This window comes from Amycolatopsis sp. w19, from assembly GCF_051373225.1.
GTDB lineage: Bacteria > Actinomycetota > Actinomycetes > Mycobacteriales > Pseudonocardiaceae > Amycolatopsis > Amycolatopsis japonica.
Window position 1 is genome coordinate 115,344 of sequence record NZ_JBPQFM010000001.1, and the last position, 55,626, is coordinate 170,969.

Sequence of the window (55,626 nt, forward strand, 5' to 3'; positions counted from 1 at the left end):
CAGTTCGCCGCATACCGCCGACGTCGTGCCGGGGTTGATGGGCAAACGCGCCGCGGTGCTGATCTCCTGCGAGGAGAGCTATCGCGGCGCGACGCTCGGCCTCGAGGCCCAGTTCCAGGAACTCACCCGGTACCTGCGGCAGGACCTCGCCGGGATCGTGGTCGGCGTCGGCAACAGCCGGGGCGAGGTGGAGCGCGATCCCGCCCGGCCGTTGGCGGCGGCGGAGGACCTCGGCCGTAGGCTGGGCGACGCCCACGTCACCGACTATCGGCTGGACACCGACCGGCCGAACCGCGTCTGGGGACCGCCCGTGGAGGCCTGAGTGTCGCCGACCATCCGTGACGTCGCCGCCGCCGCGGGGGTCTCGATCACCACCGTGTCCCACGTGCTCAGCGGGCAGGGACGGATCTCCGAGCAGACCCGGCAGCGCGTCGCGCGGGCGGCGGCCGACCTCGGCTATCAGGCGAGTGTGCACGCGCAGCAGCTGGTCACCCGGCGCAGCCGCACCCTGGCGATCCAGCTCGCGAACTCGGTCGACGCGAGTAGTGCCTGCGCGCTCGTGCCCAATTCGGATTACTTCCTCGAAGTGCTCAACGGGGCGGCCGAAGCCGCGTCGAAACGGTCGTACGGCTTGCTTTTGGCTCCGACGGACGCCGACCTCGACCGGCTGAACGCCTTCGCCGTCGACGGCGCGATCCTGGTGGATCCCCGCGGGGACGAGCCCTTCTTCGCGTCCGGCTGGTGTCGTGACCGCCCACTGGTGACCGTCGGACGGCCGATGGCGGCGCCGTGCCCGGTGCCGGTCGTCGTCGACAACGACCTGGTCGCGGCCGCCCGGCTGATGCTGGATCACTTGGCGGACAACGGTTACGAGCGGCCGGCGATGATCACCACCGACACCCGCCGGTCGTACGCGGCGGACCTGGTCGCGGGCTACATCGGCTGGATGCGGGACCGGGGGCGGGATCCGGTGGTTGCCGAGATCGACGAGCCGCCGACCACCGAAGGAACGGCGGAGGCGCTGGGCAGGCTGCTCGACCGGCGGATCTGCCCGGACGCCGTCTTCACGACGTCGGAGAACCTCGCCCTCGGGGTGTTGCACGAGGCCCGCCGCCGGCGGCTCGCGGTACCGGGCGAGCTCGGGATCTGCAGCGCGGTCGACAGCGGCTCGCTCCGGCTCGTTTCGCCGCGGGTGACCGGGATGTTCGTGCATCCGCGCGAGGTGGGCGGCCGTGCGGCGGCGGCGTTGATGGACCTCGTCGAGGGAACGGCGTCCAGAGGCGAACCGCGCCGGATCGAGGTTCCGGTGCGGCTCAACGCGCGGGAATCGACCGCTCGCTAGCCGGTCGTGAGTGGCGTTTCGGGTTAGGACGAAGGGTGCCTTCACGGTCTTTGGCTGATCGCGGGTCAGTACATGAAGGCCCCCTTCCTTGCGTCTAGCGCAAGGAAGGGGGCCTTCATGTACTTCAGTGCCCAACCTGGGTTCTGACCACCCGCGTCCTATGTACCTACTGATCCGAAAGCGTCCTTCAGCACCAGGTCAGGAACTCCGGCACACCGCGACCGGCGCGTCCCCGCCGTCGTCCTCGGTGGTCGCGATGAAGCCGAACGTGGTCGTCCCACCGGCGGGCAGTACCGCGTTCCAGTCCACTTCGGACACTCGCACCCGGTCGCCGTCCTGCGCGAGGGAACCGTTCCAGAGATTGGCGATGCGAGTGCCGGGCGGCAGAGTCCAGCTGACCTCCCAGCCGGTGAGCCGGGTGTCCTGGGCGTTGCGCACCGACACGCGGATCTCCGAACCGCCGGGCCAGCGATTGGCGATCTCGTAACGCGCTTCGCACACCGGTTTCGCGACCGACGGGGACGGCGCCGCCACCGGGGCGACGGCGTCGGGTGCGTCGCCGTCGAACAGCAGGACCCCCGCCAGGACACCACCCGCCACCACGACACCGCCCGCGACGGCGAGCGGCAAAAGCGACCGGCGGGTGGGCGCGGGAAGCCGTTTGGTGCCTGCCAGGATCGCCGGACGGCCGTCGGCGACGGCAGTGAGCATCCGTTCGGCCTCGGCCATGTCGGGCCGCTCCGCGGGATCGCGCCGGAGCATGTGCAGCAGGACGTCCGTGAGCGGGCCGGTGGTGCGTGGAGCGACGATCTCACCGCGGGCGACCCGTTTGAGAAGCGCGATCTGGTTGGCGTCGGTGCCGAACGGCGGCGCGCCCTCCAGCACGGTGTAGAGCGTCGAGCCGAGTGAGAACACGTCCGACGGATAGCCGGGCTCTTCACCGTCGGCGACTTCGGGCGAGAGGTACGCGGGAGTGCCGACGACGAGCCCGCCGCCGGTCATGGTCCCTTCGCCGGTGGCGTGGGACAGGCCGAAATCGGCGATCTTCGCGTTCCCGTCGCCGGTGATCAGAATGTTGTTGGGCGTGACGTCGCGGTGCAGGATCCCGTCCTCGTGCGCGGCGGCCAGCGCCGAGGCGATCCGCGCGCCGAGTTCCGCCACCCGGCCGGCGGGGAGCGGGCCGTCGTCCGCGAGGAGGTCCGTCAGCGGCCGCGACGGCAGGTACTCCATGACCAGGAACGGGGTTCCGTCCTGCTCCACGACGTCGTACACGGTGACGGCGTGCGGATGCTTGAGCCGCGCGGCGACCCTGGCCTCCCGCATCGCGCGCACGATCGACCGGAACGGCGCACCGTCCGGCGAGGAGTCCGGCAGCATCTGCTTGAGCGCCACCGTGCGGTCGAGCCGCTCGTCCCGCGCCCGCCACACCACGCCCATCGAGCCCCGGCCGACCTCGCGTTCCAGCCGGTAACGTCCGGCAATGACGGCATCCCGGTTCACGGACGCAACTGTATCCGCTAGGAGAGCGGAGCCTCCTGGACCGGCGACCCGGCGGCCGCGAGCCAGGCTTCGGCGAGCAGGCGATGTCCCAGCGGGCTGGGGTGGACGCCGTCCGGGGCCAGCGTCGCCGCCCCGTGCTCGGCGGCCGCCCGCGGCATGAACAGATCCGCGCGGATCAGGCGCGCGCCGAACTCGGTCGCCACGCCGATCGCGGTTTCGATGCGGGGGGCCAGATCGGCGACCCACTCCTGCTGCTCCGGCTCCACCGGCAGCAGGAACGGCGTGATCACGTACAACTCGGCCGGGAGGTGCTGCCGCGCGCCGGCCAGCAGCCGGGAGTAGGCGGCGCGGAACTTCTCGATCGGGCTCGGCAGGCCGCGGTCGAACGTCCGCCAGGTGTCGTTGATGCCGATCTTCACCGTCAGCACCGTGGGACGCGCGGCGAGGACGTCGGTGGTCCACCGGGCTTCGAGATCGTAGATCCGGTTGCCGTTGATCCCGCGGTTGAGCACTTCCGGCCCGTCGCCGAGGAGGTCCGCGATCTGCCGCACGTAGCCCTTGCCGAGCGACGCCGGATCGGTGCGGTCGCGGCTGGAATCGGTGATGGAGTCGCCGGCGAACAGCAGGCGGTCGGCCTCGGTGAACCTCACGCGCCCGCCTCGATCAGCTTCCGCAGCGAGTCGGCCTCGCCGGGGATCAGGTCCGGGTCGTTGTCCGGGACGAATTCCAGCAGCGCGTCGAGCGGGCGCCCCGCCTTGGCGAGCAGGCCGAACGCCCGCGTCCAGAGCTCCGTCCGGAAGGTCAGCGGATGCCGCTCGTTGCTGGGCCACCACGAGAACACGTGCACCGCGCGGACCTGGTCGAGTACCAGTTCCAGCCCCGCCAGCGCCTGCTCGTCCGGCAGATCCTGCGGCGGCTGCCAGTAGGTGCCGAGGTTGTCGCGGCCCACTTCTTCGAGCAACCGCACGGTCGATTCGGCGGTGTCGGTCAGTGTCCCGCCGTGGAACTCCAGCGCGACTTCGAGACCGTGCGCGTACGCGACGTCGGCGGCCTCGCGGAGCCCGGCGACGATCTGCTCGCGCTCGTAGGAGTCGACGTCTTCGGAGCCCGCTTTCCCCGCCCACACCCGGATCCGCGAGGCACCGAGCCGGACCGCGGTGGCGGCGATCTCGCCGAACTTCCCGGCCTCCATCGGGGTCGCGCGGAAGTAGGAACCGTAGGAGTCGCAGGTCAGCCCGTGCCGTGCCATGGCCTCGAACGCGCGCTCGGCCGCCCAGTCGTCACCGGGTCGCACATGGACGTCGGCACCCCATTCGATCACCTGCAGTCCCGCCTTCTCGGCGCGACAGGCGACCTCGTCGGCGTCCAGCCGTCGCAGCGTCACCGAACACAGTCCCGGGCGGATCATTTTCCCTCCAACGGTTGAGTGCTTTCCCGCAGCACGACCTCGCCGGTGATCGGCTTGACGCGGGGACCGTCCGCGCGGTGGTCGAGGATGAAGTCGAGGGCCTGCTCGCCCATGCGCTCGATCGGCACGCGCACAGTGGACAGCGACGGCCTTATGTCCCGCAACGTAATAATGTCGTCGAACCCGGCGATCGCGATCTGCGCGGGCACCTGCAGCCCGCGGTCGCGGCAGGCGGCCATCGCGCCGACGGCCATCACGTCGTTGACCGCGAACACACAGCCGCGGAAGCCGTTCTCGATCGCCCGCACCATCGCCGCGTAGCCACCGTCGCGGGTGAATTCCGCGCGCAGCACGTGGTTCTCGGGCAAGGGGACACCTTGCCGGGCGAGGCCGTCACGGAAACCCAGCACCCGGTCCCGCGAGGTCAGCAGGCCGGACGGCCCGGCGAGGACGAGGAAGTCGCGGTGCCCGAGCAGGGTGAGTCGTTCGGCCAGATCCGCCGCTCCCGCGCGGTTCTCCAGCATGACCGTGTCGAAGGGGAGCTTCCGCTGCCCGATCACCACGACCTGGCCGTCGGCGGCCTCGAACGCCTTGAGCTCCTTGGTCAGATTCCGTTGCAGGGCACTGTCTTCGTTACGCGACCCGGCGAGGATGACCGCCCGCGCCCGCTGCCCGCGCAGCGTCGTGACGTATTCGAGTTCCTTCTCCGGATGGTTCTCCGTGCTCGCGATGGTGACCGTCAGCCCGTGCCGCGCCGCCACGCGCATGACGCCCGACGCGATCGAGGAGAAGTACGGGTCGACGATGTCGTGCACCAGCAGCCCGACGACGTTGCCGCGGCCGCGGGCCATCGCCTGCGCGGGCACGTTCGCGGTGTACTGCAAACGTTCCGCGGCCCGCAGTACCGATTCGCGCAGGGTGCCGCTGACCTGTCTGGTCCCGCCGTTGAGCGCCCTCGACGCCGTCGCGAGCGACACTCCGGCCTCGCGGGCGACGTCGGCCAGGGTGGCCGAACCCGCGGCACGCTGCGCCATGGTTCCTCCTCGGTGGTGCGGTGGGGCTCACGCCGGCGTGGGCTGACGCCGGCGTGAGCCCGGCTCTGATGTCGACCGCCTCGCTACGGAGCGGCGGGGCCGACGTCCGCGGTGGTGAGCGGCCGGTTGGCGATGGCGGCCGTCGAGTACTCGTCGGCGCCGACGTCACGCAGGCTGCCGCGGGCCTGACCGTCGATGTCCAGCGTGACCGGCGCGGTCGAGAGGGTCGCCGCGTCGATCGCCGGGCTGCCCGCGGCGAGCCGCGAGACGCCGTCGGTGCCCTGCACGAGCTTCGGGTCGACCCGGCGGAAGGTGCCCGCCGGGATGTTGCCGTCCCCGCCCGAACCCCACAGGATGTTGCCGGACCAGGTGAAGTTGCCCGTGGTGCTCATCGCGACCAGGTCGCCGCTGCCGCTGACGAAGAGGTTGTCCGAGATCGTGCAGTCGCGCGGTTCGATCGTCCGTTTGGTCTCGCCGGCGAGCGTGCCGCCGTTGTTCAGCAGCGTGTTGTGCGCGATGAGCACGCGGTCCGCCGCGTCGTTGCCGCGCCGTGATTCCTTCGATTCACCCGGGAAGTGGTCACGGACGGAGCCACTGCCGACGACCAGCGCGGTGCTGGACACCCCGGCGACGTAGTTGTTGAGGATCTTGTGGTCGTTGCCGTAGATCCGGATGCCTTCCTTGCCGCCGAGGATGAAGTTGGATTCGACGACGGTCTTGTTACCGTGGCGCAGCACGATGCCGCCGAGGCTGTTCCGGATGGTGTTGTTGCGGATGAAGTTGCCCGACGACTTGACCGAGATCGCCTCCGGGTCGCCGTTCGCGCGTTCGAACAGGTTGTACTCCACCGTGGCGCCGGCGGTGCTCAGCGCGCGCGGGCTGACGCCGAGCCGGATCGGCTCGCCGCCGTTGTCGCCGGGGAACGTGTGGTCGGAGAAGTAGTTCCGTACGACGTGGACGCCGGTCGCCATCTTGTCTTCGTCCGCGCCCTCGATGCAGAGCATGACACCGAGCGTCGTCTTGTGGTGGAAGTGGTTGCGGTCGACCTTGCTGTAGTCGGCGCGGATCATCACCCAGTGCAGGCCTTCGATGTCGGCCAGCTGGAAGTCGTTGCGGGTCAGGCGGATCCGCGAACAGTTCGCCGGGATCTCCAGCGTGGTGCTCTGCCGGAAGTTGAATCCGCTGAGCGTGACGCCGGTGGAGTCGTCGAAGACGAAGCTCTGCTCGCCGTTGAACGTCACCCCGCCGCGGGACTGCGCGACGATCGTGATCGGCTGGTCCTTCGTACCGCGCCTGCCCTTGACGCTGACCGGCTTGCCCGTCGGCACGGTGTACGCGCCGTCGTTCACCGTGATGACGGTGCCGGGGACGGCCTGGTTGATCGCGTTCTGCAGTTCGGTCAGCGAACCGACGTTCAGTGCGCAGAGCCGCTTCGGCTTGGCCGACGCCGTGCCCGCGGTGACCCAGGGGACGGTGATCAGCGCGGCGCCGAGGGTGGCGCCGCTGAGGAACCTTCTGCGATCCATGATGCCTCCGTGCTCAATCGGTGGGGCGGGTTTCGGCGGCGGGGCTTTCGGTGCTCAGGAACAGTTCGATCACCGGGACCGGGGTGTCCGGTTTCCGGATGGGGAGTTTCAGGGTGAGCGTGCCTTCCGGCTGCCCGCCCATCTGGGTGTTCTGCGCGGTCTGCCCGGGATCCGTGTGCACCTGCCGGATTTCCGAGGCGTCGTCGAGCAACTGGGCGTAACGCACCCGCCCGGCGAGCCCTGGCAGGTGGACGTGGTTCATCGGCCAGCTGAACAGGTGCAGGTACAGCCGGTCCCCGCGCTGGGTGTAGCGGCCGTCGGCGGGCGCGGTGAACTCCGAGGGACCGCAGCCGCGGATGGAGCGTTCGTGCCGGTCCATCCAGCGGCCGATCTCTGCGAGCACCTCGTGCGCGCGGGGGTCGATCTCGCCCCTGCCGTTCGGTCCGACGTTGAGCAGCAGGTTGCCGTCCTTGGACACGCCGTCGACCAGCATCCGGATGAGCAGTTCGGGGCTCTTGTAGTCGAGGTTGTCGCGGTCGTAACCCCAGCTGCCGTTCAGCGTCTGGCACGCCTCCCACACCACGGGGACACCGTCGCGGGTCATCGGGCCGGAGGGCTGGTACTGCTCCGGGGTGATGAAGTCGCCGGGGATCCCGGTGCGGTCGTTGACCAGGATGCCGGGCTGCAGTTCGCGGACCAGCGCGAGCAGGCCGGGGGAGTCCCAGTCCTCCGGTCCCTTACCGCCCCACCATTCCTTGCGGCCCTTGTAGGAGAAGTCGAAGAACAGGTAGTCGATCGTGCCGAAGCGGGTGAGCAGTTCGCGCACCTGACCGTGGAGATAGAGCTGGTACTCGGCGATGTCGGCGTACTGGTGCGCCGCGATGTACTCCGCGTCGTCACGGCGGGGATGGGTGCCGTCGACGGGGAAAGCCGGGTGGTGCCAGTCGATCAGCGAGTGGTAGAAGCCGACCTTCAGGCCTTCCTCGCGGCACGCGTCGACGAACGGGCCGAGCAGATCCTTGCCGTACGGCGTGTTCGTCACCTTGAAGTCGGTGAGGTCGCTGTCCCACAGGCAGAAACCGTCGTGGTGCTTGGTGGTCAGCACGACGTAGGTCATGCCCGCGGCCTTCGCGGCCCGAGCCCAGGACCGCGGGTCGTACTTGTCCGGCTCGAAGTGGTCGAAGTAGACCCGGTACTGCTCGTCGGTCAGCTTCTCGTGGTTCTGCACCCATTCGTGCCGGGCGGCCAGCGAATACAGTCCCCAGTGGACGAACATCCCGAACCGGTCGTGGGTGAACCAGGAGGTGGAACTCACTGCAGGATCGCTCCTTGTCTGTCTTTGCTGGGTCAGCCCTTGAGCGCGCCCGAGGCCAGGCCGCGGACGAACGAACGCTGGAAGAACAGGAACGCGGCGACCGAGGGGAGCAGCGCGAGCAGCGACGCGGCCATGATCACGCCGGGCGTGACGTCCGTGTCGATCCGCAGTGTCCGCAGGGCCAGCGGCAAGGTGTAGGTCGAAGCGTCGGTCGACACCAGCAACGGCAGCAGATACTGGTCCCAGATCATCGTGAAGCCGAAGACGCCGATCACGCCGAGCGCGGGCTTGCACATCGGGAGGATGATCTGCGCGAAGATCCGCAGGTCGCCGGCCCCGTCGATCCGCGCGGCCTCTTCGAGCTCGCGCGGGACGTCCTTCATGAACTCGGTCATCACCAGGATCGAGAAGGCCCACGCGCCCAGCGGCACGATCATCCCGGCGAGGCTGCCGATCAGATTGAGGTGCACCACCGGCAGATCCGACAGGATCAGCGACAGCGGGATCGCGAGGATCTCCTCCGGCAGCATCAGCGTCGCCAGGATCGCGACCAGCACGAAGGTCATGAACCGGAACTTCTTGCGCGCCAGCGCGTAGCCCGCCAGCACCGAGATGACGACCTGCAGCAGCAGGCCGAAACCGACGACCAGGAAGGAGTTGAGGAGATACATCCCCACGCCCAGGTCGAAGGCGATCCCGAAGTTGCCCAGGGTCGGGCTGGACGGGACGACGCTCAGTGCCGTCGGGTCGGAGACGTCGTTGAACGCGCTGACCAGCAGCGCCAGCAGCGGCCCGGCGAACACCAGGAGCAGCAGGGCGTACAGGACGAACCTCAGGATCCGTCCGCCCGGCGATTTGACGGCGTCGAGGCCGAGCGCCGAATCGTTGGCCGCGGTCATGCGTCTCGCCTCCGTCGGAGCACCTGGACGAACAGGGTCAGCACGAGCGTCGCGAGGAACAGCAGGACCGCGCCCGCCGCACCGACGCCCAGCCGGTTCTGTTCCAGGCCGAGTTTGTAGATCAGGGTCATCGCCACCTCGGTCGAGCCGTTCGGCCCGCCGTTGGTCAGCAGGAACACTTCGGTGAACACCCGCAGGCCGCGGATCGCCGCGAGGACGAACAGGATCGAGAACACCGACCGCAGGCCCGGCAGCGTCACGTGGAGGATCTTGCGCCAGCGGGAGGCACCGTCCACAGTGGCCGCTTCGTAAAGTCCGCGGTCGATGCCCGCCAAACCGGCGAGGAAGATCATCATGTCGTACGGGGCGCCGCGCCAGATCCCGGTGATGATCACCGAGATCATCGACGAGTCGGGGTCGTTGATGAATCCCGACGGGCCAAGGCCGACCAGGCCGAGGATGGAGTTCAGCATCCCGTCCTCGGTCGGGTGGTACATGATCCGCCAGAGCTCGGCGACCACCGCGATCGGCACGACCACCGGGAGGAAGGCCGCCGAGCGCAGGAACTTCAGCCGCTTGCTCTGGCCCTCCATCAGCAGGGCGAGCGCGAGGCCGATGATCATCGACCCCGCGGTCTGCCCGATCGCGATCACGACGGTGTGCCAGATCGCGGAGTGGAACGCCTCGTCACCGAGGACGGTGCCGTAGTTCTGCCCGCCGACCCACTGGCTGCCCAGGTACGGCTGGACGTCCTGGAAGGACATCGTCACCGCGGTGATCATCGGGATGAACTTGAAGTACACGAACAGGATGAGGGCGGGGGCCAGGAACAGCCACGGCGTCCACCACTTCCCGTCGCGGTCGCTGCGCCTGCGGGCCTTCGGCGCGGGCGTCCGCTTCACGGCGGGACGGTCCGCGCCGACGGCCGCCGGCTTGGCGTGATCTACGGTCATGACGCGCTGATCCCCTGTTGCTGCAAGGTCGCGGTGAGCTTGGTGTCGAGTTTGGACAGTTCCGCCTTGAGATCGAGCTTGCAGTCGGCGACGAGCGCGCTGATCGTGTCGGCGCTGTCCTGGCGGACCGGCGTCCAGTTCGGGATGGACGGCGAGTAGTGACCGGAGTTGGCATAGATCTCGGCGTAGGTCTTCCAACGCGGGTCGGAGCGGACCTGGGTGATGTCGACGTTCTTGTTCACCGGGAGCTGCACGATGAAGGCGGTTTCGCCCTCCATACCGATCTTCTGGCCTTCGGCCGAGATCGCGAAGTCGCCGAAGGCGTCCTGGCCGGCCTGGTTCGGCGAACCGGCCATCATGTAGATCGACGCACCCTCGGCGAGGACGTCGGCGTTCTTGGCGCCCTTCGGCATCGGGACGACCTCGTACTTGTCCTTGCCGAGCGCCTTGTCGAACCGCGGCAACAGGTACGGACCGACGACGTACATGCCGGCCTTGCCCGCTTCGAAGGTCTCGTTGGTCGCCGGGGTCGGCATGGTGACCGCGCCTGGCTGGATCACGTTGTCCTTGCAGCCGAGGTCGCGGAACCACTGCACGGCGGCCACGGATTCGGGCGTGCTCATCGCGGGCTTGTACTTGCCGCCCCCGGTTTCGGTGATGAAGTCGCCGCCCGCGGCCCACAGGAAGTTCGAGAAGTACCAGGAGGCGTAACCCCGCTTGGTCGACAGCGTCGCGTTCAGGCCCGCGGTGTCGGCCTTGCCGTTGCCATCGGGGTCGCCGGTGGTGAAGGCCTTGGCGAGGTCCGCCAGTTCGGCCCAGCTCTGCGGGACGCTCTTCCCGAGCTTCTCCCGCCAGTCCTTGCGGATCAGCAGCGCCGAGGCCTGGGCGCTGAAGGGCAGGCTGTACAGCTTGCCGTCCGCGGTCTGGCTCGACTTCAGCGCCCGCTCGGTGAGCTCCGAGGCGTGCTTGATCTTGCCCTGCTCGACCTCGCGGAGAAGACCCTGGGTCTTCATCGTGCCCAGCTGCGTGAGGTCGTTCATCACGATGTCCGGCAGGTCGCGCTGGGCGGCGCGCTGGGCCAGCTTCGTCTCGAAGTCGTCGAAGATCGCGGTGACCTGCACCTTGAATCCCGTGGCCTTCTCGAAGGCTTCCGCGAGCCGCTTGGTGGCCTGTTCGCCGGCGCCACCGGGGGTCGTCCGGGTCCACAGTTCCAACGGCGCCTTGGTGTCCTGCGCGACGTTCGTTCCGGCGGGGCCTGCCGAGCAGCCCGAAAGGACCAGCGCTGAGACAGTGAGTCCCACGCCGATCCACCGCGATTTCCGCATCGCTTCTCCTGTTCACTGTGGACCACGCTGTCTACCTCGGAGGGGACGGTAAGCGCTTTCCCGGTCTCCGGTCAATGGTCCGATCATTACGAATTTCAATCGCCCGTGTTTGCCTCTGCGCGGGACTCGCCGTGCGTGGACCGGCTCAAGCATCCGATGTATGGTCGCCGCCGGAGGTAGGGATGACCGAGCAGCAACACCGGCCGACGGCACTTCTCGTGATGGAGGAACGCCGCCGCGGCGACGTATACCCCGAGGCCGTGCTGAAGGAGATCGAAACGCTGGTGGACCTGCGTGAGCCGCTCACCCGAGAGCGGCTGGCGGAGGACCCGTCGGCACTGGAAGGCGTCGAGATCCTGCTGTCCGGCTGGGGTGCCCCGGTGCTGGACTCCGTCCTTTTGGGACACGCGCGGGACCTGCGGGCCGTGCTCGTCGCGGCCGGCTCGGTCCGGCCGCTGACCACGCCCGAGTTCTGGGCGCGCGAGCTGCCGATCGTGTCCGCCGCGGCCGCGAACGCCGTCCCGGTCGCCGAGTTCACCCTGGCCCAGGTCCTCTTAGGACTCAAGCAGGTGCACCGCATCTCCCGCGAGATCCGGGAGCGGCGCGCCTATCCGCCGGATCCGCGGGTCGCGGGCGCCTACCGGTCCCGCGTCGGCCTGCTCGGCCTCGGCGAGATCGGTGCTCTCGTCGCGTCGCATTTGCGCGGTTTCGACGTGGAGGTGCTCGCGAGCGACCCCGTCGTCGACCCGGCTACCGCCGAAGGCCTCGGCGTGCGGCTGGTGGGCTTGGAGGAGCTGTTCGCCACGTGTCCCGTGGTGAGCCTGCACGCGCCGCTGCTCCCGGAGACCGAAGGCCTGGTCGACGGTGAGCTGGTCGCCAGGATGGGCATCGGCGCGACCCTGATCAACACCGCCCGCGGCGCCGTCGTCGACGAGCCGTCGGTCGTCCCGGTGCTGGCCGAGCGTCCCGATCTCACCGCGATCCTCGACGTCACCTGGCCCGAACCGCCGGAGCCGGACTCGCCGCTGTACACGTTGCCGAACGTGGTGCTCACCCCGCATCTGGCAGGCGCGCTGGGCGCCGAGCGTGCCCGGATGAGCGAACTCGTGGCCGGTGAGCTGCGGCGGTTCGTGCTCGGGGAGCCGCTGCGGCATGCCGTCGCGCCGGACCGGGCGCATCTGCGGGCCTGATGCTCGCGTTGCGGGAGACCGGTCCGTCCGGTGGGGTGCCCGTCGTCCTGCTGCACGCCCTGGGCAGCAAAGCGGGCACTTGGGACGATTTCGCCGGTCGCCTGGCTCGTCGTGTCGTGGCCGTCGACTTGCCGGGGCACGGCGACAGCGCCCACGTCGAGAACTACTCGCTCGACGCGATGGCCGACGGCGTCGGCGAGCTCCTCGGGGATGAAGCGGACCTGGTCGGCCACTCGATGGGCGGCCGGGTCGCCGTGCTGCTCGCCCAGAGGCTGCCCGGGCACGTGCGGCGGCTGGTCGTCGAGGACACCCCGCCGCCTCCGCTGGAGGCTCTGGAGCCGTTCGAGCCGTTGCCGTTCGACTGGCGGCTGATCGATCCGATCATGGCCGAACTACGCACGCCCGACCCCGCGTGGTGGGAGCGGCTCGGCGCGATCACGGCGCCGACCCTGCTGATCAGCGGCGGGCCGTCCAGCCATGTCGGCCGTGAGCCGCTGGAACGGATGTGCGGGCTGATCTTGGACTGCCGCCTGGTGATCTGTTTTGTATAACGACCTATACCGCTTGCCGTACGGCCGTGAGGCCCTCCTGCAGATCCTTGACGAAATACCCGGGAACCTCCAGCGACGGGAAATGCCCGCCTGCGTCGGGCGACCTCCAGCGGACGATCCGCCGGTACCGCTCCTGCGCCCAGGGGCGCGGATACTTCTCGATGTCGCGGGGATAGACGGTGATCGCCGCCGGGACGTCGACGCGGAGTTCGGGATCGAGGGAGTTGTGGCTTTCGTAGTAGATGCGGGCCGATGACGCGCCGGTCCGGGTCAGCCAGTACAGGGTGACGTCGTCGAGGATGCGGTCCCGGGAGATCGTCTCGAACGGGCTGTCCGCGGTGTCCGACCATTCCGCGAACTTGTCGAGGATCCAGGCGAGCAGGCCCACCGGTGAGTCGACGAGCGAGTAGCCGATGGTCTGCGGGCGGGTCGCCTGCTGCTTGGCATAGGCGGCGCGGTGATGCCAGAAGTCGTGGGTTTCCTCGGTCCACTCGCGCTCGGCCGGGGTCAGCCCCTCCGTCGTCAGCCCGGGCGGTCCCTCCGCGAACGTCGTGTGGATGCCGAGAACGTGTTCCGGGAATCTGCCGCCGAGGACCGTGGTGATGTTGCCGCCCCAGTCGCCGCCGTGGGCCGCGAACCTGTCGTAGCCGAGCCTGCCCATGAGTTCGACCCAAGCGGCCGCGATCTTTTCGGTTCCCCAGCCGGTGGTGGCCGGTTTGTCGCTGTAGCCGAAGCCCGGCAGCGACGGGACGACGACGTGGAACGCCGGTGTGTCCGGGTCCGCCGGTTCGGCCAGTTCGTCCACCACATCGACGAACTCGGCGATGCTGCCCGGCCAGCCGTGCGTCAGGACCAGGGGAGTGGCGTCCGCGCGGGTGGACCGACGGTGCAGGAAGTGGATCCCGAGGCCGTCGATGGTCGTGCGGAACTGCCCGATCCGGTCGAGACGCTTTTCGAACCACCGCCAGTCGTACTCGGTGCGCCAGTAGTCCACGACCTCGATCAGATCGGCGAGTGGAACACCCTGCCCCCAGCGGGGGACCGTCTCGGCTTCCGGTAGCCGCGCCGCGGCCAATCGCGCACGCAGATCGGCGAGGTCGGCGTCGGTCGCGTGGGCTTCGAAGGCTTGCACTTCGCTGGTCATGGGGCCTCCTCCTCGGAACCGGCTAAGACGGTTCTAACAGCTCGCCCCGTCCGGACGCAACCGGCTAAGGTGGTTCCATGCGTTCCGGCTTTCCCGACTTCCGCCTCGGCAGCGTGCTGGCGACCAGCTTCACGGCGACTCTGACGGAGCGTCGTGGTGAGGCCGTGGAGCGCATTCCCACACCGCGGCGGCTCGTGGACTGGCTGGCCGTGAGCGGCCTGGCCGTGGAGTCCTGCACCGCGGCCCAGCTCGACCTCGCCCGGGAACTGAGGGAAGCGATCCACACCGCCGCGACCGCGACCGCGACTCGGGAAGCCCTGCCTGCCGGCGCCGTCCAGGTCATCAACGACCGCAGTGTCCAGGGGCGGGCCGCGGCCGTCCTGATGCCCGACGGGGAACGGCGATGGCGGGTCGCCGACGTGGAAGACGCCCTGAGTGTGATCGCCGCCGACGCGATCAGCATCATCTCGGGCGAACGGGACGGGAAGATGGCCTTGTGCGCGTCGCCTACGTGTATGGCTGCCTTCTTCGACACCAGTCAGAGCCGCACGCGTAGGTGGTGTGACATGAACACGTGCGGGAATCGGCAGAAGAAGGCGCGGTTCCAGGCGAATCGGCGGAAGAACTCTGGGGATTCTTGAGCGGGCTTGGGGGCTCGTTGCCGGTAAACGGCGACGGGCTCGCATACCCGGGACTTCGCGACGTGCTGCTTTGGACGGTTGCCGGCAACCGGCAACCGTTCGGCGGCGGCGGTCGTGCATGGCTTGCCCGCCAAGCCCGTCGCCAGAAAACGGCAACCGGCTCATCGCACGAGGCCGCGCCCATTGCCAAAAAACGGCAACACGCCAAGACACCTCACCAGTTCCGCACCCCAGGCGCGTACCCCGCAGGCTTGTCCCCGACCTTCACCCCAGGCGACACCACCCAATTCTGATACTCGGCCGTGAACATCCGATACACCGACTCCGGCGGAACAGCACTCGCCGCGTCGAGGAGCGCCCGCAAATCCGGCGGTAGTTCGAAGTCCAGCGCCGCCATGCTCTTGCCCAGCTGCTCCGCGCTGCTCGCCCCGACGATCGCGGCCGCGACACCCGGCTGCGTCGCGACCCAGTTGATCGCGACTTGCGCCATCGTGACACCGAGTTCGTCAGCGACCTTCTCCAGCGGCTTCAGCAACGCCCAGTCCCGGTCCGTCCACGACTTCCCGGGGTTCCCCGGATCGCTCAGCCTGCCTTCGCCGGACGGCGTCTCGCCGGTCGGCCGGTACTTGCCGGTGAGGAATCCGCCCGCCAGCGGGCTCCACGCGGTGACGCCGAGCCCGAGATGGTGCCCCATCGGCACGTGTTCCGTCTCGATGGTCCGCTCGACGAGAGAGTAGGGCAGCTGAAGGTTGACGACCGGGGTCAGCGCGTTCGCCTCGGCGAAGCTCTGCGCTCGGGCGGCGTACCAAGCGGGCACGTCGGAAAGCCCGGCATAGCGGATCTTTCCCGCGCGCACCAGGTCGTCGAACGTGCGCATCACCTCTTCGACCGGAGTGACGCGGTCCCAGGTGTGCAGCAGGAACAGGTCGACGTGGTCGGTGCCCAGCCGTCGCAACGACGCTTCGAGTGCCCTGATCAGATGTTTGCGGCCGTTGCCGCCGGCGTTCGGGTCGCCGGGGTCGACACTGTTGGTGCACTTGGTGGTGAGCACGACCCGGTCGCGCACCTTCGCCTCGGCGATGAGGCGGCCGAGGATGGTCTCGCTTTCGCCCGCGGTGTAGAAGTCCGCGGTGTCGACGAAGTTCCCGCCCGCGTCGAGATACTCGCGGAAGATCGGGCGGGCCTCGTCCTCGGTCTTTCCGTATGCGGCATGGAAACCGCCGGTGCCGAAGTTCATCGTGCCGAGCGCGATCCGGCTGACGCGCAGTCCGGAGCGGCCGAGCAGGTAGTACTGATCGAGTGTCATAGGGAACTCCAGGATTTCAGAGACGGCTGAAGGCAGACTTTTCAGTGGTGTCCACTGTGGACGGGAACGACGAAGTTCACCGTCTTCTCGTCGAGGATCTTGTGCGTCGGATCGGCGAGACCGATCCACACTTTGTGCGGCCCCGCCGGCAGGGATTGGATGATCAGCGGTTCTCCGCTGCCGTCCGCCCAGTGCCACGCGGCGTCGTCGACGGTCACGTGGATGTGGCCGATCCGCGGTGAAACGTCCAGCGCGGCCGGGCCGTAGACCGGGACGATCCGGAGGTTTTCCGCCCGGTACCGCAGCACGACCAGCCCCATCGCCAGCAGTTCGGGCAAGGGCGCGTCCACGACCAGCGAAGGCGGCGGTTGCGAAGGCAACGGCACGACGGGAGCGGGCGACCAGCCGGCGGCCGCGCCAGGAGGTGCGGGCGCAGCCGGGGGAGCGCCGCACGCGGCGGTGAGCAGAACGGCGGTGGCGAGGGCGAACTTCCCCAAGACGGGCATGAATTCAAGTTAGGACCGGCCTGCGGACCGCGGCGCCCGTCGGACGACGTCATCGGTGTACGTCACCCGTGACACTTTCCGGTGATCGGCAGGTGAACCGGCCGGATCCGGGGAATACGCGGGACATCGACCCGCCAGGGGAAGAAAAGGAGAGAACGATGAAGTCTCGAATCGCCGCTGCGGCGGCCGCTGTCACGTTCTTGGTCTTCGCGGGCGCCGTCACCGCCTCGCCCGCCGCCGCGGACCCGGTGCCCGGCAGCCCGAACCAGTTCTACGCGTCGTGCGCGGTCGACCTGCTGGGCGTCCCGGTGGGTTGCCTGGAAACCGACGAAGTGCACGCGACGCATATCTGCCAGTACGTGCTCACGACGTTCGGGCTCGGCCTCGACTGCATCCAGCGCTAGGTCCCGAGCCAGCCGGGATTGGCCGCCGCCCACTCGGGAAGGCGGTGCCGGATCGCGGCCAGTTCGGTGATCGCGTGCACCAGTCCACTTCGGACAGTCTGGACGTCGACCGGCGACCCGTCGCGCCACAGCAGGAGATGCCGCGTCCTCAGCGGCACGCCCCGCAGTGCCACCACCGGGCCGGGCATCGCGGTACCGGAATCGAGGGACTGGGCGGGCGCCACCGCGCGGGGATCGCGCCGGACGGCCTGCCTCAGCACCGTCGGTTCCAGCTTCCGCACGGTGATCGTGCCGAGCCCGGCCCGGGCGCACTGATCGGTCAGGTGATCGTGGAACTCGTCGTCCCCGCCCGCGACCGCGAGCCAGGTCGAGCCGTCGAGTTCCGCCAACGACACCTCACCGCGTCCGGCGACGGGATGGTCCGGGGACACGATCACGAACACCGGCTCCGTCCCGACGGGAAGCATGTGGACACCGTCGGGCGGGACGATCTCCTGCCCGGGGTGATCCACGTACAGCGCCAGTTCCACCGTGCCGTCGAGAAGGGCGGAGAACAACGCGGTCCGGCCGGTCATCGCGAGCAACTCGACCGGACGGCCGGGCGCGGCCGCGGCGACCACACCGCTCAACGTCTCGGCGAAGACCGTCGGGAGCGCACCGATCCGGAGCAGCCCTTCCGACGGCGCGGTGTGGAACCGGCGGATCGCCAGTTCGAGGTCGTCCGCGGCGGCGAGCACGCGTCGCGCGTGGTTCAGCAGCACCTCGCCCAGGGCGGTGGGCCGCACGCCGTGCCGGTCGCGTTCGAACACCGTCCGTTCCAGCGCCCGTTCGACCCGGTGGAGCTGCGCACTCAGCGCGGGCTGGGAGAGTCCGAGCGCGGTCGCGGCCTTCGCGATGCTGCCCGCCGACGCGATCGCGTCGAGCAGACGCAGATGCCGGACATCGACTTCCACCGGCCAGGTATGGCCGTCCCCGGGACCGATGAGGGGGCTGATCACAGGTCTTCCTCGCTGATGATCGTGCGGAGTTTGTGCAGGGCGCGATGCTGGTTGACCCGGACCAGGCCGGGGCTCACCCGCAGGACCGCCCCTGTTTCGGGCGACGTCATCCCGACCGTGATCCGCAACAGGAGGATCTCCTGCTGGATACCGGGCAGGGTGCTCATCAGCCGCCTCAACCGGTCGTGGCCGTCGGCGGCGATGGCCAGCCGCTCGGGTTCGTCGGTCTCGGGTGTCGCGCGTTCGGGCGGATCGGATGTGGGTTCCGACCGATCCCGGGCTCGCCGCCGGAAGGCAGCGGCGACCTTCCGGGCGGCGATCCCGAGGACGGCGGCGAGGAAGGAACCGCCGGTCGTCTTCGTGGTGGGCAGCGCGGTGAGCACGGCGAGGCAGGTCTCCTGCGCGACGTCCTCCGCGGCGATCTCGCGCGCGTCCGTTCCGTCCATCCTGTTCCGGCAGTAGTCCGCGACCACCGGCTGGACGATGCTCATGAGCTCGTTCGTCGCCGCGGGATCACCGCGGCGGGCGCGGGGGACGAGGGATTCGAGATCCGCCGCCCACGCGTCGTCGTCAAGGGGAGGAGCCGCCCCCGGCGAGGTCGGGTCGCCGGGGGCGGTCCAGGTCAGGCGAGTTCCCAAAGCGCCGGCACGTTCGGCGGTTCCCAGCCGGGCATGGAGGTGTGCGGCTGGATGACCCGGTAGTTGCTGCCGCCGTAGCTGGCGGTCGCGCCGGAGCCGTAGTACGTGTACGGCGCCCAGGTGCCGCCCGGCGGGTTCGACGTCGTCGGGCTGGTCGGGGTGGTGGGCGTGGTGGTGGTGCTGGACGGCGGGTTGCCGGTGACCATCAGCCGCAGGTTGTAGACGCTCAGGATCTCCGAGATCGGCTGGAAGTAGATGGTGCCGCCGGAGGTGCAGTTGCCGGAGCCACCGGAGGTGACGCCCTGCGCCTGGTCGCCGGTGATCCACGAACCGCCGGAGTCGCCGGGCTCGGCGCAGACGTTGGTCCGGGTCAGGCCGGTGATGGTGCCCTCGGGGTAGGTGACCGACGTGTTCTTCTGCAGGATGGTGCCGCAGTGCCAGCCCGTGGTGGAGCCGGAACGGCAGACCGAGGAGTTGACCGCGGCCTCGGTCGAACCCGCCACCGGCACGGTGCCCGGGTAGCGGTTCACCAGCGCGCGCGGGGTGTTGCCGGCGTCGGCGCGGACCCAGGCGTAGTCGTTGCCGGGGAAACTGGAGCCGGCGACGGTCCCGCTCGGGTTCGAGGTGCGGGTGCCGGTGGTGCCGCAGTGCCCGGCGGTGACGAAGCCGCCCTCGACCGGGAAGCCGATGGAGCAGCGGCCCGAGCCGAAGGTGTAGGCGTTGCCGCCGATGATGTCGATCAGTGCGCGCGGCTTCTCGGCGCTGGCCTCGATCCGGACCACATCGGACGGCACACCGGACTCGGCGGCCCACGACTTCGCGGCGGCCTCGCCACCGGCGTTGGCGAGCACGACGATCGAGTTGGTGGTGACGTCGGTGTACCAGCCGGGCACGGTCTTCGGTGCCTTGGTGGACTTCGCGTCCAGCCGCAGTTTCGCGGCGTCGAGGTCGGAGGCGCTGCGAGCGACCGTCTTCGGCGTCGCGCCCGCGGCGCGCACCAGGTCGGCCTGGGCGGCGTCGGTGACGGCCACGGTGAGCGTGGTCCCGGTGGAGTCCAGCCACGATCCGGCGTAGGACGTGCCGAGCTGCTTCTTCAGCGTGTTGTCGGCGACCGCGGCACGCTGCTCGCTCGCGAGCCGGAGCTTGGCCTGCTCGGGGCTGATCTTCAGGTCGCGGGACATCGCGGCCAGCATTTCGGACTGGGCCTGGTCGCCGGCGGTGGCTTGTTGACCGGCGCTCGCGCTGGGGGTCAGGGCGATGGCGGTGACCAAGCCTGCCCCGGTTATGGCCGCTGCGGTCGCGGCTAAGATCTTTCTGTTCATTTCAACGCTTTCCTCGAAACGGGCGGGGGAGGGGGATTCGTTCCCGACCGTACGAGGCGTATCACTCGACTGGTACATACCATTTGGGTCATATCGCCCGGCTGTGACGTGGGGCGATATGGCGAGATTCCGTGCCGATCCGGCTGACGATTTCGTTGCGGTGCAACGGTTTTGCCGTCTTCGGGAGAAGTGGTGCGCCACCGCGCGAGATGCGCTGTCGCGGTGTCCACTGTCGTCAATACCGTACTTTTGAGGGGTAAGGCAAAGAGTTCTCACAGAGTGAGGAAGTGCCCGTCGTGCCGGAGGGGGCGCCGGCACGACGGGCACGGGTCTGGCGAACCTCAGCGGACGGTGCAGCGGTAGCTCGACGCCGCCGCGGGATCACCGTGGCCGCGGTACCGCGAAAGCTGCGGATACGGGCAGAGATCGCGGGTCTTGCCGCCGTTCGCCGCGGGCAGGGTCGCCGGTGCCTTGCCGTGTTCGACCCAGTCGACGAGCGCGCCCAGCGCGTTCGTCGGCGTGGCGCCCGCGCCGCCGCCGCAATGCGCGACACCCGGCGCGAGGAACAGCCGGTAGAAGTCGTTCACCCGCTTCGAACCGCCCAGTTCGCGCTCCACCTCGTGGCGGTACCGCAGGGTGCCGCCCGGCGGGATGAGCTGGTCGTCGGTGCCGACGAAGGTGATCAGCTTGCCGCCCGCCCGGCGGAAGTCCGACAGGTCCGGATCGGAGGTCCCGATGACGTCGTCGTATTCCCGCACCGACTGGCGGAACAGGTCGGCGAACTGGCGATAGGTGAGCTTCTCGGTGTCGAACCCGGGCTGCTTCTTCAGGAACGTCTGCACCCAGCCCACCGCGACCGGGAAGCCCGGAGCCGTCGTCACCGGGCCGAAATCCGCTCCCTTGGGCAGCCCTGCCCAGAGCCGTCGTCCGTGCTCGTCGGTCGGCCCGGCCCAGATCTTGCGCACGACTTCGGCGTCCGCCGCGGTGACGGTGACCTCCCTGTCGCCGCAGAGCACCTTCGTGCCGATGAGCGACCGAGGGTCGTAACCGCACTCGTCGGGCCGGTCGACGATGCCGTTCGTGACGCCGTCCCGGCCGTCGCAGGCCTTGATCGCGGCCTGCTGGAAGGCGGTGAAGACGCAGGTCGCCGGGTAGGTCTTCTCCTGGTTCATCACGACTCGCGGCCAGAGCGTCGCGACCGCGAACTCGGCCCAGTGCACGGCGGGCGCGTTCGCCAGGACACCGTCGAAGTCGCCCGGATACCGCTGCGCTTCGGAGTAGCCCTGACGGCCGCCGGTCGAGCAGCCGTTCCAGTACGAGTAGGCGACTTCCCGCTGGTAGAACCTCTGCGTCACGTCCTTCCCGACGAGGGCGGCCTCGTGCACGGACCGGGTCGCGAAGTTCGTCACGAGAGGCCTATTGATCTCGCCGTGGGAGGTGAGCGCCCAGGACGTGTCGAGGAAGGTCAGGGGGACGCCGGCGTCCGTCGTCACGCCGCTGAAGCCGTCCTTGACCGCCTGGACGAGCGGGGCGCCGAAGTCACCGGCGGTGTACGCGCTGCCGCCGACCGCCTGAAGCCTGCCGGTCCACCCGGTCTGCGGCAGGGTGACGGCGACCTTGACGTGGTCACCCGCCGTGCCGTGGGTCAGGGTGACGGTGATTTCGCAGTACGCGGGTACGTCGGTGATCGTGGCGGGGGCCGTGAACGGGGTGGGCGGGAACGTGACGGTCCCGCCGGGCTTCTGCGTCGCCTGGACGGATTCGATCCGCGCCCCGTCCGGCGCCGCGACGGGGACCGCCGCGCACGCCGCCGCCGCTTGGGCGGGCGCCGTCTGGGTGACCGAGGTCAGCACCAGCGGCAGCAGGGCGGCCAGCGGTGCCGCCGCCAGGAACAACTTCTTGCGTCTCATCACTTTCCCGAAGCTAGGCCGATCGTGTTGACACGCCGTCTACATCCTGTGGACGCCGCCGGTCCTAACCGGACCGTTTGGGTATCGTCGGACGGGCGGCCGCCCACGGCCGACGGGAGGAATGCCGCACCATGCCGCTTTTCGGACGGGAAGCCGAGCTGAAGGACCTGACCGAACTCGTCGACGGTCCCGCCGCGGGCTGCGGCGGCGTCCTCGTCGAGGGCGAGCCGGGCGTCGGGAAGTCCGCTCTCGTCGCGGAGGCCGTGGCCACGGCGACGCTCGGTGGCCTGCGGGTTCTGCGCGCGACCGGCGTCGAGGCCGAACGCAATTTCGCGTACGCCGCGCTGCACCAGCTGCTCCATCCGGTCCGGGCGGGCGCCGACCTGCTGCCCGCGCCGCAGCGTTCCGCGCTGTGGGTGGCACTCGGGCTGGCCGAAGGGGCGGAGCCGAGCGCCTACCTGGTCGGGCTCGCCGCGCTGACGCTGCTTTCGGAGGAGGCGGCGGCCAAACCATTGCTGATCGTCGCCGAAGACGTCCAGTGGATGGACCGCGAGAGCGCCGACGTGCTCGCGTTCGTGGCCAGGCGGATCGAGACGGAACCGATCGTCCTGATCGCGACCCTGCGGGACGGGGAGCCGTCGTCGCTGCGCGACGCGGGACTGTCCTCAATGGACCTGGAACGGCTTCCCGAAGAGGTGGCGGCCGAGCTGCTCGACTCCGTCGCCCCCGGGATCACCTCGCCGGTCCGCTCCCGGATCCTCGCCGAAGCCGATGGCAATCCGCTGGCCCTGACCGAACTGCCGTCGGCCGTGACCGACACCCCGGATCCCGTGCTGCCCCTGACCGAGCGGCTCGAGCGCACGTTCGGGGCCCGGTTCACCGCCGTGCCCGAACCGGCCCGCACGACCTTGCTGGTCGCCGCGCTCAACGAAACCGGCTCGCTCACCGACACCCTCGCGGCGGCGTCGACGCTGCTGGGTGAGGACGTCGAGCCGTCGGGGCTGGAAGCGGCCGCCGAAGCCCGGCTGATCGACCTCGAAGCCAGGACGGTGTCGTTCCGGCATCCGTTGATGCGTTCGGCCATTCCCGCTTCGGTGCCGACCGAGGAACGGCGACGCGCGCACTTGAGCCTCGCCGAGATCCTCCGCGGACAGCCGGATCGCGCCGCCTGGCACTGGGCGGCGGCCGCGACGGGCGCCGATGAGAACGTGGCACGGGAACTGGAGAACGCCGCCGACCGCGCGCGGCATCGCGGTGGTGTGACGGCCGCCGTCGCCGCGTTGGAGCAGGCGGCGTCGCTGAGCCTCGATCCGGAGCGCCGGGCGGACCGGTTGCTGCGCGCGGCCGAACTGGCCGTCGAATCGGGCGGTCGTGAGACGGCGGAACGGCTCGTCCGCGACGCACGCGCGGGAGAGCTCACGTCACGGCAACGGGCGACGGCGAGCTGGCTGCTCAGCGGGTTCGAGGACGGCGCTCGCGAGGACCTTTCACGGATCGCGGAACTGGCGCGGCTGGCCGAGTCGATCGCCGAGGACGGGTACCCGGATCCGGCGATGCGCGTTCTGTGGGGTGCCGCCATGCGGTGTTTCTGGGCCGAACCCGGTGCGGACACGCGGCGGACGCTGCTGGCCGTCGCGGACCGTCTCCCGGTGGAGAACTCGGATCCGCGGCTGGTCGCTGTCGCCGCGTACGTGGCGCCGTTCGACCGGGCCGAAGCCGTGCTCGGCGAGCTGCGCGGACTCGCCGCCGCCACCGGTGCCGATCCCGAGGTCGACCGCTTTCTCGGCAGCGCGTCACTGCAGGTCGGCGCGGTCGATCTGGCCGCGCGGTTCTCCGCGGCCGCGGCTCCGGGGCTGCGGGCACAAGGCAGGCTCGGGCTGTTGCCGCGTGCCTTGGCGGTCCAGGCGTGGAGCCGGGTCCGGCTCGGTGACCTCGCCGGGGCGGTGCCTGCCGCGGCGGAGGCGGCCAAATTCGCCAAGGAGACCGGGCAGCCGTTCATGTACGGGCTCGCCACCGCGGTCCAGGCCGAGATCGCCGCGCTGCGGGGTGAGCACAAACAGGCCAAGACGCTGGCCGACGAGGCCGAACGGACCGCGCTCGCCGCCGGTGCCCGGCCGGTACTGGCGACCGTGCGACTCGCCAGGGGGATCGCCGCGTCGAGCGAAGGCCGCTTCGACGACGCGTTCGCCGATCTGCGGCGTCTCTTCGACCCCGCCGATCCCGCCTTCCAGCCGGCGCTGCGCGTCTACTTCGTCGCGGAACTCACCGAGGTCGCGGTCCGGGCGGGACAGGTCGAGGCGCTGCGCGAGATCGTCGCGGAGATGGAGCGGCTCGCCGTGACGACTCCCGCCCCCGCTTTGCACATCGGCCTGCGGTACGCCCGCGCCGTGCTCGAACCGAGCGACGAACAGTTCGAGACCGCGCTGGGGGCGGAACTCGACGGCTGGCCCGCCGAACGCGGGCGGCTGCACCTGGCGTACGGCGAATGGCTGCGGCGGCAACGGCGCGCGGTGGACTCGCGGGCGCATCTGCGCACCGCGCGGGAGACGTTCGACGCGCTCGGCATGACCGCGTGGGCCGAGCGGGCGCGCCGTGAACTGCGGAGCGCGGGGGAATCGAGCCCCAACCGCGGCCCCGACGCGCGGGAGAAGCTGACCCCGCACGAGATGAGCATCGTGCAATTGGCCGCCGAAGGTCTGACGAACCGGGAGATCGGGCAGCGGCTCTACCTCTCGCACCGGACGGTCGGCACGCATCTGCACCGGATCTTCCCGAAGCTCGGGGTGAGTTCGCGGGCGGAGCTCAAGGGCCTCGTGTCATGAAAGGGTCGTTCAGGACGAAAAACGTCCTGAACGACCCTTTCATGACATCCGGGGACCGCGGCTCACGCGACGGTGGCGTCCAGCGTGACCTCGACGTTCCCGCGCGTCGCCTTGGAGTACGGGCACACCTGGTGCGCGCCCTGGACCAGTTCGTCGGCGGTGGCCTGGTCGATGCCGGTGGCCTCCAGGTGCAGCGCGGCGCTCAGGTGGAACTCGCCCGCGTCCGTGTCGTGGTGCAGCGTCACCTCGGCGACGACCGCGAGGTCTTCCAGCTTCACCTTCTTGACGCCCGCGACGCGGCGGACGGCGCCGACGAAGCAGGACGCCCAGCCCGCGGCGAACAGCTGCTCGGGGTTCGTGCCGTCGCCGGAGCCGCCGAAGGCCTTCGGGACGGCGAGGCCGACGTCGAGCACGCCGTCGTCGGAGGTCGCGCGGCCGCCGTTGCGGCCTTCCGCGGTCGAAGTGGCGACGGCGGTGTACGTGGTTTCAGACATGCCGCAACCGTAGGAATCCGGCCCTGACCTCGGCGACCGTCGGATGACGTCATTCCTGTACGTCATGGTGGACGACGTACGCCGACGACGTCGTCCGACGGTCGCCGCCGCGACCAGGACCCGCCTACCTTTCCGCTCATGCCCCCTCTGCCACAGGAAGTCCGGTACCGCTTCACCGTGCTCGGCCCGCCGGGATTCACCAGTGGCGGCACGCGGCTGGACCTCGGCTCGCCCCAGCAGCAGGCGGTGCTGGGGCTGCTGCTGGCCAACGCGGGCAGTTTCGTCCGGACCGGCGAGCTGATCGACGGCCTCTGGGGCGAGCGGGCGCCCGCGACCGGCGAGGCCGTCATCCGGACCTACATCTCCCGCCTCCGGCGGCTGCTCTCCTTGCAGGGACTGGGTTCGGCGATCGTCTCGCGCTCCGGCGGCTACCGGCTGGATCCGGATCGCTTCGAGGTGGACGCGGTCGAGTTCGCCGGGCTGATCGAGAGCGCGCGTCAGGCGCGCACCGCGGAGACGGCGGCGAAACTGCTGGAGCGGGCGCTCGGGCTGTGGACCGGAACGGCGCTGGCCGGAGTCCCCGGCGAAGCGGCGGAACATGAGCGTTCGCGCCTGGAACGGTTGAAGCTGACGGCCACTCAGGATCTGCTTCGGCTGCGCCTCGAACTCGGGGAGCACGACGAGGTGGTGGCCGAAGTGCCGGCGCTGATCGAGCGCAATCGGCTCGAAGAACCGCTGTACGAGATCTATCTCCTGGCCCTCCATCGGGGCGGGCGGCGCGCCGAGGCGCTGGAGCTCTATCGGGCGGTCCACGACCTGTTCGACGCGGAACTCGGGATCCGTCCGGGGCCGAAACTGCGGGCACTGCACGAGAAGGTGCTTCGTGCCGAGGACGAGCAGACACCCTCATTCCGCGAACCGGACCCGCTGTTCGTCGGACGTGCACGCGAACGCGCGGAATTCCGGCGGCTGCTCGCACGAGGCGGAGTGCTGTTCCTCACCGGTGCCCCCGGAATCGGGAAGTCGACCCTGCTCCGGAAGTTCGCCGACGACGCGGCGGCCATGGGCAAACCTGTGCGGCTCTTCGATGGCCTCGACGATCCGGCGGCGGTCCTGCGACGCCTGCCCGGAGACGTCACGGTCGTGATCGCGGGCCGGACCGGCCCGGACGCCACCCTGCTGGTCGATCCGGCGTGGTCGGGCCGGATCACGATCCGAAAGCTCGAACCCTTGAGTGACAACGAGTCCGCTGCGCTGCTCGAAGCGCGCGGCGTCGAACCGAGTCTTCGGCAGTCCATTGTGGACTTCGCCGCGGGTAACCCGTTCGCGCTCTCCCTGGCCGCCGAAGTCAGCAGGTCACCGCGATCGGACGCGGCACGCTACGTGGTGGACACCGTCTACGCCCAGCTGGCCGGGGATCCGCCGACGGAGGCGCATCGCTGGGCGTTGTACGTGTGCGCGCAAGCGGAGCACACCACCGAAGACCTCCTCCGGTCCGTGCTGCCGGGAGGACGGTCTTCGGAGCTGTTCGACTGGCTCCGCGACCACCCCTGCGTCGAGGCCGCCACCCAGGGCCTCGTCCTCGGCGGTGTGCTCCGCGAGGTGCTTGACAGGCACCTCCGGTGGCGTGACCCGGCGGGCCGCGCACGGATACGCGGCCGGATCAGCCGGGTCACGACCGGCCGGTGATCAGGTGCGCAGCCACACCGCCGTGTCCGCCGGGAGTTCTCCGTCGACCGGGCCGCTGACCAGGAGCACCTCGCGATGCGGCGGCAGCGGCACGGGCTTGTCCGAGAAGTTCAGCACGAAGGTGAAGCCCGGTTCCCGAGTGAACGCGAGCACGCCGTCGCCCAGCTCCAGCCATTCCAGTTCACCGGGGCCGAGCGCGGGAAGTTCGTCCCGCAGCCGCAACCCGGAGCGGTAGAGCCGGAGCATCGACGCCGGTTCGGCCGCCTGCGCCTCCGCCGTGTGGGAACGCCATTCCTCAGGCTGGGGCAGCCACGTCCCGCCCGTGCCGAAACCGAACGGCGGCGTGTCACCGGACCAGGGGAGCGGGACGCGGCAACCGTCACGGCCGGGGTCGGCGCCGTTCGTCCGGGCCCACACCGGATCCTGCCGGAGTTCGCCCGGGATGTCCTCGATCTCCCACAGGCCGAGCTCTTCCCCTTGGTAGACATAGAGACCACCGGGCAGCGCCATGGTCAGCAACGCCGCCGCCCGTGCCCGGCGGGTCCCGAGTTCGCGATCCACGGGGGTGCCGTGCAGCCGGTCCGCGAACGCGAAACCGGTGTCGCCCTCGCGGCCGTACCGCGTCACGTGCCGGGTGACGTCGTGGTTCGACAGCACCCACGCCGCCGGCGCGCCGACCTCCTCGTGCGCCGCCAGCGTCCGCCCGATGACATCTCTGAACCGGGCGAAATCCCACGGGCACACCAGGAAATCGAAGTTGAACGCCGCGTGCAGTTCGTCGCGGCGCAGGTATCGTGCCGCCCGGGACATGTCCGGCAGCCACATCTCGCCGACCAGCACCCGGTCACCCGGGTAGCTGTCGGCGATCTTGCGCCACGACCGGTAGATCTCGTGCAGCCCCTCCTGATCGGAGAACGGCGTCTCGTCGCCCGGATCGACGTCGGGCAGCCGCGGGTCCTTCACCAGTCCGTCGGCGACGTCGATGCGGAACCCGTCGACCCCGCGGTCGAACCAGAACCGCAGCACGTCCTCGAAATCGGCGCGGATCTCCTGGTTGTCCCAATTGAAATCGGGCTGGCGCGAGCTGTACAGATGCAGGTACCACTCGCCGTCCGGGACCCGTGTCCAGGCGGAGCCGCCGAAACGCGACTTCCAGTTGTTCGGCGGCTCCGAGCCGTCCGGCCCGCGGCCCGGCCGGAACCAGAACCGTTGCCGCTCCGGCGATCCCGGCTCGGCGGCGAGTGCTTCGGCGAACCAGCGGTGCTCGTCGGAGCAGTGGTTCGGCACGATGTCGATGATCACGCGGATCCCCCTGGCATGGGCCGCGGCGATGAGGTCCTCCGCTTCGGCGAGCGTGCCGAAAAGCGGGTCGATCTCCCGGAAGTCGGCGACGTCGTAGCCGCCGTCGTCCATCGGCGACGGATACCACGGGGTGAACCAGATCGCGTCGATCCCCAGTTCGGCCAGGTAGTCCAGCCGCGCGCGGACACCGGCGAGATCGCCGACGCCGTCACCGTTCCCGTCCGCGAAACTGCGGAGGTAGACCTGGTAGATCGCCGCGCTCCGCCACCATCCGGCGGACTGCCCTGATGCGGTCACGAAATACCCTCCCAATCGTTTGTGGAAACCCCGAATGCGGCGAGAGTCAGCCTTTGAGACTGCCGGCGGTGAGCCCGGCGAGGATATGCCGCTGGAACGCCAGGAACAGCGCCACCATCGGCAGGCTGGCCAGGACCATGCCCGCGACGAGCACGTTCAGCGGCATGTCGATGGCCACGCGCTGCAGCATCACCGACAGCGTCTGCTTTTCGGTGTCCGGGAACACCAGCAGCGGCCAGATGAAGTCCTTCCACGCGGCCACCACCGCGAGGATCGAGACCACGGCCAGGATCGGCCGGGAGATCGGCAGGATGATGCGCCACAGCGTGCGCACCGGTCCGGCGCCGTCGAGGCGCGCGGCCTCGATCAGCTCGTCCGGGATCTGGTCGAAGAACCGTTTCAGCAGATAGATGTTGAACGCGTTCGCGGCCGCGGGCAGCCAGACCGCCGCCGGTGAGTTGATCAGGTTGAGGTCCAGCAACGGCAGGTCGGTGATCGTCACGTAGGTCGGCACGAGCAGTGCCGCGGCGGGGAGCATCAACGTCGCGAGCATCAGCCCGAGCACGACGTTGCCGAACTTCGGCCGCAGCTTCGACAACGCGAACGCCGCGGGAACGTCGATGGCCAGCTGGGCCAGCCAGGCGCCCCCGGCGACGATCACGGTGTTGAGGAAGTACTTGCCGAGGCTCAGCTGGTCCCACGCGTCGGCGAAGGTCTCCGGATGCCACTCGTTCGGGATGAACGTCGCCGGCGTCTGCGCCAGCTCCTGGGGTGACTTCATCGCGCCGGTCACGGCCCAGTACAGCGGGAACAGGAACGCGATGACGAACAGGAGCAGCGTGCAGGCGAAGATCACGGCGTACCCGATCTTGCCGCCGGGGCTGCGAAGCGTGCTGGGGGAGACGAGCGTCCTCATGACTCATCCGCCTTCCGGGTCAGGCGCACGTACAACGCGGAGAACACCCCGAGCGCGACGAACAACAGCAGGCTCAACGCGCTGGCCGAGCCGAAGTCGTTGTAGACGAAGGCATAGCGGTACAGCAGCAGGAGCACGGTGACGGTGGAGTCGTCGGGCCCGCCGCCGGTCATCACGTACGGCTCGGTGAACACCTGCATGGTCGCGACCACCTGCAGCAGCAGGAGCACCAGCAACACGAACCTCGTCTGCGGCAGGGTGACGTGGATCAGGCGCTTCCACAGTCCCGCGCCGTCCAGCTCCGCGGCTTCGTAGAGCTCACCGGGGATGGTGCCGAGCGCGGCGAGATAGATCAGCGTGGTGCTGCCCATGTTCGCCCACGTCGACACGAACACCAGCGACAGCATCGACGTGTCGCTCGAGTCCAGCCACTGGCCGCCGGGCAGGCCGACGGCGCCGAGCGCGGAGTTGAACAGACCGGCGCCCGGGTCGTAGAACCACTTCCACATCAGGGCGGTGACCACCGGCGGCAGCATCACCGGCAGGTACACCGCCAGCCGGAAGAACGCCTTGGCGTGCCGCAGTTCGTTGAGCAGGACGGCGGTCAGGAACGGCACCACGAACCCGAAGACCAGCGCGAGCCCGGTGAACAACAGGGTGTTGCGCCAGGCGATGCCGAACAGCGGGTCTTCGAACAGGCGGGTGAAGTTGTCGAAGCCGACCCACGTCGGCGGGTTGACGAAGTCGACCTGCTGGAAGCTCAGAAGCACCCCGCGCACGATCGGGTACCACGAGAACAGGGCGAACACCACGAGCGCGGCGCACAGCAGGCCGTACGCGGTGACGTTTTCCTTGAGCTTGCGGCGTATCCGGTTCCGGCGGCGTTCGGCCGCCGAGGCGACCGGCCGACCGGCCCGCGACGACGTTGTCGCGGGCCAGTCGAGGACGCTACTTGACCTGGGCGAGGACACTGTTGACCTTCGACTCCGCAGACGACAGCTGCTGAGCGATATCCGCGTTCCGATCGGTGAGCACCGCCTGCATCACACTGTCGAGGATGGCGTAGACCTGCTGCGCGTTCGGCGGTTCGATGCTGCCCTTGATCCGCGAACTCACGTCCACATAGGACTGGTAGTTCTCGGCGGGAACGTTGGCGTGCTTGGCCTTCACCGCGAGCTGCTGATCACGCACGGCGCCCTGCCAGACGTCCGGGGTCGGCTCGGCGGGCAGCCCGACCGGCTGCTTGCCGTCGACGTACTGCTGGACGTGCTTCTCGAAACGCTCCGGGTTGAGGTACTTCCAGCGGACCCATTCCAGGCCGGCCTTGATCTTCTCCGGCGAGGCCTTGGGGTTGATCATGTAGCCCTCGCCGCCGAGCAGCGTGCCCTGCCCGCCCGGCATGCCCGCGACGCCGTAGTCCTCGTACTTGCCGTTGAACTGTTTGACGAGTACCGGGACGTTGTCCGGGGCGGCCATGTACATGCCGAGCCGGCCGGCGCCCATCATGCGCTGGACGTCCTGCGCTTCGAGCAACTGCTTGCTGCCCATGGTGTCGTCTTCCCACCGCATGGCGCGCAACTGGTTCAGGGCGGCCTTGGCCTTGTCGTTGTTGAAGGCGGCGACCCAGTTGTCGCCGTCCTTGCGGGCGACCTCGCTGCCCATGGAGTAGAGCCAGCCGGTCAGATGCCAGCCGCCCTGGTTGTTCTTGCTGTAGTCGGCGTATCCGACGGTGCCGTTGCCCAGCGCGGCGATCTTCTTCGCGGCCGCGCGGACCTCGTCCCAGGTCTGCGGCGGTTTGTTCGGATCGAGCCCGGCCTTCTGGAACAGCGGACGGCTGTAGAGCAGGCCCATGCTGTAGTTCATCGTCGGGAGGCCGTAGAGCTTGCCGTCGGCATCCCGGAAGTTGTCCAGTAATTCCGGTTTGATGTCGCCGAAGTTCTTCAAGCCCTTGGCCGCTTCGGTGATGTCGGCCGCCTGGCGGCGCGCGATGATCTGCGCGGGGTCGGTGAAGTAGACGTAGTAGACGTCTTCGAGCTGCCCGCCGGCGAGTTTGGCGGAGAACGTCTTCGGGTCCATGAACCCTTCGTGCGGCTCGATGTCGATGTCCGGGTGGCTCTCCTCGAACTCCTTGACGTCGGCGTCGAACACGCCGCGCTCGAACGGCTGGCTGGTCGGGGGCTGCCCGGTCACGGTGATCTTGACCTTGCCCCCGGTGCTTTCACCGGAGCCGGAACCGCAGGCGGCCGCGCCCAGGGTGAGTCCGCCCGCAAGGAGCAGGCAGAACATCCGGCGGCGCACGGCAGGGGACCAAGTGCTGCTCATCTTCAAGCCTCATCTCGGGATCGCGACGGCTGTCACGTGATTGCGGTCACTCTAAAGTGAAGCCCCAGATTAACGCAATAACTAGATGAAAACTTGCAACTTTGCGACAGACGCAGTCGCGGGGTGCCCCAAGTGCATGAAGGCCCCCTTCGCTGCGCTAGACGCAAGGAAGGGGGCCTTCATGTACTTCATCGAACATGCGTGCTTGAAGCCGTAACTCGCGTGCTTGGAGGCGTAACACTCAGATCCGTCCCGAAGCACGCGTGATACGGCTCCAGGCACGTGTGATACGGCTTCCGGCACACGGGGTCCGGCCTGGGGCGAAGGACGCTTTCCCCGCATCGCACGAGCGGAAAGCGTCCTTCGCCCCGTGTCCGTCTCGGGTGGCCTTCGTCGGGGTGGCTAAACGCGGCGCGCGGTGGAGCCCCGGACGACGAGCTCGGGCGCGAACAGGAGTTCCTCGGCCGCGACCTCGCCGCCGTTTATGCGCTTGACCAGCAGTTCCACCACGGCGCGGCCCATCGCCTCGATCGGCTGCCGGGTGGTGGTGAGCGGCGGATCGGTGCAGTTCATCAGGGCGGAATCGTCGTAGCCGACCACCGAGACGTCTTCGGGGACGGAGAGCCCTTGCCGCCGGGCCGCGCGGATCGCGCCCAGAGCCAGGAGATCGCTCGCGCACAGGACGGCGGTCGCGCCGCGCGGGTACAGCCGGGCCGCGGCCGCGTGCCCGCCTTCGATGGAGAACATGCCGTGTTCGACGAGTTCGTCCAGCACCGGAAGACCGAGTTTCGCCGCGTAGGCGCGGAAGGCCTCGAGTTTGCGCTGGGACGGGACGTGGTCGGTCGGGCCGAGGACGAGGCCGATCTTCTCGTGGCCGAGCGAGCTCAGATGCCCGACGACCTGTTCGACGGCGACCGCGTCGTCGCACGAGATCTGCGGCAGCCCGAGGTGGTCGACGGCGGCGTTGATCAGCACCGTCGGCAGGCGGCGCTCGGCGAGATGGTGGTAGTGGGAATGCACCGCGTCGGCCTGGGCGTAGAGCCCGCCGGCGAACACGACCCCGGAGACCTGCTGCTGCAACAGCAGTTCGACGTACTCCGCTTCGGAGACGCCTCCCGCGGTTCGGGTGCACAGCACCGGGGTGAAACCCTGCTGGGCCAGCGCGTTGCCCATGATCTCGGCGAGCGCGGGGAAGATGGGGTTCTGCAGTTCGGGAAGGACCAGTCCGACCAGGCGGGCGCGATCCCCGCGCAGCTGGGTCGGCCGTTCGTAGCCCATCACGTCCAGCGCGGTGAGGACGGCGGCCCGGGTGCTCGCGGAGACCCCTGATCGGCCGTTGAGTACCCGGCTGACCGTGGCTTCACTGACCCCGACCTTGCGGGCGACTTCGGCAAGACGACGCGTCATGGCTGAAACATTACCGCAAGCGAGCGCAAGAACTAGACACTCTTGATCGGTGCGGTTGCCCGGAAGTCACGCGAGGAGGGCACGAGGGCGGCGGCCGCCGGAGCGGCGAAGCAGACGACCGCGCACGCCGCCAGCACCGGCGCCGCCCCGAACCGGTCGATCGCGGGCGCGATGAACGCGAGCCCGGCGGGCGCGAGGCCGTAGGAGAACAGGAAGTCCAAAGAGGACACCCGGGCGAGCTTCCCCGGCTCGACCTCCCGCTGGGTCGCGGTGAACCAGGGGACGTTGAACAGTTCGATGCCCAGCCCGGCGACGGCGTAGGCGGCGATGACGAAGGCCGGGTGCACCGGGAACAGCAGGCTCAGTGGCGCGAAGCCGTAGCAGCCGAGCCCTGCCAGCGCCGTCCAGCCTTGCCGCTTCGGGCGCCAGCGCGCGATGACGACAGCGCCCGCGAGCGCGCCGAGGGTGTACGCGGTGAGTCCGGCGGCCAAGACCGTTTCGCTGTCATAGCGGTCACGGCTGACCAGCGGCAGCACCACACCCGTGGCGGAATAGCCGGTCGCGACGACGGCGGTCAGCGCGCCGAGCCCGGCCAGGAACCACGGATGGCGGCGGGCCTCACGGAGGCCGTCGGCGAACTCGCCGAAGAAGCGGGTCCCGGCGGCGGCCGGGGCGGGTGTGAAGGTGCCTCGCGGCGGGATCAGCGCCGCGCCGAGCCACAGCACTCCGGTCCCGATCACCAGGGCCGACGTCGAGGCGAACTGGGAGAGCAGGGCGGTGAGCCCCGGCGCGACCAAGGTCGTGACCCGGACGGCGAGGGTCATCGCGGCGTTGGCCTGCTGCCGCCGGTCTTCGGCGATCACCTCGGCCGTGAGCGCCTGGAACGCCGGGCGGCACGCGCCCTGTCCGACGCCGACGACGGCCGCCGCGGTGGCCATCAGCAGGACCGACCGGCCCATCCCGGTGGCGATCAGCGGAGTGGCGAGACCGGCGATCAGACCCGCCCAGAGCACGACCCCGCGACGGGAATGCCGGTCGGCCAAGACGCCCGCCACCGGGACCGCCACGAGGAATCCCACCGTCCGAGCGGCGAGCACGATGCCGAGGTCCACAGCCGAAAGCGACCGTTCGAGCACCGCCAGCCCGAGGATGAACGGCAGGGCCCAGGTCGCCAGCCCGGAGGCGGTGTTCCCGGTCCAGAGCCGGAGGAACGACAGGCTGCGGAGCACCGGGCCGACGATATCAAGGAGAGACAACGGGCCCGTTCGCGCTCTACTCTGCCTCCCGTGCGCACGCCGACCCCGACCCGAGGCCCGGCCCGGCGCCTCCGCGGCGGGGCCGTGGGGGTGCTGACCGGCACTTTGGCGACCGGTGCCCACGTCGGGACCAGCGGCCGCGTCCCCGATCTCGGTGTCGTCGTGCTGCTCGTCGCCCTGCTGAGCTGGGTGGCGTACGCGTTCGCGGGACGCCGCCGCGGCCCGCTCGCCATCCTCGGCCTGGTGGCGGGCGGGCAACTGGCGATGCACGCCTGCCTGACCTTCCTGACCTGGCAGTCGCACGCCCACCACGCCGAAGCCCCGGGCAACGGCCTGTCCATGGCGGCCGGGCACGCCGCCGCGACCCTCGTGGTGGCGATGGTGCTCGCGGGCGCCGAGCACGTCATGTACGCGCTCACGACGCTCATCGCCTCGGTTCTTCCCCGGCGGTTGACCCCGCGGCCGGCGACGGCGCCGCTGCGGATCCACGTCCCGCTCGCGGTGGAGTTCCCCGCGACCGAGGCGCTCCTGCGAGACGTGCTTTCGCGGCGCGGCCCGCCGGTGACGTCCGCCTGATCCCCGAACCCCTGCCGAGACCCGTGTCGCGGCAGGGCTGAGGGTCTGTTGGTGAACCCGCGTCCGCGATCGACGTCGGCAGGGCGCCGCCTGGTCATCCACCTCACGGACGCGGACAAGGCGCCCTGCCACCGCGATAGTGGGGCCTCCGGCCGGGCGGGTTCACGCGTCTGGTCACTTTCCGGATGAATCTCAGCTCCGCCAACAGGCTCTCAGCACGCGCGCCGTGAGCATCCCGGCGCGCGGCGCAGGCGCACGCCTCCCCATCGACGCCTCAGGAGTCCCCCATGGCAACGCGAATCGAATCGACCACGAGCCCGCCGCGCGCGACCGGCTGGCGCGGGCTGTTCCTCCGCTTCCACTTCTACGCCGGCGTTCTCGTCGGACCGTTCATCCTCATCGCCGCGCTCAGCGGCGTTCTCTACGCGGCGACGCCGCAGATGGAGTCCTGGATCTACTCCGACCAGCTCCGCGCCCCCGTCGGGCTGAGCCAGGTTTCACTCGCCGACCAGGTCAAGGCTGCTCAAGCGGCCCACCCCGGCGGCGACCTGGTCGCCGTCCGGCCCGCTCCCGAGCCGGGCGACACGACTCGGGTCCTGTTCGCCGAGGAAGGACTCGGCGAATCCGAACGGCGTGCGGTGTTCGTCGACCCGGCCACCGCGCAGGTGCGCGGGGACTTGGTCGCGTATGGATCGAGTGGTGCCTTACCGTTCCGGACCACGCTCGACCGGTTGCACCGCAACCTGCTCCTCGGCGAGCCGGGACGGCTCTACAGCGAACTCGCGGCGTCCTGGCTGTGGGCGGTCGCGCTCGGCGGCCTCGTGCTGTGGATGAGCCGCCGTCGTGCCCGCCGGGCCGAGAAGGCCGAGTCCGCGCGCGGGAAGTCGGTGCGCCGTCACGGATCCGTCGGTCTGTGGGTGCTGCTCGGCGCGCTGTTCCTCTCGGCGACGGGGCTGACGTGGTCGGCGTACGCGGGGGAGAACGTCTCCGCGTTGCGTGAATCCCTCGGCTGGGCCACCCCGGCGTTGAAGGTGACCGGCGGCGACGAACATGCCGGGCACGCCGGTCACGGCGAAGCCCCCGCCGCTCCGGCACCCGCGAAACCCGAGAGCGTGGACGCGATGCTGGCCTCCGCCCGCGCCGCCGGGATCGATGCCGCCTCGGTGGAGATCGGGCTGCCCACGAAACCCGGCGCTCCTTGGCAGGTGGCGGAAATCGAGCGCGGCTGGCCGACGCAGGTCGACGCCGTCGCGGTCGACGGGACGACCGGGCAGATCCTGGGCGAGGTGCGCTTCGCCGACTACCCCCTGATGGCGAAGCTCGCCCGCTGGGGGATCGACGCGCATATGGGCGTCCTGTTCGGCTGGCCCAACCAGATCGTGCTGCTCCTGCTCGGCGCCGGTCTGGTCACGCTGGTCGTGCTCGGCTACCGGATGTGGTGGCAGCGCAGGCCGACCCGGGCCACCGGGCTGACCTTCGGACGGCCCGTCCCGCGCGGTCAATGGCGCAAGGCGCCGCCGTGGCTGCCGGTGGGTCTTCTCGTCCTGGCCGCCGCGATCGGCTGGTTCGTGCCGCTGCTCGGGATCAGCCTGCTCGCGTTCCTGGTGGTAGACCTGCTGCTGGGCCTGCGATCCCGCGGCAAGTCCACCCCGGACTCGACCGACGTCACGGTGTGAGTTCCGCGCTCGCCGCCCACAACCGGGCGGCGAGTGCGGTGTCGGCGAGCTTCCCGCGGACCGGCTCCCGCCTCGGCTCACCACGCAGACCGAACACGCGGGGGCCGAACATCTCACCGCCACGCACGGCGGGATCGAGTACCGCGCGTACTGCGGGCCAAGCGCCGGCTTCCTTGCCCTGCAACAGAAGCCCGGCCGGGAGCTTCCGCCCACCGGGCTCAGGGTGCACCGGCCTCGGCGGGGTGAGGGAATCGAGCGCTCCGCCGGGATGGTCGACGACGCTCAGGACCGTGCTCCCGGCCGCGCGCAGCCGCCTGTCGAGCTCGAAGGCGAACAGCATCTGCGCCAGCTTCGAGCGCGCATAAGTGCGTTTGGGCTGGTAGTCCCGCTTGCTCTGGAGGTCGTCCAGGTCGAGGTCCGCGGACTTGCCCACGAAGCTGCCCGTGGTGACGACGCGGCCGGCCTCGGCCGCTTCGAGCAGGGGCATCAACCGGTGTACCAGCACGAAATGCCCGAGATGGTTGGTGGCGAAGGTCAGTTCGAGGCCGTCGGACGTCTCCCGCCTCGGCTGGTTCTCCAGGAGTACGCCCGCGTTGCAGACGACGGCGTCGAGCCGGTCGATCCCCAGAGTGTCCACTGAGGACTTGAGGGACGGGAGATCGGAGAGATCCAGCCGCAGGTGCCCGAGACTCGCGTCCGGCACCAGGGAACGGATCGACGTCATCGCCGTCTCCGCCTTGGCGGTGTCCCGGCTGCCGAGGAGCACGGTGGCGCCGGTGCCGGCGAGCTGTTCGGCGACGAAATAGCCGATCCCCGCGTTGCCACCGGTGACCAGGAAGGTCTTGCCGTCGGCACGCGGCAGGTGGTGGACGTCCCAATGGCTCACGGCGCTCTCCTCAAAGTCGAAGTCACTCCGAATATACACTCGCTTCGAATTCGGAGTGACTTCGATGTAGGCTGGGTCCATGGGAGCGACCGAGCCGGGCAGGCGTGAACGCAAGAAGGCGGCGACACGCCAGGCCTTGTCGGGGGCGGCGCGACACCTGTTCCTGGAACGGGGTTTCGACAACGTCACCGTCGCGGAGATCGCCGACGCCGCGGACACGGCGGTGTCCACGCTGTTCGCGCACTTCCCGGGCGGCAAGGAGGCGCTGGTCCTCGGCCACGGTCACGAACGCGAAGCGGCCTTGGCCGCCGCGGTGCGTGACCGGGCCGAGGGCACGTCGATCCTTCAGGCGCTGCAGGACTTCCTCGCGACGCGTGGCCCGTTCGACCCGGATCCCGATCCGCTGGCGCGGCGGGTCGCGGATCTGGTGGTGGCGACCCCGGCGTTGCGCGCCTACGCCAGGACGCTGTGGACGGGCTGCGAGGACGCACTCACGAAGGTCATCGCCGAAGCGTCGGGGCAGGACGATTTCTCCGTGCGGCTGCTGGCGCGTTATGTCCTGGAGGTCCCGGACCTGGCCGGGGTCGAGGTGGATCCCGCCGCCGCGCTGGACGCCGCGTTCGTGTTCTTACGGCGGGGCTGGCCGGGGTTCTGACCGTCCGCGCCGAGGTCCTCGGTCGGCACGTCGTGCGTTTCGCGTGCGGTGAGCGCGGCCGCGGCGCTGAGGAGGCATACCGCGGCGGTGAAGACGGCGACGCCGAGCCAGTCGTCCTTCCCCGAGCCGATCGCGGCCACCACGCTCGGGGCGAACCCGGCGATGGCGAACCCGATCTGCGTGCCGATCGCCATCCCCGAAAGCCGGACCTTGGCGCTGAACATCTCACCGTAGAACGACGGCCACACTCCGTTGACGGCGCTGTAGGCGACGCCGAACAACAGGATGCCGACGGCGAAGATCAGCGGATACGAACCGTCCGAAATGGACCACAGGTACGGGAAGATCAGCGCCGCGCAGGCGAGGCAGCCCGCGATGAACACCGGTTTGCGGCCGACCCGGTCGGAAAGCCCTGCCAGGAACGGGATCGCGAGCAGCGCGACGACGTTTGCCAGTACTCCGACCCACAAAATCGGTCCGCGGTCCAGCCCGATCGTGTTGACCGCGTAGCTCAGCGCGTACACGGTGAAGATCGTGCTGACCGAGGCGATGGTGGCCGCGACGACGACGCGGAGCACATCCTTCCAGTGCGTCCGGAACAGCACGGCGACCGGCAGTTTGGCGACGGCGGACCGGTTCTGTTCGAACACCGGGGTTTCGTCGATCTTGCGGCGGATCACGAAACCGACGACCACGACGGCGGCGCTGCACCAGAACGGGATCCGCCAGCCCCAGGTGAGCAACTGGTCCTGGGGGAGCGCGGCGATCGGCAGGAAGACCGCGGTGGCGAGGATCTGCCCGGCCTGGGTGCCGCTGAGGGTGAAGCTCGTGTAGTAGCCGCGCCGGTGGGACGGCGCGTGTTCCAGTGACATCGAGTTGGCGCCCGCCTGTTCGCCGGCGGCCGAAAGTCCTTGCAGCAGACGGAGGATCACCAGCAGAACCGGCGCGAGCACGCCGACTGAGGCGTACGTCGGCAGGCAGCCGACCAGGAACGTCGTGGCGCCCATCAGCACCAGCGTGAACACCAGGACCTTCTTGCGGCCGAGCCGGTCTCCGACGTGCCCGAGCACGAACGCGCCGACCGGGCGGGCGAGGTAGCCGACGCCGAAGGTCGCCAGCGCGAGCAGCGTGCCGGTGGCGGGGGAGGAGGCGGGGAAGAAGACCTTGTTGAACACCAGTGCGGCGGCGGTTCCGTAGATGAAGAAGTCGTAGTACTCCAAGGCGCTGCCGATCCAGGCGGCCGATGCGGCCTTGCGGGGCATGCCTTGCGCGACAGGGGAGGGAGAGGCCACGTCGACGCTCCAAGGGGCGAAATCAGCAATGTACGATCTAGTTAGTTAATACAGCCTGCGAGACGGTGCCCCGGTTGTCAAGAGCCGGGATTTCAGGCGGTCAGGTACTCGATCACCAGGTCGCCCAGCATCAGGCGATAGTGGGCGCGGCGGGCCGGGTCGAGCATGTCCCGCCCGAAGATCGCGGAGAAGGTGTGCCGGTTCGCGAGGCGGAACACGCAGAACGAGCTGATCACCATGTGCACGTCGAGCGCGTCGACGTCCTCGCGGAACCGGCCGGCCTCGCGGCCGCGGTCGAGGATGCGGGAGAGCACGTCGAGGGCCGGGTTCGCCATGCCGGACAAGGCTTCCGAGCGCGCGATGTGCTCGCCGTGGTGGATGTTTTCGATGCTCACGAGGCGGATGAAGTCCGGGTTCGCCTCGTGGTGGTCGAAGGTGAGCTCGGCGAGCTGGCGGATCGCGTCCTCGGGTTCGAGGTGGTCGACGTCCAGATCCTGTTCGAGCGCGCGGATGGTCGCGTACGCGCGTTCGAGCGCGGCGACGTAGAGCTGCTCCTTGCCGCCGAAGTAGTAGTAGATCATCCGCTTCGTGGTGCTCGTGCGGGCGGCGATCTCGTCCACTCTCGCGCCGGCGTAGCCCTTGTCGGCGAACTCCCTGGTGGCCACCGCGAGGATTTCGGCGCGGGTGCGTTCCTTGTCGCGCTGGCGCTCGACCTCGGACGACGGTGCGGCCACCTGACTCCCTCCGAACCGCTGGTGGAAGGCCTCACTCTAGCGCAGCCCTTCTCGTGCTGACCGGTCCGCGCTACAGTGAACTCACTAGTTCGTACATTAATGGAGGATCTTGGTGAGCGGCTACCTCATCGGCCTGGTCGGCACCGGTATCGGGCCGTCGCTGAGCCCGGCGCTGCACGAACGGGAAGCCGACGAACTCGGGTTGCGCTATCTCTACCGGCGCCTCGACCTCGACGTGCTGAGGCTCCCGATCGGTGAGGTGCTGGCAGCGGCCCGGACCGCGGGCTTCGACGGTCTCAACATCACGCATCCGGTGAAACAACAGGTGTTGCCGTATCTCGACGACGTGGCGCCCGACGCCGCGGCACTCGGCGCGGTGAACACGGTGGTGTTCCGCGAAGGGCTCGCGACCGGGCACAACACGGACGCGACCGGTTTCGCCCGCAACCTCACCCGAGGGCTGCCGGACGCCGACATGGACACCGTCGTCCTCCTCGGCGCGGGCGGGGCGGGCGCGGCGGTGGCGCACGCCCTGCTCTCCCTGGGAACCGGACGACTGATCGTGCACGACGTCGACGCCACGCGTGCCGGAACGCTGGTCTCCGCGCTGCGACGGCGTTTCGGCGACGACCGGGCCCTTTCCGGTTCCCTCGACGACGTCCGGGATGCCGACGGCCTCGTCCACGCCACGCCGACCGGGATGGCCGCGTACCCGGGCTCACCGGTTCCCGCCGAGTCGCTGCGCGAGGGGATGTGGGTGGCCGACATCGTGTACCGGCCGCTGGAGACCGCGCTGCTCAAGCAGGCGCGCGAACGGGGCTGCCGGACGCTGCACGGCGGCGGGATGGTGGTGTTCCAGGCGGCGGACTCGTTCCGCCTGTTCACCGGCGCGGAGCCGGACGCCGACCGGATGCTCCGGCATTTCGAAGCACTGGAAGGAAAACCCGCCCATGCCCGGTGACACCGCCATCGCGACCGTCTGCCTTTCCGGCACGCTCGAGGACAAACTCGCCGCGGCCGCCGCGGCGGGGTTCCACGGTGTCGAGATCTTCGAGAACGACCTGATCGCGTCGAGGAGGTCGCCGTCGGAGATCCGGCGGCTCTGCGCCGATCTCGGGCTGACGATCGACCTCTACCAGCCGTTCCGCGATTTCGAGGCGGTGCCGCCGGACCTGCTCCGGGCGAACCTCCGCCGGGCACGACGGAAGTTCGACCTCATGGCCGAACTCGGGGCGGACACCGTCCTGGTCTGTTCGTCGGTCTCGCCGGACGCCGTCGACGACGACGATCTCGCCGCCGCGCAGCTTCGGGAACTGGCCGGGCTGGCGGGGGAACGCGGGATCCGTGTCGCCTACGAAGCGCTCGCGTGGGGCCGGTTCGTGAACACCTACGAGCACGCTTGGCGCATCGTGCGGCGGGCCGATCACCCGGCCTTGGGAGTGTGTCTCGACAGCTTCCACATCCTGTCGCGGCGCAGCGATCCCCGCGCGATCCGGACGATCCCGGGGGAGAAGATCTTCTTCCTGCAACTGGCCGACGCGCCGTTGCTGGACATGGACGTGCTGCACTGGAGCAGGCACCACCGGCTCTTCCCGGGGCAGGGCGCGTTCGATCTGACCGCGTTCACCGGGCACGTGCTGGCGGCCGGTTATCGAGGGCCGCTTTCGCTGGAGGTCTTCAATGACGTCTTCCGGCAGGCGGACCCGCGGCCCGCGGCGGTCGACGCCATGAGATCGCTGGTGGCCTTGTGTGAATCCGTTGGCGTTCTTGAGCTTCCCGAGGCTCCTCGGCTGGATGGCCACGCCTTCGCGGAACTCGCCGTGCCGGGAACCGTGCTCGCTGACCTCGGCTTCGCCCACGTCGGAACGCATCGCTCGAAGCCGGTTCAGCTGTGGCAACAGGGATCGGCGCGGTTGCTGGTGAACGAAGCCGCCGAGGACGGCACGATCAGCGCCGTCGGCCTGATCAGCGCGAATCCGGCCGGATCGGCGCGGCGCGCGGAGACCTTGCTCGCTCCCGTGCTGCCCCGCGAGCACGGCCCCGGCGAGGCGGATCTGTCCGCCGTCGCCGCGCCGGACGGCACCGAGATCTTCTTCTGCGGCGGCGATGGATGGCTTCAGGACTTCGTCCCGACCGGAACGGAGCCGTCCGGCGCGGGGATCACCGGCATCGACCACATCGCCTTGACCCAGCCTTTCGACCATTTCGACGAGGCGACGCTGTTCTATCGTTCGGTGCTGGGCCTGCGGCCCGACCCGGTGTCCGAGTTCGCGGCGCCGTTCGGGCTCGTGCGCAGCCGGGCGGTCGGCGACCGGGACGTCCGCTTGACGCTCGACAGCGCATTGGTGAGGCGAGGGGAGTGGGCGCCGGGAGTGCCTTCGCCGCAACACATCGCGCTCGCTTGCGATGACGCTCTTGCGGTCGCACGCGCCCTGCGGGAGGCCGGTGCGCCGGTGCTGGAGATCCCCGGGAACTACTACGACGACCTCGAAGCGCGGTTCGATCTGCCCTTCGCCGCGCGACTGCGGGAGAACTCGGTGCTGTACGACCGTGACGAGGACGGCGAATTCCTGCACTTCTGCACCGAACTGGTCGGCTCCCGGGTCTTTTTCGAGGTGGTGCAACGGATCGGCGGCTATCGCGGCTACGGGGTCGTCAACACGCCGGTGTACATGACCGCCCATCGGGAGCGGCGGCTCAGCCTTGCGGGCTGAGCTGGGTGCGCCTGCCGAGGCGGATCGCCGAGACCAGGAAGAAGATCCCGCCGAGCACGGCGTATCCGGCCAGATTGACCAGCGAGGCGTCCGGCGGCGCGGCTTGCAGGACGAAGGCGGTGCCGGCGAGGGTGGAGATGGCGCCGCTGGCGATCATCGCCCACTGGCCGCCCAGTTTGCGGCGGCCGAGGCCGACGGCGAGCTGGACGAGGCCCGACACGATCGCCCAGGCACCCCAGACGCGCAGCACCGCCGGGATACCGGACGCGGCGGCGAACGCGAGGCCGATCCCGGCGAGCGCGCTGATCGCGATGTTCACATACAGCCCCGGCGCGTCCTTTGACGAGCGAAGGTCGATGACGGCGGCGGCGACGTCGAACAGCGGGTACAGCACGAGCAGTGCGACGCTGACCGGCCCGAGCTTCGACGCGCTCGTGAACAGCAGGCCGGCCCACACGAGGGCGAAGCCGAAACGAACGAAGTACAAGCGCCGGAGGGTGGCGGTTTGGCTGCTCACAGGAGCTCCTAGATGAGGTGAGGAGAACGTTCGGTCTACCGCGACTCTGGCAGTGGGGTACGGCGCGGTCAAGACCGAACGTTCTATCCCGTAAGATGGCCGTAATGGTTAAAGGTCAAGCGTCCGAAGCGCGCACAAGGCTGCTCACCACGGCGACCAGGCTCTTCTACACGGAGGGCATCCACTCCGTGGGCATCGACCGGATCGTGGCCGAAGCGAAGGTGACCCGCGCGACCCTGTACCGGCATTTCCCGGGCAAGGACGATCTGATCGTCTACTACCTGCAGGAAGCCGACCAGGCGATCCGTGGGCAGATCGAGGCCATCGTCGCCCGGGGGGCGGCGGCGCCGGACACACTGCGGGCGATCGCCGCCGACATCACGGAGGGCATCCGGTCACCCGGCTTCCGCGGCTGCGCCTTCCTCAACGCCGCGTCGGAGTATCCGGATCCGGCCCATCCCGTGCACAAGGCCGTCCTCGCCCACCGGCACTGGTTCGCGGGGGTGATCACCGGCGTGCTGGCCCACTTGGGGAGCGCGCGGGCGGAGGCCGCGGCCCGGCGCTTCGTCCTGCTGCGGGACGGCGCGATGGCCACAGGCTGTCTGACCGACCCCGCGCCGATCTGCGAAACCTTCCTTGAAGGAGTCGACGACCTGTTACGACTTCACGTCACGTCGTGAGTGGCATCGACGGCGCGGGTGAGTGACCGGGGTGAACGTCAGCTCGGCGGCTGCTGCTCTGTCGGCGGCTGCTGTGCTTGAGGGTTGGGCTGCGGCTGAGCCTGCGGGGCGTAACCCGGCTGCGCCACCGGGTAGCCCGGCTGGGGCGCCATCGGGTAGTTGGCAGGCGGCGCGAAGCCCTGCTGCGGCCGGGAAGGGCGGCCGCTCTTGACGACCGCGATCGCGACCAGCAGCCAGGAGAGCAGCGAGGCGGTGTCGAACACGATGGCGACCGCCAGGTAGATCGTGCGGATGCCGTCGACGGACAGGCCGCCGGACTCGACCCAGTCCGACACGCTCAACGCCAAGAACTGCCACACGATGGCCAACACCGTCGTGACGAGCATGACCGCGAAAGCGGCCACCATCAGACCGGAGACTCCCCGGGCGCGTCCTTTGACCGAGACGATCAGGCCGAGTAGGCCGACCGCGAGTTGCAGTACCAGGGGGATGGTCTCGATACTCGCGAACGTTAAGGGTGACATGCCTGCCTTCCACAGCTCTCCGCCGGAGATCGGGACGTCCGGCCACGCGGGGGCGATCCTATGCGGTGGCAACGCCTCGTGTGGTCAGAATCCGATGGGCAGTCCCGCGTAGTTCTCCGCGAGCCCGGCCCGGCCCGCTTCGCTCCGCGCCAGCCACTGCAGCTGCGAAAGCTGCAACTGCCGTTCGAACGGATCGTCCGAACGGTGCAGCATCGTCGTCATCCACCACGAGAAATGCGTACACCGCCAGACCCGGCGCAGCGCGGTGTCGGAGTAGGCGTCGGCGAGCGTGAAGTCCTTGTCCCGCACCAAAGCGGCGAGCGCGGGGGCGAGGAGGGCGACGTCGGCGACGGCGAGGTTGAGCCCCTTGGCGCCAGTGGGCGGCACGATGTGGGCGGCGTCGCCGGCGAGGAAGAGACGGCCGTGCCGCATGGGCTGCTGCACGAAACTGCGCATCGGCAGCACGCTCTTGTCGGTGATCGGTCCCGGCGTGAGCGTCCAGCCGTCCTGGCCGTGGCCGAGCCGGGTGGCGAGCGCCTCCCAGATCCGCTCGTCGGACCAGTCGCCGATGTCGGTGCCGTTGGGCACCTGCAGATACAGCCTGCTGACGGTGGCCGAGCGCATCGAGTGCATGGCGAAACCGTCGGGATGCCAGGCGTAGATGAGCTCGTCGGTCGACGGGGCGACGTCGGCGAGGACGCCGAGCCACGAGTAGGGATAGGTGCGCTCCCAAGTCTGCTTCGCGGCGTCGGGGATCGCGGTGCGGCAAGGCCCGAACGAGCCGTCGCAGCCGACGACGACGCCGGCGTCCAGCCGCTGCTGTACGCCGTCCGCGTCGGTGAAGGTGACGTACGGCCGGTCGGTTTCGATGTCGTGCACGGCGGTGTCCGTGACCTCGTAGTGGATCTGTTGCCCGGCCGCCTCACGTGCCTTGCCGAGGTCCTTCGTCACCTCGGTCTGGCCGTACACGGTGACGCTTCGCCCGACCAGGTCCACGAAGTCGAGATGGTGCCGTTCCTCCGGCCACTGCAGGTAGATCCCGCGGTGCTCGTCGCCCTCCCGGTCCAGCCGCTCGCCGAGACCGGTCTCGCGAAGGAGGTCCACTGTGGACTGTTCGAGGATGCCCGCCCGGATCCGCGCCTCGACGTACTCGCGCGAGCGGGTCTCCACGAGCACCGATTCGACCCCCGCCAGATCGAGCAGATGCGAAAGGAGAAGTCCGGCCGGGCCGGCGCCGACGATGGCGACTGGGGTACGCATGACCGGAGTCTGGTCGCGTGGCGGCCGAAGGCCTAGCGTTCGCTTCCACTCAGTGAAACCCGCAGGCTCCGTCCGATCCCGGCGGCCGCGACCTGGAGGGCGGCGATCAACCTTGCCCGGCCGCGGCTCAGATCCGGGACGACCAGGCCGAGCGCGGCGACGACGTCGCCACCGGACGGCCGGATCGGGACGGCGACCGAGCAGGCGCCCCGGCTCATCTCCTCGACGGTCTGCGCGTAACCCTCCCGGCGGACGCGTCGCAATTGTTCGCGCAGGCGCCCTGGTTGAGTGACGGTGTACGGCGTGACGCGGGTCAGCGAGGCGAGGACCTGACGCTGGACGTCCTCCGGCGCCCACGCCAGCAGGACCTTCCCGACCCCGGTGGCGTGCAGCGGCAGCCGTCCGCCGATCCGGCTGACGACCGGCACGGACGCGTTCCCGGACAGGCGGTCGAGGTAGAGCACCTGGTCGCCGTCCCGCTCGCCGAGGTGCACGGTGGCGCCGGTCGCGCCGTAGAGGTCCTGGAGGAACGGAGCGGCGACCTGTCGCAGTTCGAACTGCACGGGCGCGAGCAGCCCGAGATCCCACAGGCGCCTGCCGACGGCGTACCGATCTTCGCGCCGCTCCAGTGCGCCCAGGCCCACGAGATCGCGCGCGAGCCGGTGTGCGGTGGGCAGCGGCAGGCCGGCGCGGTTCGCGAGTTCGGTCAGCGACAGCTCGCGATGGTCGACGTCGAAGGCGCCGAGCAGCGCGAACGCCCGCGAGACGACACCGGCGCCGGGCGTGGACAGATTGCCGGGCATGCGCTCATGTTCTCACTGAGTGGAAGTCAAGGCGAGGCCGAGCCACAGGCCGGCGACGGCGAGCACGATGGACGCCGGAACGGTCAGCAGCCCGAGCCGCGTGAACTCGCCGAGATCGGGCCGGGTGTCGTGCCGGTGCAGGATCCTCCGCCACAACAACGTCGCCAGCGAGCCGACGTAGGTGAGGTTCGGGCCGAGGTTGACCCCGATCAGCACGGCCAGCACCACCGGTGTCCCGCCCGCGGTGGCCAGCGGCAGCAGCACGAGCACCGCGGGCAGGTTGTTGATCAGGTTGGCGAGTACGGCCGCCACCGCGGCGGCACCGAGCAGGGCGAGGAACGAAGTCGACGTCGGCATCAGATGGCCGAGCGCCTCGTCCAGTCCGTTGTCGACCACGGCGCGGACCACGATCGCCAGCGCCAGCACGAAAGCGACGAAGGGGATGCTCGCCGAGCGGACGATCGTGGCGGGGGAGGTCCGCCGCCGCGCGAGCGCGCGGCAGGCAAGGACGGCGGCTCCGGCGAACGCGGCCCACGCGGGGCTGACGTCCATCAGCGACGTGACGACGAAACCCGCCAGCGTCAGCCCGAGCACGACCAGGACGAACGTCGGGACCTTCCCGGCCGTGACGACCTTCCCGCCCCGCGGCCGGGCCGCCAGGTCGGCGGCGAAGAACCGGCGGAACACCAGGTATTCGGTGAGGACCGCCGCGAGCCAGGGCAAGGTCATCAGCGCGGTGAACCGCAGGAACGAGATCCCGGTCGCGGCGACGGCGAGCAGATTGGTCAGGTTGGACACCGGCAGCAGCAACGAGGCCGAGTTCGCCAGATGCGTGCAGGCGTAGGCGTGCGGTTTGGCCCGCGCGCCCATCCGTGCGGCGGTGGCGAACACGACGGGGGTCAGCAGGACGACGGTGGCGTCCAGGCTGAGCACCACGGTGACCGCCGCCGCGACCGCGAACACCGCGGGCAGCAGCCGTCGAGGCTTCCCCCGGCTGAACCGCGCCATGAGCGTTCCCGCCGCTTGGAACAGCCCTTCGTCGTCGCACAGTTTGGCCAGGACGAGCACCGCGGCGAGGAAGCCGACGACCGGCGCGAGCCTGGTGACCTCGTCGAGGGCGTCGGGGAACGAGATCGCACCCGCCACCAGCACGATCCCGGCGGCGGGGACGGCGGCGACCGCCTCCGGGAGGCCGCGTGGCCGGATCACCGCGAAGGCCAGGACGATCAGCAGGAGCGCGATGGACAGCATCTCGCCGGGAATGCCGGTCAGCGTGAACCTCCTCGGTGTCGAGCCGACCTCGGCAATCTAGGCTGGGCCTGGTGGGCGAGACGAACTGGGCGGGCAATCAGACCTTCACCGCGGAGCGGATCCTTCGCCCGCGCGATCTCGACGAGGTCCGGGAAACGGTCGCCCGTGCGGTCGCGGTCAAGGCTCTCGGCAGCAGGCACTGCTTCAACGACATCGCGGATTGTCCGGGTGGTGTCCTGATCGATTTGTCCGCGCTCGGCACGGAGGTCGTCGTCGACCCGGAGTCGGCGACGGTCACGGTGCCCGCGGCGGCCCGCTACGGCGACGTCGCCGTCCAAGTGCACGCGGCCGGTTTCGCGCTGGCCAACCTCGCTTCGCTGCCGCATTGCACCGTGGCGGGCACTGTCGCGACGGCGACCCACGGTTCCGGGCGGCGTAACCAGAGCCTCGCGTCCGCCGTGTCCGGTTTGGAGCTCGTCACCGCCGACGGCGAGGTGAAGGAGTACTCCCGGCACGACGGGGTCGTCGTCGGGCTCGGCGCGCTGGGTGTGGTGACGCGGCTGACCCTCGATCTGGTGCCGGCCTTCGATCTCCGCCAGGACGTCTTCGACGGCCTGCCCTGGGAGTCGGTGTACGAGCACTTCGACGAGATCCAGGACGCGGGTTACAGCGTCAGCCTGTTCACGAACTGGGCCCGCGACGAGGTCGACCAGGTCTGGGTCAAGGGGCCCGGGCGGCCGGGCGCGGACTTCTTCGGCGCGAAGGCGGCGGACGGGCCGCGGCATCCGGCCCACGCGGCGGGCATCCCGGCGGACAACTGCACGCGGCAGCTCGGGGTGACCGGGCCGTGGCACGAACGGATCCCGCATTTCCGCCTGGATTTCACGCCCAGTATCGGGAACGAGCTCCAGACCGAGTACTTCGTGCCCGTCCGGCACGCCGTCGCGGCGATGGAGGCGATGCGCGCCATCGGCGACCGCCTGGCACCCGCCCTGCTCACCTCGGAGATCCGCACGGTCGCGGGAGACGAGCTGTGGCTCAGCCCGTTCCACGGCGGCGACCGGGTGGCGCTGCATTTCACCTGGCTGCCGGACGAGGACGCGGTCCGGGCGCTGTTGCCCGTCATGGAGGACCGGCTGGCGCCGTTCGACGTCCGGCCGCATTGGGGGAAGCTGTTCCACCGCGCGGCCGATTACCCGAAGCTGGGTGATTTCCGGGCGCTGGCCACCGAACTGGACCCGGACGGCAAGTTCCGGAGCCCGTTCGTCCGGCGGCACGTGTTCGGGGAGGGCTAGTCCGACTGCGACCAGGCCGCGACGGGCAGCGCGAGATACACACCGACGTCGTCGACGCCGGTCGCGGACTCGATGCTCGTGCGCAGCAGGTCCACCCGCTCCTGACGGTTGTCCGCCCGGCTCGGGAACCACTTCGAGCGGACCTCGACGAGAAGGCCGAGTCCGAAGCGGTCGAACGGTCCCGGGGTGCGGAAGCGCAGTTCCACGTCGCCCGGCTGGAGGTCGCCGTCGTAGGGCTCCTCGGGGCATTCCACCGCGACGGACACGAGATGCGGCAGGACCGAGCCGAGTTCGCGCAGTGTGGCTTCGGGAAGGTGGGGCGCGTAGGTGATTTCCACGAGTGGCACGAACAACAGCCTAGGGCAGGCGAAACTGCTATCGTGGCGGTAGTTGCCTGCTCGCACGGGAAGATCCCCGGCTGCTGCACTGGAGCCGCACGTTTCTCCCGAGGAGCTTCCATGTCTCTTCCCCTCGCCCGTCGTATGGACGGCGTCACCAGTTCTCCCGTGCGCGACCTGCTCGCGCTCACCGCCCGTCCGGGCGTGATCTCGTTCGCCGGCGGCGTGCCCGCGCCGGAACTGTTCGATGTGGACGGCCTCCGTGCCGCCTTCGACCGGGCGCTCGCGGACGGGCCCGCCCAGCGCGCCCTGCAGTATTCGCCCACCGAAGGGAATCCGCGGCTGCGTGAGCTGCTCGCGGAGCGGCTGTCCGGTCGCGGAGTCCCGACCACTGTGGACGATCTCCTGATCACCACGGGTTCGCAGCAGGGTCTGCAACTGCTGAGCACCGCGTTGCTCGACCCCGGCGCCACCGTGCTGGTGGAGGAGCCGGTGTACCTCTCGGCGTTGCAGTGCTTCCAGCTCGCCGAGGCGCGGATCGTGCCCGTCCCCGGTGACGAAGAAGGGATCGACCCGGTCGCGCTGGACGAGATCGCCGCCAGGGAACGGCCTTCGCTGCTGTATCTCGTCCCGACGTTCTCGAATCCGTCCGGGCGCACGGTCAGCCCGGAGCGGCGGCGTGCGCTCGCGGAAGTGATCGCGCGCCACGGGTTCTGGCTCGTCGAGGACGACCCCTATCACGAACTCAGATATCGCGGCGAACGCGAGGAACCGCTGTCGGCCCGCCCGGAGCTCGCCGGGCGCACGATCTACCTCGGCACCTTCTCGAAGGTGATCTCCCCGGGGATGCGGCTGGGCTGGTTCCGAGCACCGAATGAGCTCCTGCGGCGCGTCACAATCCTCAAGCAGGCGACCGATCTGCACACGTCGACCATCGATCAGGCGGCCGCGGCCGAGTATCTGGCCGCCGCGGACCTCGACGCGCACGTGCGGCGGCTGTGCGCGACCTACCGCGTGCGCCGGGATGCGATGATGGCCGAACTACCCGCGATCACGCCGCACGGAACGACGTGGACCGACCCGGACGGCGGGATGTTCGTCTGGGTCACCCTTCCCAGTGGTGCGGACACGGACCGGCTGCTGCCCGAGGCGTTGCGTCACGACGTCGCTTACGTGCCGGGCTCGGCGTTCCAGGTGGGGGAGCCGGACCGGTCGGCGCTGCGGCTGTCGTTCGCCTCGCACGGGCCGGAGACGATCGCCGAAGGGCTGCGGCGGTTGGGCAAGGTCCTGTCGCCCTGATCGCCGGGTCCCGGTTTTCGGCACCTTCCGCAGTGCGCGGATGGACGACACACGTGATCAGCGGGACGACACGCGTGTCCAGAGGGACGACTCGCCGTGTCGTCCAACCAATCACGCGTGTCGTCCGTCCAGTCACGCGAAACGGCCAACCCTGCACAAGGGTGTCCTCGTGCGTTAGTCGGCCTGCGGATCCCAGGTCAGCAGGCGGACCTTGCTGACGGTCTGGACGTGCTGCCGCATCGCGTTCGCGGCCGCCTTCGGGGCGCCCGCCCTGATCGCCTCGGCGATCTTCTGGTGCTGGCTCAGCGAACGCCACGGCCTGCCGGGCTGCCGCAGCGACTCGTTCCGGCTTTCCGCGATCTGCGTGTCGATCGAGCGCATGAACTCGGCGAGGAGGGCGTTGTTCGCGGCGGCGGTGATCGCTTCGTGGAACCGGCGGTCGCCTTCGGCGCCGTGCCCGCCGTCCTCGATCTCGGACTTCATGAACTTCAGTGCCGCGTCGATGGCGGCGAGATCCTCGTCCGATCGCCGCAGCGCGGCCAGTTCCGCCAGCTTGGTCTCCATCGCTTCCCGGGCTTCGAGCACTTCCGGAAGCCGGCTGCGACGGGCGACGAGTTCGTCGACCGGCTCGACGTCGAGATGATCGTTCCGCAGGTAGGTGCCCCCACCGTGGCGTGACTCCAGCAGCCCCTGCACTTCGAGCACGACGATCGCCTGCTTGATCGACGCGCGGCTGACCCCTAGCCGCTCGGCGAGATCGCGTTCGCTGGGGAGCTTGTCTCCCGCGTGCAGGCCGGACTCCTCGACGTGCGCCTTGATCCGCTCGACGACCTGCTCGTAGAGCTTCGCCCGGTTCAACCGGCTCAACGCCTCCGGCACTCGGTTCCCTCCCTTGACTGGACAAGTGGCTCAGCCAATTTACCACTCATCCCTTGACAGGCTGAGCCACTCGCAGGGAAAGTGGCTCAGCCACTAGTCCACTCGGCCACTCGCCAGGGGGCTCCCGCCGTCAAGGAGGACGGTCATGTCCGCCCAGCTGATCTCGATCCTCGTCCTCGTGGTGATCTTCGCGCTCGCCACGACCCGCTCGATCAACATGGGGGCGCTGGCCTTCGCCGGCGCGTTCCTCGTCGGAACCCTCGCCGGTGGACTGGACACCGACGGCATCTTCGCCGGTTTCCCCGGCGACATCTTCGTGGTACTGGTGGGGGTCACCTACCTGTTCGCCATCGCCAGGGCCAACGGCACCACCGACTGGCTGGTGGCCGCGGCCGTCCGGCTGGTCGGCGGCCGGATCGCGCTCATCCCGTGGGTGATGTTCGTGGTCACCGGCGCGCTGACCGCGATCGGCGCGGTGAGTCCGGCGGCCTGCGCGATCGTCGCGCCGATCGCGCTCGGTTTCGCCGCCCGCTACAAGATCAGCCCGCTGCTCATGGGCGCCATGGTGGTGCACGGCGCGCAGGGCGGCGGATTCTCGCCGATCAGCGTCTACGGCTCGATCGTCAACGGGATCGTCGAACGCAACCACATCGCCGGCAGCCCCGTGGTCCTGTTCTTCGCCAGCCTGGGCATGAACCTCGCCATCGCGGGCGTCCTCTTCGTCGTCCTCGGCGGGACCAAACTGCGGCGCCGCCAGCTCGTCACGGCGGGCGCGGGCGGAGCCGAGACCGACGAGGAGCCGCTGCCGCACGAGCAGCGCATTCCCTTGGACGGCCCCAAGATCGTGACGCTGACCGGGCTGATCGCGCTCGTCGTCGGCACCCTGGTGTTCGATCTCGACCCCGGGCTGACCGCGATCACCGTCGCCGTCCTGCTCAGCGTCGCGTGGCCCAAGACCAGCCGTTCCGCGGTCTCGGAGATCACCTGGCCGACCGTGCTGCTGATCTGCGGCGTGCTGACCTACGTGGCGGTGCTGAAGGAGATCGGTACCATCGACTACGTCGGCAACGCGGTCACCACCGTGGGGATCCCGCTGCTCGCGGCGCTCCTCCTGTGCTACATCGGCGGTGTCGTCTCGGCCTTCGCGTCTTCGGTCGGGCTGATGGGCGCGCTGATCCCGCTCGCCGTCCCGTTCCTGGCGCAGGGCACGATCGGTCCGGTCGGCATGATCGCCGCCCTCGCGGTCTCGGCGACGATGGTGGACGTCAGTCCCTTCTCCACCAACGGCGCGCTCGTCCTCGCCAACGCGAAGGACGTCGACCGCGACAAGTTCTTCAAACAACTTCTGGTCTACGGGGCGCTCGTGGTGGCCGTCGTGCCCCTGATCGCCTGGCTCGTGTTCGTCGTGCCCAACTGGGGCTGAGGAGGAGATCCATGCTGTCCGGACTGACCGCCGGGAACGACCGCGTCGCCCTGCGCTTCGGTGACGAATCCCTGACCTACGGCGAACTCGCGTCCGTCGCGGGCCCGATCGCCGCCGGGCTGGCCGGTCGCACACGGGTCGCGGTGTGGGCGACACCGTCGCTGCGGACCTGTGTCGCGATCGTCGCCGCGCTGACCGCCGGAGTCCCGGTGGTGCCGATCAACCCGAAGGCCGGATCACGCGAACTGGCGCATATCGTCGCCGACAGCGCGCCGGATCTGGTGCTGGCCGAGCCGGAGTTCGCGCTGCCGCCGGAACTCGGTGCGCTGCAACGTGTTCCGGTCGAGCTCGACGTCGCGGGCACGCCGTGGCGAGGCGACGAACCGGATCCGGAGGCTCCGGCGTTCGTCATCTACACGTCGGGCACCACCGGCCCACCGAAGGGCGTCTTGCTCCCGCGTCGCGCGGTGGCGTCGAATCTCGACGCGCTCGCCGAGATCTGGGACTGGACCGAAACCGACGTCCTCGTGCACGCCCTCCCGCTCTTCCACGTGCACGGCCTGATCCTGGGCGTGGTCGGTCCGCTGCGGCGGGGCGGCTCGCTGCATCACCTCGGGCGGTTCTCGAGCGAAGCGGCCGCGAAGGAACTCGCCGGGGAAGGGACGATGCTCTTCGGTGTCCCGACGATGTATCACCGGCTGGCGGCCGACTGCGAGGCCGATCCCGCGCTGGCCGCCGGGGTGGGCTCGGCGCGGCTGCTCGTGTCGGGTTCGGCGGCCCTGCCCGCGACCGACCACGAGCGGATCACCGCCGCGACCGGGCAGCGCGTCGTCGAACGCTATGGCATGACCGAGACACTGATGAACTGCGGTGTCCGCGCCACGGGGGACCGGCGGCCCGGTGCGGTCGGCCCGCCGGTGCCCGGTGTCGAACTGAGGCTGGTCGACGACGCCGGTGAACCGCTCGACGGCGAGACGGTCGGCGAGATCGAGGTCCGCGGACCGAACCTGTTCCTCGGCTACCTGAACCGGCCGGACGCCACGGAAGCCGCGCTGCACGACGGCTGGTTCAAGACCGGCGACATGGCGATCCGCGATCCGGACGGGTACGTGCGCATCGTCGGCCGCCGCGCCACCGACCTGATCAAGAGCGGCGGCTACAAGATCGGCGCGGGCGAGATCGAGAACGCGCTCCTGGAACATCCGGGGGTCGCCGAAGCGGCCGTCACCGGGGAGCCGGACGACGACCTCGGCGAGCGCATCGTGGCCTGGATCGTCCCCGCCGCGGACAAGCCGACGGCGGCCGAACTCGCCGACCACGTCGCCGGACTGCTGTCACCGCACAAGCGGCCGCGGGTGGTGCACTACCTGGAAGCGTTGCCCCGCAACGAGATGGGCAAGGTCCTCAAGCGGGCGCTCCATGACTGACCCGCTGGGCTGGGACGGTTACGCCGATTCCCTGGCCCGTGCCACGGAACGCACGGGCACGGACGAGTCGGTCGCCTGGGAGCGCGCGAAATTCGGCGGCCACGAGGTCGTGACGATCCGTTTCGAGTTCGGCTTCCTCGGCGGCTCGGTCGGCACCGGGACCGGCGCGCTGCTCGAAGAGGCGCTCGATCAGGCCTGCGCGCACCGGCTGCCCGTCGTTTCGCTGCTGTCCACGGGCGGCACGCGGATGCAGGAAGGCGTTCCCGCGCTGCGGCAACTGCAACGGATCGCCCGCGGTCTCGCGCGGTTGCGGCAAGAAGGCCTGCCGCACATCACCGTCGCGCGACACCCCACCACCGGCGGCGTGTGGGCGTCCCTCGGCGCCGACGCCGATGTCGTGCTCGCCGTGCCCGGCGCCCAGGTGGGCTTCGCCGGACGCCGGGTCCGGCCGCCGTGGTACGCCGACGATCCCGCTTATACGGCGGAAAGCCAGTACGCGGCCGGCTATGTCGACGAACTGGTGACCGAGGACGCGATCGCCGACCGGCTGGAGGTCTGGCTCGGTCTGCTGACGGGCGGTTCCCGGAACCGTCCGGCTGATCTGCCTCGTGCGCTCGGCACCCTGGAACCCGCGCCGGACGGCTGGCAGGCCGTCCAGCGCGCCCGGTCGGCGGACCGGCCCCGCGCGGACGCTTATCTCGACGACTACTTCGACACTCGCGTCACCCTCCGGGGCGGCATCGACGACGGCGCCGTCTGCGGGATCGGCGGCCGGGGTGGACGGGCGATCGCGTTCGCGGCGCAGACCGGGACACCGACCACCCCCGGCGGTTTCCGGTCGGCGACCCGGCTGATCCGCCTCGCCGACCGGCTGGGGCTGCCGGTGCTGACGCTCGTCGACACCCCGGGCGCCGCCGCCGATCCGGCCGCGGAGACCGGCGGCGCCGGGAACGCGATCGCCGAGCTGTTCGGCACGATCG

The 55,626-nt window shown here is 69.7% G+C and carries 52 protein-coding genes (2 of these 52 running past the window's edge); 19 read left to right on the top strand and 33 right to left on the bottom strand.

Annotated features, from left to right (window positions below):
- Window positions 1–322 carry the 3' portion of a flavodoxin family protein gene (locus ACSMFO_RS00480; protein WP_436456281.1) on the top strand. 323 nt of this gene lie to the left of the window's left edge, so 322 of the gene's 645 nt are visible here — the last part of the coding sequence; the start codon falls outside the window, past its left edge; it ends in the stop codon at window positions 320–322.
- Window positions 323–1,342, top strand: coding sequence for a LacI family DNA-binding transcriptional regulator (locus tag ACSMFO_RS00485; protein WP_436456283.1), 1,020 nt, complete (start codon window positions 323–325; stop codon window positions 1,340–1,342).
- A gap of 198 nt (window positions 1,343–1,540) precedes the next feature.
- Here ACSMFO_RS00485 and ACSMFO_RS00490 read toward each other — a convergent pair whose 3' ends face one another.
- The 9 genes from ACSMFO_RS00490 to ACSMFO_RS00530 all read right to left on the bottom strand — a co-directional run bounded on the left by ACSMFO_RS00490 (window position 1,541) and on the right by ACSMFO_RS00530 (window position 11,302).
- The gene (locus tag ACSMFO_RS00490; protein ID WP_436456285.1) at window positions 1,541–2,842 is read right to left on the bottom strand and encodes a protein kinase domain-containing protein; all 1,302 of its coding nucleotides are present in this window, start codon (window positions 2,840–2,842) and stop codon (window positions 1,541–1,543) included.
- A gap of 17 nt (window positions 2,843–2,859) precedes the next feature.
- Window positions 2,860–3,492, bottom strand: coding sequence for an SGNH/GDSL hydrolase family protein (locus ACSMFO_RS00495; protein ID WP_436456287.1), 633 nt, complete (start codon window positions 3,490–3,492; stop codon window positions 2,860–2,862).
- On the bottom strand, window positions 3,489–4,250 hold the full coding sequence (locus tag ACSMFO_RS00500; protein ID WP_436456289.1) for a sugar phosphate isomerase/epimerase family protein: 762 nt from the start codon (window positions 4,248–4,250) through the stop codon (window positions 3,489–3,491). The genes ACSMFO_RS00495 and ACSMFO_RS00500 overlap by 4 nt, the downstream gene beginning before the upstream one ends.
- The gene (locus ACSMFO_RS00505) at window positions 4,247–5,284 is read right to left on the bottom strand and encodes a LacI family DNA-binding transcriptional regulator (RefSeq protein WP_436456291.1); all 1,038 of its coding nucleotides are present in this window, start codon (window positions 5,282–5,284) and stop codon (window positions 4,247–4,249) included. The genes ACSMFO_RS00500 and ACSMFO_RS00505 overlap by 4 nt, the downstream gene beginning before the upstream one ends.
- Window positions 5,285–5,367: 83 nt before the next feature.
- Entirely contained in the window at window positions 5,368–6,810 is a 1,443-nt protein-coding gene (locus ACSMFO_RS00510) for a chondroitinase-B domain-containing protein (protein WP_436456293.1), read from the bottom strand.
- Window positions 6,811–6,823: 13 nt separating this feature from the next.
- Window positions 6,824–8,161 carry an alpha-L-fucosidase gene (locus tag ACSMFO_RS00515; protein ID WP_436457050.1) on the bottom strand — a complete coding sequence of 446 codons (1,338 nt, stop codon included), beginning with the start codon at window positions 8,159–8,161 and terminating at the stop codon, window positions 6,824–6,826.
- Window positions 8,158–9,024, bottom strand: coding sequence for a carbohydrate ABC transporter permease (locus ACSMFO_RS00520; protein ID WP_436456295.1), 867 nt, complete (start codon window positions 9,022–9,024; stop codon window positions 8,158–8,160). Before ACSMFO_RS00520 ends, ACSMFO_RS00515 begins: the two co-directional genes overlap by 4 nt.
- The gene (locus ACSMFO_RS00525; protein WP_360096588.1) at window positions 9,021–9,977 is read right to left on the bottom strand and encodes a carbohydrate ABC transporter permease; all 957 of its coding nucleotides are present in this window, start codon (window positions 9,975–9,977) and stop codon (window positions 9,021–9,023) included. Before ACSMFO_RS00525 ends, ACSMFO_RS00520 begins: the two co-directional genes overlap by 4 nt.
- Window positions 9,974–11,302: a sugar ABC transporter substrate-binding protein gene (locus tag ACSMFO_RS00530; RefSeq protein ID WP_436456298.1), complete on the bottom strand. Its 1,329-nt coding sequence runs from the start codon at window positions 11,300–11,302 to the stop codon at window positions 9,974–9,976. Before ACSMFO_RS00530 ends, ACSMFO_RS00525 begins: the two co-directional genes overlap by 4 nt.
- A gap of 182 nt (window positions 11,303–11,484) precedes the next feature.
- Between ACSMFO_RS00530 and ACSMFO_RS00535 the strand changes: the two genes are divergently transcribed.
- Both ACSMFO_RS00535 and ACSMFO_RS00540 read left to right on the top strand, forming a co-directional pair.
- Window positions 11,485–12,492 (top strand): hydroxyacid dehydrogenase, encoded by a 1,008-nt coding sequence (locus ACSMFO_RS00535; RefSeq protein ID WP_436456300.1) that lies wholly within the window; start codon window positions 11,485–11,487, stop codon window positions 12,490–12,492.
- Entirely contained in the window at window positions 12,492–13,043 is a 552-nt protein-coding gene (locus ACSMFO_RS00540) for an alpha/beta fold hydrolase (RefSeq protein WP_436456302.1), read from the top strand. The genes ACSMFO_RS00535 and ACSMFO_RS00540 overlap by 1 nt, the downstream gene beginning before the upstream one ends.
- A gap of 4 nt (window positions 13,044–13,047) precedes the next feature.
- Here ACSMFO_RS00540 and ACSMFO_RS00545 read toward each other — a convergent pair whose 3' ends face one another.
- Window positions 13,048–14,187, bottom strand: coding sequence for an epoxide hydrolase family protein (locus tag ACSMFO_RS00545; protein WP_436456304.1), 1,140 nt, complete (start codon window positions 14,185–14,187; stop codon window positions 13,048–13,050).
- 77 nt (window positions 14,188–14,264) lie between these two features.
- Here ACSMFO_RS00545 and ACSMFO_RS00550 point away from each other — a divergent pair, with 77 nt between their 5' ends.
- Window positions 14,265–14,828 (top strand): CGNR zinc finger domain-containing protein, encoded by a 564-nt coding sequence (locus tag ACSMFO_RS00550; RefSeq protein WP_436456306.1) that lies wholly within the window; start codon window positions 14,265–14,267, stop codon window positions 14,826–14,828.
- Window positions 14,829–15,042: 214 nt separating this feature from the next.
- On the opposite strand, the gene ACSMFO_RS00555 is transcribed toward ACSMFO_RS00550, so the two are convergent.
- Window positions 15,043–16,134: an aldo/keto reductase gene (locus tag ACSMFO_RS00555; RefSeq protein ID WP_436456308.1), complete on the bottom strand. Its 1,092-nt coding sequence runs from the start codon at window positions 16,132–16,134 to the stop codon at window positions 15,043–15,045.
- Between the two features lie 41 nt (window positions 16,135–16,175).
- Window positions 16,176–16,640 carry a DUF6130 family protein gene (locus tag ACSMFO_RS00560; protein WP_436456310.1) on the bottom strand — a complete coding sequence of 155 codons (465 nt, stop codon included), beginning with the start codon at window positions 16,638–16,640 and terminating at the stop codon, window positions 16,176–16,178.
- A gap of 158 nt (window positions 16,641–16,798) precedes the next feature.
- Between ACSMFO_RS00560 and ACSMFO_RS00565 the strand changes: the two genes are divergently transcribed.
- On the top strand, window positions 16,799–17,044 hold the full coding sequence (locus tag ACSMFO_RS00565) for a hypothetical protein (RefSeq protein WP_436456312.1): 246 nt from the start codon (window positions 16,799–16,801) through the stop codon (window positions 17,042–17,044).
- Here the strand turns inward: ACSMFO_RS00565 and ACSMFO_RS00570 are convergent.
- The 4 genes from ACSMFO_RS00570 to ACSMFO_RS00585 all read right to left on the bottom strand — a co-directional run bounded on the left by ACSMFO_RS00570 (window position 17,041) and on the right by ACSMFO_RS00585 (window position 21,912).
- A complete protein-coding gene (locus tag ACSMFO_RS00570; RefSeq protein ID WP_436456314.1) occupies window positions 17,041–18,042 on the bottom strand; it encodes a LysR family transcriptional regulator in 1,002 nt (333 codons plus the stop codon). The two genes, ACSMFO_RS00565 and ACSMFO_RS00570, sit on opposite strands and share 4 nt — an antisense overlap.
- Window positions 18,039–18,680 (bottom strand): sigma-70 family RNA polymerase sigma factor, encoded by a 642-nt coding sequence (locus ACSMFO_RS00575; RefSeq protein ID WP_436456316.1) that lies wholly within the window; start codon window positions 18,678–18,680, stop codon window positions 18,039–18,041. Before ACSMFO_RS00575 ends, ACSMFO_RS00570 begins: the two co-directional genes overlap by 4 nt.
- Entirely contained in the window at window positions 18,665–20,002 is a 1,338-nt protein-coding gene (locus tag ACSMFO_RS00580; RefSeq protein ID WP_436456318.1) for an alpha-lytic protease prodomain-containing protein, read from the bottom strand. The genes ACSMFO_RS00575 and ACSMFO_RS00580 overlap by 16 nt, the downstream gene beginning before the upstream one ends.
- A 341-nt stretch (window positions 20,003–20,343) precedes the next feature.
- Window positions 20,344–21,912 carry a tannase/feruloyl esterase family alpha/beta hydrolase gene (locus tag ACSMFO_RS00585; RefSeq protein WP_436456320.1) on the bottom strand — a complete coding sequence of 523 codons (1,569 nt, stop codon included), beginning with the start codon at window positions 21,910–21,912 and terminating at the stop codon, window positions 20,344–20,346.
- Between the two features lie 131 nt (window positions 21,913–22,043).
- Between ACSMFO_RS00585 and ACSMFO_RS00590 the strand changes: the two genes are divergently transcribed.
- Window positions 22,044–24,734, top strand: coding sequence for a helix-turn-helix transcriptional regulator (locus tag ACSMFO_RS00590; protein ID WP_436456322.1), 2,691 nt, complete (start codon window positions 22,044–22,046; stop codon window positions 24,732–24,734).
- 62 nt (window positions 24,735–24,796) lie between these two features.
- Here the strand turns inward: ACSMFO_RS00590 and ACSMFO_RS00595 are convergent, their stop codons facing one another.
- A complete protein-coding gene (locus ACSMFO_RS00595) occupies window positions 24,797–25,228 on the bottom strand; it encodes an organic hydroperoxide resistance protein (RefSeq protein ID WP_037336829.1) in 432 nt (143 codons plus the stop codon).
- A gap of 138 nt (window positions 25,229–25,366) precedes the next feature.
- Between ACSMFO_RS00595 and ACSMFO_RS00600 the strand changes: the two genes are divergently transcribed.
- Window positions 25,367–26,917 carry a BTAD domain-containing putative transcriptional regulator gene (locus tag ACSMFO_RS00600; protein ID WP_436456325.1) on the top strand — a complete coding sequence of 517 codons (1,551 nt, stop codon included), beginning with the start codon at window positions 25,367–25,369 and terminating at the stop codon, window positions 26,915–26,917.
- On the opposite strand, the gene ACSMFO_RS00605 is transcribed toward ACSMFO_RS00600, so the two are convergent.
- From ACSMFO_RS00605 to ACSMFO_RS00630, 6 genes are all read right to left on the bottom strand, one after another.
- Complete coding sequence (locus ACSMFO_RS00605; protein ID WP_436456326.1) at window positions 26,918–28,516, bottom strand: glycoside hydrolase family 13 protein; 1,599 nt, start codon at window positions 28,514–28,516, stop codon at window positions 26,918–26,920.
- A 46-nt stretch (window positions 28,517–28,562) separates the two neighbouring features.
- On the bottom strand, window positions 28,563–29,432 hold the full coding sequence (locus ACSMFO_RS00610) for a carbohydrate ABC transporter permease (RefSeq protein ID WP_037336837.1): 870 nt from the start codon (window positions 29,430–29,432) through the stop codon (window positions 28,563–28,565).
- Window positions 29,429–30,403, bottom strand: a complete 975-nt coding sequence (locus tag ACSMFO_RS00615; protein WP_073842526.1) for a carbohydrate ABC transporter permease — start codon at window positions 30,401–30,403, stop codon at window positions 29,429–29,431. Before ACSMFO_RS00615 ends, ACSMFO_RS00610 begins: the two co-directional genes overlap by 4 nt.
- Entirely contained in the window at window positions 30,381–31,754 is a 1,374-nt protein-coding gene (locus ACSMFO_RS00620) for an ABC transporter substrate-binding protein (protein ID WP_436456328.1), read from the bottom strand. The genes ACSMFO_RS00615 and ACSMFO_RS00620 overlap by 23 nt, the downstream gene beginning before the upstream one ends.
- A 402-nt stretch (window positions 31,755–32,156) precedes the next feature.
- Complete coding sequence (locus ACSMFO_RS00625) at window positions 32,157–33,161, bottom strand: LacI family DNA-binding transcriptional regulator (RefSeq protein WP_038514546.1); 1,005 nt, start codon at window positions 33,159–33,161, stop codon at window positions 32,157–32,159.
- 32 nt (window positions 33,162–33,193) lie between these two features.
- Entirely contained in the window at window positions 33,194–34,390 is a 1,197-nt protein-coding gene (locus tag ACSMFO_RS00630; RefSeq protein ID WP_360128208.1) for an MFS transporter, read from the bottom strand.
- Between the two features lie 57 nt (window positions 34,391–34,447).
- Between ACSMFO_RS00630 and ACSMFO_RS00635 the strand changes: the two genes are divergently transcribed.
- Together ACSMFO_RS00635 and ACSMFO_RS00640 are read left to right on the top strand one after the other, a co-directional pair.
- Window positions 34,448–34,993 (top strand): hypothetical protein, encoded by a 546-nt coding sequence (locus ACSMFO_RS00635; RefSeq protein ID WP_228694535.1) that lies wholly within the window; start codon window positions 34,448–34,450, stop codon window positions 34,991–34,993.
- Between the two features lie 287 nt (window positions 34,994–35,280).
- Window positions 35,281–36,669, top strand: coding sequence for a PepSY-associated TM helix domain-containing protein (locus ACSMFO_RS00640; RefSeq protein WP_436456329.1), 1,389 nt, complete (start codon window positions 35,281–35,283; stop codon window positions 36,667–36,669).
- Here the strand turns inward: ACSMFO_RS00640 and ACSMFO_RS00645 are convergent.
- Complete coding sequence (locus tag ACSMFO_RS00645; protein ID WP_436456331.1) at window positions 36,659–37,555, bottom strand: SDR family NAD(P)-dependent oxidoreductase; 897 nt, start codon at window positions 37,553–37,555, stop codon at window positions 36,659–36,661. The genes ACSMFO_RS00640 and ACSMFO_RS00645 overlap by 11 nt on opposite strands.
- A 79-nt stretch (window positions 37,556–37,634) precedes the next feature.
- Here ACSMFO_RS00645 and ACSMFO_RS00650 point away from each other — a divergent pair, with 79 nt between their 5' ends.
- Entirely contained in the window at window positions 37,635–38,210 is a 576-nt protein-coding gene (locus ACSMFO_RS00650) for a TetR/AcrR family transcriptional regulator (protein ID WP_436456333.1), read from the top strand.
- On the opposite strand, the gene ACSMFO_RS00655 is transcribed toward ACSMFO_RS00650, so the two are convergent.
- Both ACSMFO_RS00655 and ACSMFO_RS00660 read right to left on the bottom strand, forming a co-directional pair.
- On the bottom strand, window positions 38,108–39,472 hold the full coding sequence (locus ACSMFO_RS00655; protein ID WP_436457051.1) for an MFS transporter: 1,365 nt from the start codon (window positions 39,470–39,472) through the stop codon (window positions 38,108–38,110). The genes ACSMFO_RS00650 and ACSMFO_RS00655 overlap by 103 nt on opposite strands.
- A 122-nt stretch (window positions 39,473–39,594) precedes the next feature.
- On the bottom strand, window positions 39,595–40,236 hold the full coding sequence (locus tag ACSMFO_RS00660) for a TetR/AcrR family transcriptional regulator (protein ID WP_016333863.1): 642 nt from the start codon (window positions 40,234–40,236) through the stop codon (window positions 39,595–39,597).
- 112 nt (window positions 40,237–40,348) lie between these two features.
- On the opposite strand from ACSMFO_RS00660, the gene ACSMFO_RS00665 reads away from it, so the two are divergent.
- A complete protein-coding gene (locus tag ACSMFO_RS00665; protein ID WP_436456334.1) occupies window positions 40,349–41,197 on the top strand; it encodes a shikimate dehydrogenase in 849 nt (282 codons plus the stop codon).
- The gene (locus ACSMFO_RS00670) at window positions 41,187–42,950 is read left to right on the top strand and encodes a bifunctional sugar phosphate isomerase/epimerase/4-hydroxyphenylpyruvate dioxygenase family protein (protein ID WP_436456335.1); all 1,764 of its coding nucleotides are present in this window, start codon (window positions 41,187–41,189) and stop codon (window positions 42,948–42,950) included. The genes ACSMFO_RS00665 and ACSMFO_RS00670 overlap by 11 nt, the downstream gene beginning before the upstream one ends.
- On the opposite strand, the gene ACSMFO_RS00675 is transcribed toward ACSMFO_RS00670, so the two are convergent.
- Window positions 42,934–43,467: a hypothetical protein gene (locus ACSMFO_RS00675; protein WP_436456337.1), complete on the bottom strand. Its 534-nt coding sequence runs from the start codon at window positions 43,465–43,467 to the stop codon at window positions 42,934–42,936. The two genes, ACSMFO_RS00670 and ACSMFO_RS00675, sit on opposite strands and share 17 nt — an antisense overlap.
- A 104-nt stretch (window positions 43,468–43,571) precedes the next feature.
- On the opposite strand from ACSMFO_RS00675, the gene ACSMFO_RS00680 reads away from it, so the two are divergent.
- Window positions 43,572–44,147: a TetR/AcrR family transcriptional regulator gene (locus ACSMFO_RS00680; protein WP_436456338.1), complete on the top strand. Its 576-nt coding sequence runs from the start codon at window positions 43,572–43,574 to the stop codon at window positions 44,145–44,147.
- A gap of 38 nt (window positions 44,148–44,185) precedes the next feature.
- Here the strand turns inward: ACSMFO_RS00680 and ACSMFO_RS00685 are convergent, their stop codons facing one another.
- The 4 genes from ACSMFO_RS00685 to ACSMFO_RS00700 form a co-directional block, all read right to left on the bottom strand.
- Window positions 44,186–44,671 (bottom strand): hypothetical protein, encoded by a 486-nt coding sequence (locus tag ACSMFO_RS00685; RefSeq protein ID WP_436456339.1) that lies wholly within the window; start codon window positions 44,669–44,671, stop codon window positions 44,186–44,188.
- Between the two features lie 84 nt (window positions 44,672–44,755).
- On the bottom strand, window positions 44,756–45,931 hold the full coding sequence (locus tag ACSMFO_RS00690; RefSeq protein WP_436456340.1) for a 4-hydroxybenzoate 3-monooxygenase: 1,176 nt from the start codon (window positions 45,929–45,931) through the stop codon (window positions 44,756–44,758).
- 32 nt (window positions 45,932–45,963) lie between these two features.
- A complete protein-coding gene (locus ACSMFO_RS00695; RefSeq protein ID WP_360084295.1) occupies window positions 45,964–46,734 on the bottom strand; it encodes an IclR family transcriptional regulator in 771 nt (256 codons plus the stop codon).
- 12 nt (window positions 46,735–46,746) lie between these two features.
- A complete protein-coding gene (locus ACSMFO_RS00700; RefSeq protein WP_436456342.1) occupies window positions 46,747–47,985 on the bottom strand; it encodes an ArsB/NhaD family transporter in 1,239 nt (412 codons plus the stop codon).
- Between the two features lie 71 nt (window positions 47,986–48,056).
- Between ACSMFO_RS00700 and ACSMFO_RS00705 the strand changes: the two genes are divergently transcribed.
- Entirely contained in the window at window positions 48,057–49,280 is a 1,224-nt protein-coding gene (locus ACSMFO_RS00705) for an FAD-binding protein (protein ID WP_436456344.1), read from the top strand.
- On the opposite strand, the gene ACSMFO_RS00710 is transcribed toward ACSMFO_RS00705, so the two are convergent.
- Window positions 49,277–49,627 (bottom strand): hypothetical protein, encoded by a 351-nt coding sequence (locus ACSMFO_RS00710; protein ID WP_436456345.1) that lies wholly within the window; start codon window positions 49,625–49,627, stop codon window positions 49,277–49,279. The genes ACSMFO_RS00705 and ACSMFO_RS00710 overlap by 4 nt on opposite strands.
- A gap of 111 nt (window positions 49,628–49,738) precedes the next feature.
- On the opposite strand from ACSMFO_RS00710, the gene ACSMFO_RS00715 reads away from it, so the two are divergent.
- Window positions 49,739–50,917, top strand: a complete 1,179-nt coding sequence (locus tag ACSMFO_RS00715) for a PLP-dependent aminotransferase family protein (protein WP_436456346.1) — start codon at window positions 49,739–49,741, stop codon at window positions 50,915–50,917.
- Window positions 50,918–51,091: 174 nt separating this feature from the next.
- On the opposite strand, the gene ACSMFO_RS00720 is transcribed toward ACSMFO_RS00715, so the two are convergent.
- A complete protein-coding gene (locus tag ACSMFO_RS00720; RefSeq protein ID WP_073842563.1) occupies window positions 51,092–51,796 on the bottom strand; it encodes a FadR/GntR family transcriptional regulator in 705 nt (234 codons plus the stop codon).
- A gap of 145 nt (window positions 51,797–51,941) precedes the next feature.
- Between ACSMFO_RS00720 and ACSMFO_RS00725 the strand changes: the two genes are divergently transcribed.
- The 3 genes in view from ACSMFO_RS00725 to ACSMFO_RS00735 are tightly spaced (at most 11 nt apart) and all read left to right on the top strand, a layout consistent with a single transcriptional unit that may run on beyond the window.
- Complete coding sequence (locus tag ACSMFO_RS00725) at window positions 51,942–53,219, top strand: SLC13 family permease (protein ID WP_436456347.1); 1,278 nt, start codon at window positions 51,942–51,944, stop codon at window positions 53,217–53,219.
- Between the two features lie 11 nt (window positions 53,220–53,230).
- Window positions 53,231–54,646 (top strand): acyl-CoA synthetase, encoded by a 1,416-nt coding sequence (locus ACSMFO_RS00730; RefSeq protein ID WP_436456348.1) that lies wholly within the window; start codon window positions 53,231–53,233, stop codon window positions 54,644–54,646.
- Window positions 54,639–55,626: the 5' portion of a carboxyl transferase domain-containing protein gene (locus ACSMFO_RS00735; RefSeq protein ID WP_436456350.1), read on the top strand. Its footprint extends 269 nt past the window's final position; only the first 988 of its 1,257 coding nucleotides appear in the window; its start codon is at window positions 54,639–54,641; its stop codon lies off the right edge, out of view. The genes ACSMFO_RS00730 and ACSMFO_RS00735 overlap by 8 nt, the downstream gene beginning before the upstream one ends.

Coding starts and splice junctions, on each gene's coding strand:
- ACSMFO_RS00500 (WP_436456289.1), bottom strand. CDS start 4,250: ATGATCCGCCCGGGACTGTGTTCGGTGACGCTGCGACGGCTGGACGCC.
- ACSMFO_RS00505 (WP_436456291.1), bottom strand. CDS start 5,284: ATGGCGCAGCGTGCCGCGGGTTCGGCCACCCTGGCCGACGTCGCCCGC.
- ACSMFO_RS00510 (WP_436456293.1), bottom strand. CDS start 6,810: ATGGATCGCAGAAGGTTCCTCAGCGGCGCCACCCTCGGCGCCGCGCTG.
- ACSMFO_RS00520 (WP_436456295.1), bottom strand. CDS start 9,024: ATGACCGCGGCCAACGATTCGGCGCTCGGCCTCGACGCCGTCAAATCG.
- ACSMFO_RS00525 (WP_360096588.1), bottom strand. CDS start 9,977: ATGACCGTAGATCACGCCAAGCCGGCGGCCGTCGGCGCGGACCGTCCC.
- ACSMFO_RS00530 (WP_436456298.1), bottom strand. CDS start 11,302: ATGCGGAAATCGCGGTGGATCGGCGTGGGACTCACTGTCTCAGCGCTG.
- ACSMFO_RS00535 (WP_436456300.1), top strand. CDS start 11,485: ATGACCGAGCAGCAACACCGGCCGACGGCACTTCTCGTGATGGAGGAA.
- ACSMFO_RS00540 (WP_436456302.1), top strand. CDS start 12,492: ATGCTCGCGTTGCGGGAGACCGGTCCGTCCGGTGGGGTGCCCGTCGTC.
- ACSMFO_RS00545 (WP_436456304.1), bottom strand. CDS start 14,187: ATGACCAGCGAAGTGCAAGCCTTCGAAGCCCACGCGACCGACGCCGAC.
- ACSMFO_RS00550 (WP_436456306.1), top strand. CDS start 14,265: ATGCGTTCCGGCTTTCCCGACTTCCGCCTCGGCAGCGTGCTGGCGACC.
- ACSMFO_RS00555 (WP_436456308.1), bottom strand. CDS start 16,134: ATGACACTCGATCAGTACTACCTGCTCGGCCGCTCCGGACTGCGCGTC.
- ACSMFO_RS00560 (WP_436456310.1), bottom strand. CDS start 16,640: ATGCCCGTCTTGGGGAAGTTCGCCCTCGCCACCGCCGTTCTGCTCACC.
- ACSMFO_RS00565 (WP_436456312.1), top strand. CDS start 16,799: ATGAAGTCTCGAATCGCCGCTGCGGCGGCCGCTGTCACGTTCTTGGTC.
- ACSMFO_RS00580 (WP_436456318.1), bottom strand. CDS start 20,002: ATGAACAGAAAGATCTTAGCCGCGACCGCAGCGGCCATAACCGGGGCA.
- ACSMFO_RS00585 (WP_436456320.1), bottom strand. CDS start 21,912: ATGAGACGCAAGAAGTTGTTCCTGGCGGCGGCACCGCTGGCCGCCCTG.
- ACSMFO_RS00590 (WP_436456322.1), top strand. CDS start 22,044: ATGCCGCTTTTCGGACGGGAAGCCGAGCTGAAGGACCTGACCGAACTC.
- ACSMFO_RS00595 (WP_037336829.1), bottom strand. CDS start 25,228: ATGTCTGAAACCACGTACACCGCCGTCGCCACTTCGACCGCGGAAGGC.
- ACSMFO_RS00600 (WP_436456325.1), top strand. CDS start 25,367: ATGCCCCCTCTGCCACAGGAAGTCCGGTACCGCTTCACCGTGCTCGGC.
- ACSMFO_RS00610 (WP_037336837.1), bottom strand. CDS start 29,432: ATGAGGACGCTCGTCTCCCCCAGCACGCTTCGCAGCCCCGGCGGCAAG.
- ACSMFO_RS00620 (WP_436456328.1), bottom strand. CDS start 31,754: ATGAGCAGCACTTGGTCCCCTGCCGTGCGCCGCCGGATGTTCTGCCTG.
- ACSMFO_RS00625 (WP_038514546.1), bottom strand. CDS start 33,161: ATGACGCGTCGTCTTGCCGAAGTCGCCCGCAAGGTCGGGGTCAGTGAA.
- ACSMFO_RS00640 (WP_436456329.1), top strand. CDS start 35,281: ATGGCAACGCGAATCGAATCGACCACGAGCCCGCCGCGCGCGACCGGC.
- ACSMFO_RS00650 (WP_436456333.1), top strand. CDS start 37,635: ATGGGAGCGACCGAGCCGGGCAGGCGTGAACGCAAGAAGGCGGCGACA.
- ACSMFO_RS00655 (WP_436457051.1), bottom strand. CDS start 39,472: ATGCCCCGCAAGGCCGCATCGGCCGCCTGGATCGGCAGCGCCTTGGAG.
- ACSMFO_RS00670 (WP_436456335.1), top strand. CDS start 41,187: ATGCCCGGTGACACCGCCATCGCGACCGTCTGCCTTTCCGGCACGCTC.
- ACSMFO_RS00680 (WP_436456338.1), top strand. CDS start 43,572: ATGGTTAAAGGTCAAGCGTCCGAAGCGCGCACAAGGCTGCTCACCACG.
- ACSMFO_RS00685 (WP_436456339.1), bottom strand. CDS start 44,671: ATGTCACCCTTAACGTTCGCGAGTATCGAGACCATCCCCCTGGTACTG.
- ACSMFO_RS00690 (WP_436456340.1), bottom strand. CDS start 45,931: ATGCGTACCCCAGTCGCCATCGTCGGCGCCGGCCCGGCCGGACTTCTC.
- ACSMFO_RS00695 (WP_360084295.1), bottom strand. CDS start 46,734: ATGCCCGGCAATCTGTCCACGCCCGGCGCCGGTGTCGTCTCGCGGGCG.
- ACSMFO_RS00700 (WP_436456342.1), bottom strand. CDS start 47,985: ATGCTGTCCATCGCGCTCCTGCTGATCGTCCTGGCCTTCGCGGTGATC.
- ACSMFO_RS00715 (WP_436456346.1), top strand. CDS start 49,739: ATGTCTCTTCCCCTCGCCCGTCGTATGGACGGCGTCACCAGTTCTCCC.
- ACSMFO_RS00725 (WP_436456347.1), top strand. CDS start 51,942: ATGTCCGCCCAGCTGATCTCGATCCTCGTCCTCGTGGTGATCTTCGCG.
- ACSMFO_RS00730 (WP_436456348.1), top strand. CDS start 53,231: ATGCTGTCCGGACTGACCGCCGGGAACGACCGCGTCGCCCTGCGCTTC.